Source organism: Acinetobacter sp. NIPH 542 (assembly GCF_000369825.1).
Lineage (GTDB): Bacteria > Pseudomonadota > Gammaproteobacteria > Pseudomonadales > Moraxellaceae > Acinetobacter > Acinetobacter oleivorans.
On record NZ_KB850206.1, the window covers coordinates 1,660,301 to 1,717,971 of the forward strand.

Below are 57,671 nucleotides of genomic sequence, written 5' to 3' on the forward strand. Positions count from 1 at the left end.
CGTAATTACAATATAATTTCAAAAGCCATTTCTAGCAATGAGTAACGTATTTATCCCCCACTTACAAAAAATTTAGTATAAGAATTATCGTTGCAAAAATAATAATGTAAAATCATAGTTGTTGCAGAAATAGGATATTTTAATGCTCACCGATCTTGATGATTTTTATTGTTTTGCTCTTGTTGTTGAGCATGGTGGCTTTAGTGCTGCTGAGCGTGTAACGGATATACCAAAATCAAAATTAAGTCGCCGCGTTTACAGCTTAGAAGAAAACTTGGGGGTTCGCTTAATCCAACGTAGTTCTCGTCATTTTGCTGTTACAGATATTGGGATGGATATTTACAGACATGCTCAAGTCATGATGAATGCTGCTCAAGCTGCCCATGATTTGGTTGATCATTTAAGCATTCAACCTAGAGGTGTAGTGAAGGTTAGCGTTCCTGTTGATATTGCTCAAAATCAACTTCCAAAAATCCTACCTGCTTTCTTAAAAAAATATCCAGAAATTCGTTTGCAACTGATGGTCAGTAACCGTCGAGTAGATGTGATTAATGAAGGGATTGATATCGCATTACGAGTTCGCTCAAAACTGGATGACGATCCAAGTTTAGTTCTTAGACAGTTTGCGCTTATAGAACAAAGCCTATTCGCAAGTCAGGCCTATTTAAATGAGTTTGGGGATATAAAAAATCCTGAACAACTCAGTGAACACCGTATTTTAAGTTTGTCTGAAGAGCATCTCGATCAACAATTCATACTGCATGGACCTGACAATCAACAGAAAAAAGTGAAAGTTAGCCCAACAGTAATGGGAACAAATATCTATATGCTCGCCCAACTTGCGAGTCAAAATTGTGGTATTGCTTTGTTACCTGACACAGCGGCTGAAGATTTTGTGAAATCGGGGCAGCTTGTACAAATCTTGCCAGATTGGAAAGCAGCTCACGGTATATTCCATGCCGTATATCCATCACGCCGAGGATTACTACCTGCTGTTCGAGTATTTATTGATTATTTAGTAGAAAATCTTTCTGAGCGTTAAAATAAAAAAGTTCGATAATTTATCGAACTTTTTTTATATTTTTCAAATTGCAGGATAACTTCCCACACCTTCAGGCCATGGGGTTAATAGTTCAAAACCAGTATCTGTTACTGCAACCATATGTTCCCATTGAGCAGATAATGAATGATCTTGAGTAATGACTGTCCATCCATCATTTAACTCTTTCACTTGCGGCCGACCTGCATTTACCATTGGCTCAATGGTAAAAACCATTCCTTTCTTTAAGACTAAGCCTTGCCCGCGCTGCCCATAATGCAAAACATTAGGTTGTTCATGATAAACCTTACCAATCCCATGTCCACAATATTCTCGAACAATACTATAGCCTTCTCGATGAGCAACCGACTGAATAGCATAACCAATATCACCTAATGTAGCTCCTGGCTTAACAGTGTGAATACCTGCAACCATGGCCTCATAAGTTGTATCAACTAATTTTTTTGCTTGTGGATTTACATTACCCACAAAATACATGCGGCTCGTATCACCAAAATAACCATCTTTAATAATTGCGACATCAATATTAATAATATCGCCATCTTTTAAAATTTTATTCGGCGATGGTATGCCATGACAAACAACTTCATTGACTGAAGTGCATATCGTTTTTGTAAAACCGTGATATCCCACATTAGCAGGAATAACTTTTAAATTATTTACAATATAGTCATTACAGAGGTTATCTAAATACTCAGTAGATACGCCCGGTTTTATATAGGCCTCTATCATTTCTAAAACTTGTGCAGCCAAGCGTCCAGAAACTCTTAACTTTTCCAGATCTTGTTCAGTTTTAATGGTAACAGTAGAAGCTCTCATTCAATTCTATCCTCGCAGACAAGAAACATGCCCTTCCCTACAAAAACCTAAGGTAATTCAAAATATTTTAGGATGAATATAAGTCAGACCAAAAGCCTAAAATGCTTAAATATTCGGCATTCACAATAAAAATTTATGTTTTTATTCTTACATATTTTTTATAAAAAGTCAGAACTTAAAAAGAAGTTCTTTTCTCCTTTTTATGGCTTTTCAAGTACATACTTTAACCAAACAAACGCTTATAACACTATATATGGTTTTAACCACCTGAAAAAAAGCTTTTTCACTTAAATTAGCCCTTGATCATGATTACTTTTGCTCTAAAATTCCTTCTTTTTTTATTAACTTTAATTTATGCAACATCTTCGTACCGGAGATATTATTGCCTTAGGTTTTATGACCTTTGCCCTTTTTATTGGGGCTGGCAATATTATCTTTCCTCCCATCGTTGCTCAACAAGCTGGTGAGCATGTATGGTTAGCTGCACTAGGCTTTTTAATTACGGCTGTCGGCTTACCTGTAATTACCATCATGGCACTCTCTCGTATGCAGGGTTCCATTGAAATTATTAGCTCTCCCTTAGGTCGAGTAGCAAGTCTGATTTTAACTGTTGTTTGTTATTTATCAGTCGGCCCTCTATTTGCTACCCCACGTACAGCTACTGTTTCTTATGAAATTGGTTTTTCCTCTTATTTTGGAACCTCAAGTAGTAGTCTTTTAATCTATAGCGCAATTTATTTTTCATTTGTAACTGTAGTTTCACTTTATCCAAACAAGTTATTGGATACTGTAGGACATGTACTTGCCCCGCTAAAAATTATTGCTTTAGCAATTTTAGGTATTGCAGCAGTGATGATTCCAGCAGGTTACGTACCAGCTCCGATCAATCATTACGTCACATCTCCGGTTTCAGAGGGTTTCGTAAACGGTTATCTCACTATGGATACGTTAGGTGCACTAGTATTTGGTATCGTTATTATTCAAGCGATTTACTCTCGCGGCGTTACTGATAAAAAGTTAGTCACCAAATATGCAATTATTGCCAGTCTCATTTCAGGTGTTGGCCTTACTTTAGTTTATTTAAGCTTATTCAAATTAGGTTTAGGTAGCCATGAAGTAGCACCAAATGCAGCAAATGGCGCAGTAATTTTACATGCATATGTACAACATGCTTTTGGAAATATGGGTTCATTATTCTTAACTGGACTAATCTTTTTAGCATGTATGGTTACAGCAATTGGCTTAACTTGTGCGTGTGGTGAGTACTTTGCTCAGTTAACGAAATTACCATATAAGCTTTTAGTGTTTATTTTAGTTGGTTTCTCTTTCATTATTTCGAATCTTGGCCTAACTAAACTGATTGCTATTTCAGTACCTGTCTTAAGTGCAATCTATCCACCAGCAATTGTGGTGATTATGCTGAGCTTCTTCTGGAAATTTTGGCATAAGCCTTCTTTTATTGTCGGTTCAGTAACAAGTATTGCTTTAATTTTCGGTATTATCGATGGACTTAAAGTTGCAGGCTTCAGCAATTATTTACCTCAATTCCTTCAACATTTACCATTAAATGAACAAAACTTAGCTTGGTTGATCCCATCTTTAGTTGTTCTTGCAGTTACCGTAATTATCGACAAAGTTAAATTCAAAAGCATTTAATCTAGTGACTTTTTTGAAATCGAGTTTTATCCAAACATGATTTTATATATTGAATAGAATGCTGTGTTTACCCAACCAGCATTTTATTTCCATACTAGTTTTTAATGACAAATCAACTATAGATATAATTAATTTTTACTGTAAAATTACACTAAAATAATTTTTAGCTACTCAGGAAAGAAGAGCAACAATGAAAACTAAATATTACCTAACATTAGCAGATGCAGAGTTTTTAATGGAAGAAGCTCAAAAATATGCAATTGAACACAACTTTAAAGTCAGCATCGCGATTGTTGATGAAACAAGCTCTCTATTATTCATGAAACGATTAGATGGTGCTTCTCCTCTAACTACACATCTATGCCTAGAAAAAGCAAAATGCGCTGCAATATCAGGTAGACCGTCAAAATTTTACGAAGAGCTTCTAAAAAGTGGGCGTCTTGGTTTCTTAAGTATGCCTAGTGCTCAAGGGATGTTAGAAGGTGGAATACCGATTATTTATGAAGGTGAAATTTTAGGTGCTATTGGTGTATCGGGTGTTCAATCTTTTGAAGATGCAGAAATTGCTCAACATGCGATCGATAGTTTTTTTAAAAAAATATAATAGCTAAAGCAAAACCATAGGAAAGAGAAATTAATACACTTTTCATTTAAATAATTTCTCTTTTCTAAAAGAATAAGTATTTCATACAAAAATATTAAACATTTACTTTTTTAATACCTTAAACCTTTATAAATATAGAGGTTTTTATAAAACTGTTCAAAAAATTTTCTATTTGCTATTGAACTGAATCAAAAATAGCAGTACAACATTAAACTTAAAACTTATTCTTGACTAAAACATTAGGTTTTAGCGCAACCACAAGGAGGGATGGAGATGTTATCATTACATTTCAACAAACAAGTCTTCATTAACACTCTGAACAGCAAAGATTCAGTTGTTTATGGAGTAACACCGCTTGCTCTTATGCTGACTTTACTGTTTCAAGGTATGATTAAAGGAAATCTGAAACCCGAATACTTTATGTATGCGATGGTCGTTTCTTTCATATTTTGTGTGTGGGCCTTTGTCGATCATAAGATGCGAAAACTAGCTAAAAGACGTCTTAGTCAACAAAATTTGAATTCTTAAAAAATGGATGAGTAATCATCCATTTTTATATACCTACAAATAAAAAAATTGTTCCAATAACTAAAATAGCTGTAGCCAATAATTCAGTCACAATTAATCCCACCATCATTAAAGACATCATCCACGAAGGTAAATTAAATCTGCCCAACCGATGGGGAGTTTTGAATTGATTTGTCGTGTCCTGTAAACATCCATGTATGATATAAACCAATATTGAAAAGCTAAAAAAGAAAATATTAGCTAACACACACCACAAAGCAACATTTTCATTTAAAACAGTAAAATAGCTTAATACAGCAAGAATGAGACTAGCAGCCGCATATAGCAAGCTACTGCGATGAGCAATGTCAACATAATAGTGGGCACGATGTAACTCTGAACGGCGTATTTGCCAATACTTCCACACCCCTGTGAACATTCCTACCCATAAAAATATGCCACTAAACACAATTGCTAACTGTACAGCTTTCGGTAAATCCATCTTTTTTCCAATTATTCGTTTTATTAAAATTTAATGAGCTGTATAGCACAAATCTTGACTTTATAGTCACATTTTAATCAAGTATCGTTTTGGAACTCATGTAAATTAAAGTCATTAAAAGCTAATCATTACGTAATATTATGGATAACACTTTTGAATCATTTTGGATGACCTGCGAAGATGGTTATCAACTTGCTGCACAATTTTATCCAACTCAATCAAAGAAATCGGTACATCCTGTTTTGATTTGTCCAGCAACAGGTATTACCAAAAACTTTTATCATTCTTTTGCTACATGGTTAAGCCAGCAAGGCTATGATGTATTAAGCTTTGATTTCCGTGGAATTGGAGATTCATTGCATGGGCCTCTAAAGCAAAGTACAGCGAGTATTAATGATTGGGGAACGCTTGATATCCCTTGTGCAATTGAAACTTTATTAGAAAAAACCCAAGCAGAAAAAGTTACTCTTCTTGGCCATAGTGCGGGTGGGCAACTGCTAGGGATTGTGCCAAATTTTCATAAAGTAGCAAAAGTTGTTGCAGTAGCAGGTTCTACAGGCCATGTAAAAGGACTTAAAGGTAAAACAAAATTTCTAGCCCCCGTCATGTTTAACGTTATCTTTCCAATTTCGAGTACCTTAAAAGGTTATGGTGCTACTCAATTTATTGGAATGGGTGAAAACCTGCCTAAAAAAGTCGCACAACAGTGGAGAGAGTTTTGTAGTCACCCGGGCTATGTGAAAAATGCTATTGGTAAAACTATTTTTCATGACTTTCATAGTGAAATTATTTGCCCTATTACTTCAATTTGGGCAAGTGATGATGAAATTGCCACTCAACACAACGTCGCAGATTTATTACACCTATATCCGAATGCATCTACTAAAATGCTAGAACTGAACCCGACAAGGCTCGGCTATAAATCAATCGGCCACATGTTAATGTTTAAAAAATCACATCAAAAGCTGTGGTCAGTCTTAGAGCAAGAAATTCAATAGTAATTTAAACTCTATCATTTAGTTTTTGCCTCTATGCCCGTAATCCGGTGTAGAGGTTTTTTTTATTATTAGCAGTCCCCTTTTTATAAAATAACTTTATTAAATTTATAGTTACCATAAGAAACTAAAATATATTAAGTCGTGATTCCTTTGTATTTTTAATAAGCATTATTTACGTAAATACGTCGATATAAACTTAAAGTTCTGCTATGGTAATTTGTCTGAAGCTGTTGTTTAAAAACAGGTAAACCAACCTATTTTAATACAAACAGCTTCTTTTTTTCTGTTTTAGTTAAAACCTAAGAAATTGTTCAAGGATAAGTATGCTAGCACTCGAGCCTCGACATATTCATATGAATCAACATGCTGTTGATAAAAAGCATGCATTACAGTGTCTAGTAGATATATTAGTAAAAGATGGGTTAGTTACGCCTGAATATATAACAGGACTCATCAATCGTGAACAACAAAGCGCTACCTATTTAGGTCAAGGTATTGCTATTCCGCATGGTACGCCACAATCTCGTGAATTTATTTTAGAAACAGGTATTCGGTTAGCTCACTTCCCTGAAGGAATAATCTGGGATGGGGAAAACACGATTTATTTAGCTGTTGTTATTGCAGCAAAATCTGATGAGCATTTACAAGTACTACAAATATTAACTAGAGCGTTAATGCAGGATGTAAGTGAACAAGTAAAAAATGCGACGCAACCTGAGCAAATTATTGAACTATTACAAGCTCAACCCCTATCCTTAACACTGCATGAAAATTTAATTCAAACTGAAATTGAATCTCAAGATATCGAAGACTTATTGTGGTCAGCCTCTCAAATTCTCAAAAAACATAATTTCGTAAAATGTGGTTTTTTAAGCTCACTTGAGCCAGATCAAGTTATCCAGTTACAAGACCAGATCTGGTCTATTTCTAGTAGTAAGTTTGTTCAACAGCCAGCAATCAGTATTGTAAAGCCAAGCCATGCTTTAGATGTAAATGGACAAAAACTAAATACTCTCGTCTGTATTGCTGCCAATGAGCAGTTAGATAGCCAAAGATTTAATCGTCTTATTGATATTTTATTTAACCCAGAACAAGTCGCGCAGCTAGATCAAACACAAGCACCAAATGAAATTGCTAAAATTATTGGTGCAGATGTCATTCCAGATTGGCCTCATCGTTCGGTTGTATTAGCCAATGCCCATGGATTACATGCTCGACCAGCGACTCATTTGGTGAACTTAACTAAAAGTTTTCAAGGTGATATTCAGGTTGCGGTTGACGATGGTAATTTTGTTTCGGCCAAAAGTTTGACGCGCCTCTTGGCTTTAGGATGTAAACGTGGTCAAACTTTACGTTTTATTGCCGAGCCAGAAACAGATGCTGTTGAGGCTTTAGATAAAGTTATTCAGGCCGTGCAACAAGGCTTAGGAGAAGAAGTTGAACCTATTCAATCTTCAGATACCCAAGAAGCTCAATCGCTTCAAACAGTAAAGTCATTGCCGAAAACATTGAGTACAAATACAGGTATTCCAGCTTCTAGTGGTCTAGCTTTTGGCCCCGTACATGTCATCAAACCTAAGGTTTACCAATATGAACGTATGGGTTTAAGCGTTAAAGCAGAAAAAGAAAAACTTGATATTGCTCTTCACGCAGTTAAAAACAATATTCACCAAGTTATTGCAAAATCTGAAGTAGCTGAAATTAAGCAAATTTTCCAAGCGCATTTGGAAATGCTAGACGACCCAGATCTTATTAATGGTGTTTATCAAAAGATTAACTTAAACCTTTCTGCTCCTGCTGCTTGGCATGAACATATTGAAGCAGCAGCTAAAGAGCAAGCAGCTTTACCAGACCGATTACTGGCTGAGCGTGCTACAGACTTACGTGATATTGGCGATCGGGTTTTAGCACAGCTCTGTGGTGAAGTTATTATCGAAGAGCCTAAAGAGCCTTATATTTTGATCATGTATGATGTGGGCCCTAGTGATGTGGCTCGCCTTAATAAAGATCGAGTAGCGGGCATTTTGACAGCTGTAGGCGGTGCAAGTGCACATAGCGCTATTGTTGCTCGTGCTTTAGGTATTCCTGCAATTGTTGGTGCTGGTGAGCAGGTACTAGAGATTGAACAAAAGAGTTCTCTTTTAATTAATGGAGATACAGGAACTTTTGTATTAAACCCGAACACTCAGCAAATCGAACAAGCAAAACAAGAACGAGAGCTTCAACAAAAAATTCGTGAAGAGGCTGAACGTCACAGCCAAGAACCTGCGATTACCGTAGATCAACACCAAATCGAAGTTGCTGCAAATTTAGGAAAAGTTCAAGCTACAGCTCATGCCGTTGAATGTGGCGCAGAAGCAATTGGCTTACTTAGAACAGAGCTTGTTTTTATGGCTCATAGCAGTGCTCCAAATGAAGCTACCCAAGAAGCAGATTATCGTGTTGTGCTAGATGCCCTCGCTGGTCGCCCACTTGTAGTACGTACTCTTGATGTAGGTGGTGACAAACCACTTCCTTACCTTCCAATTGCTGAAGAAGAAAATCCATTTTTAGGCCTAAGAGGTATCCGTTTGACACTAAGACAGCCAGAGCTGTTACGTCAACAACTTATCGCTTTGCTTAAAGCGGCAGATGATCGTCCTTTACGAATCATGTTTCCAATGATTGGTCGTGTAGAAGAATGGCGTGCTGCCAAAGCTATTCTTGATGAAGTTAAAACTGTACATCCATGCACCAACTTACAAGTTGGTATTATGATAGAAGTTCCTTCTGCTGCTTTACTTGCGCCTATTCTTGCTCAAGAAGTGGACTTTTTCAGTATAGGAACAAATGACTTAACCCAATATACTTTAGCCATTGACCGTGGTCACCCTATCCTCTCGGCTGAAGCAGATGGCCTCCACCCAAGTATTTTGCAATTGATTGATCACACTGTAAAAGCTGCACACAAACATGGCAAATGGGTGGGTATATGCGGAGAACTCGCAGCTGATCCAAAAGCTGTACCGATTCTTATGGGATTAGGCGTAGATGAGCTCAGCATGTCTCCGAATAGTATTCCTTTAGTAAAAGCCCAAATTCGTACACTTAACTACAGCCAAGCTCAAGCGCTTGCAAAACGCGCACTAGAATGTGAAAGCGCCATTGCTGTACGTCAGTTATCCGAACAAGAAATCTAAAGATTAGGAACAGTAATGGCTAAAGTTTTAACAATTACTTTAAATCCTGCAATTGATGTAACGATACAACTCAATGAGTTACAGGTTGGTGAGGTAAATCGCCAAGAATCTGTAGAAATACATGCAGCAGGTAAAGGGTTAAATATTGCACAAGTTTTAAAAGATTTGGGGCATGAAGTTATTGTTTCTGGCTTTCTAGGAACAACGAACAGACAAATTTTTGATGATCATTTTAAAGAAGCTCAATTCCAACCTGAGTTTATTTATATTGAAGGCGAGACTCGTCAAAATATAAAAATTGCTGAACATTCTGGGCGTATGACCGATTTAAATGGAAAAGGTTTCTTAGTTTCTGAACTAGATAAAAAGAACCTCTTTCAAAAAATCGAAATGATTTTGCCACAAGTAGATGTAGTTGCCATTGCCGGGAGCCTTCCACAAGGTTTTAGTGTTGATGAATTACAGCAACTTATTAAGCTCATTCAACAGCAAGGGAAAAAAGTTGCACTTGATACAAGTGGTAAAGCATTGGTCGCTGCAATTGAATGTCAACCATGGATGATCAAACCAAACACAGATGAGTTAGTAGAAAGTTATCAACTTCCTGCCGCTACTTATACTGAACAAAAAAAGCTTTTTGAAAACTTAGCTAAAATTGAACATGTCGTTATTTCAATGGGCGAAGACGGTGTAAACTGGCTACACAACACTCACCCACTTCATGCCAAAGCCCCTAAAGTAGTAGTTAAAAGTACTGTTGGTGCAGGTGACTCTCTTTTAGCTGGTATGATTCATGGCTTAATAAATGGCTTCTCTGATGAAGAAACATTAAAAACTGCTACCGCAATCGCAAGCCATGCTGTCACACAAATTGGCTTTCGTATTCCCAATGCCGAAACGCTAAACCAATTAAAAGCCCAAACCACAATCAATTCATTGAGTGAATCTGATGCTAACTGCTAAACATTTATTATTTGTCATTAATAGTCCGCAACAGCAAGTCAATGCTTTGATTTTAGCTCGAAAACTTGCACAAGTCGCATCCCAACAGGGTTATCCAAATAACATTATTTCGCTTGATGAATTCGAAATAAGTGAAAACTTTGATCAAGTCATTGTTGTTGGACAACGCCCGAAAGATCTTAATAGTTTTGGTACACATCCATTATCTTTCATTAGCATTGAAGAGATAAAAAATGATGCTCATACAGCTTTCCAAACTGCCTTAGATCACTTTAAGCCAGCTCAAGATTGGCTAAGTGATAATAGCTTGGCAGTAACTACTACTAAAAAGTTTGTAGCAATCACTGCGTGTCCTACGGGTGTTGCCCATACTTTTATGGCTGCCGAAGCTTTACAACAAGGTGCAGAAAAGCTTGGGTATGAGATTGAAGTAGAAACACAAGGTTCTGTCGGTGCAAAAAATATTTTATCAGCTCAAGCTATTGCTGAAGCGGACATAGTGATTCTTGCGACTGACATTGAAGTTAACACAGACCGTTTTGTAGGAAAGCGTGTTTATCGGTGTGGTACTGGCTTTGCTCTAAAGCAAACAGATAAAGCCTTTGCTGAAGCCATCAGCAATGCACAAGTTTTAGAACAAGGTAAGCAACAAGCATCGACAGAAAATAAAGATAAAACCGAAAAGGTTGGCGTATATAAACACCTCTTAACTGGTGTTTCTTTTATGTTGCCTATGGTGGTGGCTGGAGGTCTGTTAATTGCTCTCTCGTTATGCTTTGGCTTAAATGCTGCTGAACAAGCAGGTAGCTTACCCGCCATATTAAAACAAATTGGTGCCGCTGCATTTATGCTCATGGTCCCAATGTTATCGGGTTATATTGCCTACTCAATTGCTGATCGCCCTGGTCTTGCACCTGGTCTAATTGGAGGGTTACTCGCCTCTCAACTACAAGCCGGTTTTTTAGGCGGTATTGTTTCAGGTTTTCTTGCAGGTTATATCGCACTATTTATTGCTAAAAAACTTAAACTTCCTACAAGTTTAGAGGCACTTAAACCAATTTTAATTATTCCATTATTAGGTACATTATTTGTCGGTCTGATTATGTTCTATGTGGTTGGACAACCTGTAGCACATATTTTCGAGTTAATGAAAGATTTCTTAAATAACATGGGTACAACAAATGCTGTGTTAATGGGAATTATATTAGCAAGCATGATGTGTATAGATTTAGGCGGTCCAATCAATAAGGCGGCCTACGCTTTTACTGTCGGATTGTTGACAACAAATACATATATGCCAATGGCAGCAACAATGGCGGGCGGTATGGTCCCTGCTATTGGTATGGCTATTGCAACTTTCATTGCTAAAAATAAATTTAGTACAGGAGAGAAAGATGCCGGAAAAGCTGCTTTCGTATTAGGTTTATGTTTTATTTCCGAGGGTGCTATTCCCTTTGCAGCTAAAGACCCAATGCGTGTTATTCCAACTTGCATTTTAGGTGGTGCTGTAACTGGAGCACTTGTTGCATTATTCCATTGCGAATTAGTTACTCCTCACGGCGGCGTATTTGTCCTTTTAATTCCCAATGCAATTAACCATGCTTGGCTATATCTCGCTGCCATTGCAGCAGGTAGTATCGTTACAGGCATAAGCTATGCGATTGTTAAGAAAAAAATAGAAGAAAAAATTGTGACCACAGCATAATTAGAAAAGGGAGAATATAAATTCTCCCTTTTCTATAAGTTTTATATGCTTAATTACAAAAGCTTAAATTGAAGAATATTCAATAATCAATTTTATATTATTCATATCACTTAATTTGAATAGCTCTTGCCATAATCTGTGTTGGCACGTCCTCTGCCAACATTACAGTTAAAGTAGGCTCTTTTTGCGATTTAGAAGATAAATTCTGAGACTCTAAAACTGTATTTACATCTTTTGGAGCCAATTTAAACATTGCACCCGTTACAGGATCTACAATTAAAATTCCAATTAAACCGCCAAAAAGAATATTACCAAAATACCAACCACTTAATGTCCCAGTAACCTCTACAGTTTTACTTTGATAACCTGCTTTACTAAAACTCACCTGATAGCTTTCAGGTTTAAAATAACCAGCTCCTTTTTTCAAGCTTACAGTGGCTGGAGTTTGACCAGTATGGATTTTTACTCCTTTACGATTTTTAATCTCAATTGTTGCAGACTCTGGAACACTAGTGAAAGTGACTGTTTGTGAAGAACCAGAAACAATAGTTGCACAACCATTAATTCCCAAAGTTAAAGCAATCAACGAAGTAAGTAATAATTTTTTCATGTTTAAGCCAAAAGTTTTATCAGTATTTATTGGAGTGCGCACTATAATAAATGAAACAAAAAATAACAATTAAAATACAATTTATTAGAGTAACAATTAAGCAATCATATAAAGTAAGAGCTATTAAAAATATAATTTATAGACAAAAAAGCTAAATATATAAGGTTCCCCATTCCACCAGCTATTTAATTTTATATATAAAAATCAATAATTTAACAAATAAATCAAATTTATTTCACTAAATAATAGATGATTCATGTTAAATGTATGGTAAATTTCACAAATCACACAACAAAACAAGTAATTGATACTTATAAATATTTATTATTTAAATGTCTTAATTTTTCATAATTATGACTTTAGAGACAAAAACTATCTCGTTCAATGCCACGTTCAAATCATAATTTTTTTTCTACGATGCGCTTGTAAGCCAATATCGTTCAATTAACGATCAAGCAAGCCTAGATGCAATCTTGTATATCTGTTCAAAGATTTTAAGGAATTAATGGCTATGACTTATCAAGTCACATTAACTTTCAACAAACTTTGACCATAGTAGAAGAGTATTTTTAGTTTGTGCAAAGTATAGGAAAACTTATCAAGACAAGGTCCTTTAAACCATGTCATTGTTAAATTTAGCTATATAAATTTTGCTCACCAAGTAAAGTCCTGATATAACTTGCTTGATGAAACTATATTTTTCAACTATTAAAGATAGTTCACCAGAAATGCGATCCACCAAGGTATGGGGAAAAGTCAATGACAAAGAAGTATGCGCGTTTTTTACCTACAACAGAATCTTTTACTCTTGAAGATTTTCCATATTATTGGATTACTCAAGTACATGCTCAATATGTACAAAACATTGATAATGCTTTAAAAAAATATGGTTTAGATAACTCACGTCGACGCATTATGTTGGCTTTAAGTAGTAAGCCCCATGCAAGTGTTTCTGAACTTTCAGATATGATTATTTCAAAAATGTCGACAACCACCAAGATTGTTTATCGTTTAAAAGATGAAGGTTTGGTGGAAACTTATTCTTGTCAGACCGATGGTCGAATCACCCGCGTAGTACTTACAGACAAAGGTACTGAAATGATCAATAAGATTAACGATCTAACCAGCGTAGTACTTGAACAATCATTCGAAGGTATCACCCCTCTGCAATTAGAAAAAATGATGGAAAGTTTAAAATTACTTTTAAAGAATCTTTCTCGTTAAAAATAGCATAGATATCTTATTAAGCTCTCTTAGGAGAGCTTTTCTATTTTAAGCTCTCGTCTGGGTATTGATAGAAACAACACTTCACATAAAATAAGCAATTAACTTGTCATCTGTTGACTTGAGTCCTTAACTCCAGTAGAAATTCTCTTTCAACAACTGCATAGCAAATTTTTGAAAATGGCTAAAAGAAAATACAAAAGTGACAAGTTTCAAGTGCGTCGTATTAACCGTCAATGGTGGGTACTTGAAAAAGACCTTGAATCAAACTGCTATTTAAAACATGAACAAGTGGCAACAAAGACCTTAGCAAACAACTATGCTGATGATTATATTGAACAATATTATATGAATCTTTATATTCAACAAGAGTTGAAAAAACCTGAAACTGCATAAAAAAGCCATTTGGCTTTTTTTTATTTTTAATATTTAAAGATTATAAAGTCAAAAATTAAGGATAAAAAAAACCTACATCTTGGGGAAAATGTAGGCTATAAAATGCACAAAAAGGAAATATATATCCTTCTTGATGGAAAGAATTTTACGATAATATAAGCCTTTATTTTATATTACTTTTGTAAACTTAATAGTGGTTATTGTATTTATTCAGACTTTTAAAAACCTCCCCGTCTTTATATATAGTGGTTAAATTTTGGCTTATTAAGATTTTAATCCTCACAATTTAATCCTTCTCATTTTTATAATTTATTTTCATGGCTTTTATTAAAATAGTTCTGCATAGACAAATATAAGCTTCTGTTTTAATAAGTTTTTTACAAAAATAAGCATAAATCTTTTTTTAACTTAAGACAGATAAAAATCAATAAATAACAAAAACATAAATTAAATATTAAGTATATAATTTATTTAAGATCTCAAATTTAGTTCAAAAAAAAGACAGTTAGAATTTATTTATTACTGTTTTGATTACTACAGAAAGATTACAATAATGAGTAATAATTAGATTACCCGCCCATACAATCTTTCTAGGCATGTTATGACTTCAATGTCGAACAACACCCAAAAGCATTTTATTGTTGAGCAGATTCCACTACCGACTTGGGTCAGTGATGAAAATGGCTTGATATTATATTGCAATGTAGAGTGTACAGAATATTGGCAGGATACTTTTTCTCCATTACCTCAGCAATGGTTAGATTTTATATCTCCTGTCGATTTAGACGAAGTCAAAAATAGATGGCTCGAGGCAATTCGCCTGCAAAAAAGAATAGAATTAAAATGTCGACTTTTACAAAGAGACAATCAATATAGATGGTGCAAACTTTCCATTCAAGCATCCAAATATCGCGGCTCTTCTTTAGCCAGCGAATGGTATGTCAGCTTTTTAGATATTGATCACGATATTCAAGAGCAACAAAACCTGCAAAAGAATATTGAAATACAAAATCAAATGTTAGACATTAGTGTAGATTGCATTAAAGTATTAAATGTAGACGGCACCGTTTCTCATATGAATAAATCAGGATGCCTCGCTCTAGGTGTTCCTGTCGATGAAACAAAATTTGGGATGAAATGGCTTGAGCTATTGCCACCTCATATTCGTAAACGTGGACGTGTCGCTTTAAAAAAAGCCCTTCAAGGCAAAGTTGCCAGATTCGCTGGAATGAGTTGTTTACCAGATCAGGACCCCGAATATTGGGATAATATGTTGACCCCGATTCATCGGGAAAATGGTGAAATCATACAAATACTGTGTGTATCACGTAACGTCACTCAACAGCATCTGGCAGAAAACCAACTTAGAAATATGAGTGAAAGAGATGAACTGACTGGATTATGTAATCGGCGTTCATTTAAATTTCAGCTTAAACGGACTCTTGCATATTCAAAAGATAGCCAAACAAGTGTAGGTTTACTATTAATTGACCTTGATCATTTTAAGCATATTAATGACACATTAGGGCATAGCGCAGGCGACCATCTTTTAAAAGTTTTATCCAAACGTTTTAGTCATTGTGTTGATGATGAAAGATGCTTTGTCGCAAGACTGGGTGGAGATGAATTTGCGGTTATTATTAATAACCTTAAATCTGAAAGTGATGTGCGTGACTTAGCCGCAATCTTACTTCAGCAGCTGAATCAACCTATTACCTATTTAGGCAATGTTCTAAATGGTGGTATGAGTATTGGTTGTGCGATTTATCCTCAAGATGCCATCGACCAATCAGGTTTACTCAGTTGTGCAGATATGGCATTGCATGATTTAAAAGCACGTGGTCGTGGTGGTATTCGCATGTATGACCCATGCATGATGCAAATGACCGAAACAGTCGCTTCTCAGCTTAATTTAGCACGTCAGCTTATTCGTCATCATACTATTCAGCCCTACTATCAACCTAAAGTAGATTTAAAAACTCATCGTGTTGTAGGTTTTGAAGCGTTATTACGATGGCATACAACTTCCGCTCAAAGAGGCTATCCTTCTCAAATTGCAGAAGCTTTTAAAGATTATAATTTAGCGAGTAAAATCGGTGAAACGATGCAACATCAAGTTTTACGCGACATCGCAAAATGGATAGATCTTGGTATTAAACCCCTTCCTGTTTCACTCAATGCTGCTCCAGTTGAGTTTTTAAGAGACAACTATGCTGAACGGCTTTTGAAAAAGATCAATCAATTTCAAATTCCAACACATTATATTGAAGTAGAAGTCACTGAACATATGCTGGGCGATCGAGGTTCAGAGTATGTGATCCGTGCACTTAATAAATTGAAGCAACATGGCGTACATATTGCTCTAGATGACTTTGGTACAGGTTTTTCATCACTTACCCATATCCGTGACTATCCAATTGACAGTTTAAAAGTAGACTGTAGTTTTATACAAAAGATGCAACATGACCCATCAATTTATGCGATTGTTCAAGCAATTGGACTACTCGCTCCAAATTTATCACTGGGGCTCATTGCAGAAGGAATTGAAACCCCTGAACAAGAAGAACTACTTCGACAATTTGGATATAGTATAGGCCAAGGATTTTTGTTTGAATCTGCTATAGATGCTAATCAAGTCATTTCAATACTTAAACAGAATCAACCTTACTTAGAAAGTCATTATCACGCTTTAAGATAAAATTTTTAATAAAATCTCTTACTTTTCTCCATACTAAAAATAAACAATAATCTTTCAAAAATTGTTCATAATATAAGCATAAAGATAATAAATCGGTGTTTTGGCACCATACATTGTCACAGGACAATAAGGAGCAATATATGAGTTATCACCATATCTTGGTTCCAGTCGATGGTTCTCCTACTTCACTTATTGCTGTCAATCATGCAGCAGCACTTGCTAAGGCCTTTGGTAGTAAAGTGACTCTAGTATATGCGCTTACTATAGATCCTTTTATTTCTGTAGAATTCATTGATAGTACAGAATTAGCACAGGATTACTTTAATAAAGCTAGAGCATCTATTCAGGGTATTTTAGACCAAGCGAAAGAACAATTTAGCCAACATGGAATTTCTGTTGAAACAAAAATTGTTGAGGGTCAAACAATTCATACAGAAATTATTAAAGCCGCTACTGAACTCAAAGCAGACCTATTAGTGATTGGTTCTCATGGTCGAAAAGGGTTTAAAAAGTTCTTCTTAGGAAGTGTGACTCAAGCTCTTTTAGGAGAAATTCATTTACCGGTATTAGTCGTAACTGAATAATTTTTCTTAAGTTAAAAAAACCGATCTTATGTAGATCGGTTTTTTAATGGCCTGTGTTACTGAGCTTTATATGTAAATTTAATCAGAGACCCGGGGTTTTCTAATGTGTTCGTTACAGAGCCATCATCTTTTTGGACATTTCCGGCTGTATCAGTCAACACGTACAAAACATTTCCATCTGGACTTGCAATCACGTCACGATAACGGTTGTTGCTTTTAAACATTGGTACCGCATCATCATAAGTCGCACTATACGTTGGATCTAACTTAATACGGAAAATAACACCGCGTTTTAAAGATGGAACCAACAACGTATTTTCCCAACCAGCAATTGCTTTTTTGCCACCCTTATAGACATAAGCAGATGACGGCGCGACTGTTGGCCAGCAAATGTAGGTCATGTCCCCACACGTTGGGTCATTATAGTTATAAGTATCCTGCACGGTATATAAAGTTTTTAACGGCGGTACAAAGTTTTTACCAGTCCATTCAGATTCTTTCGTTACAGGTACACCTGCCGCTACTTTTACTCCGTTTTGCCCTAAATCTTTAATTTGTGACTTATTGGTTGCTGCCGAATAATTTGCATAGGCATAGCCACTATCATCTTTGTAACCCGCTACATTTGGCCAACCATAGTTACCCCCTTTAACTATGAGGTTAATTTCATCGTCAGAGTTTGGACCTTGTTCAGATTGCAACAATTTACCATTTGGAGTAAATGCTAAACCCTGTGGGTTACGGTGTCCGAGCGTATAAATATGGCTAACCACCCCGTTAAAACTTGGATTATCTTTTGGAATACTTCCATCAAGATTTAAGCGTAGTACTTTACCCATATAGGTATGATAGTCTTTGCCATTCAACTCTTGTCGAGTCGGCGTATGCTGTGCCTGATTTGGCAAGAATAAATAAGCAAGCTGGTTACGCCCTTGGTCACCAATCGTATAGTAAATCTTTTGGTCTGGACCAATAACAAGACGACCTGATTGATGGTCTTTCGATGAAGGTAATCCTGCTAATAAATCGACTGGCTTTTCAAGCGTATCAGTTGACTTGTTATAGGTATATCGACGAATAATCGTTTGGTTCGGTAGTTCTTTATCTGTAGATTTCGGATTTTTAAATGTACCTGAAATATAGATATAAGGATTATTTTTAAAATCAGGATGGAAAGCAAAGCCTAACAAACCATTTTGTCCATCAGCATCATTCACAATCTCAAGCACCTGAAAAACTGTTTTTACACTGCCCGACTCTGGATTCACTCTTAAAATCTTACCTGTTGCGCGCTCTGTTAACCAAATTTGATTATCAGGTCCCCACAACAAAGCATGTGGCTTATTTAAATTAGATAGAATAACTTTCTTGTCAAAGTTTTCTGATTTCGCTTTAGCAAATTGAGATGGAGTTAGAGGAACATCAGCAAATGCCGAGAGTGTAACTAGCTGAGCAGCGCCTAATAAAGCAATTTTAGCCAATAAATGTTTATTCATGTGTCCACCTTATAAATTGTCAAAATTTTCCGAGAATTTTTAAACCTCTAATAAAGGGTTTGTACGAGTTCTCTATATGATTTGTATTATGATGAATAACGAATCTATTAAAATCTAAATTTCTGAAAGGCTCTGTTGCATAAAAGTAGCTATTAAAATTGAATAAACTCTCTTTAAGATGAGCAACTTAACTATACGATTTATCTATTCTATTCATTTTATATCTAAAACTTTTTTGAAATGGCCATGAGTTAAATAAATATTTATTAATGAAGTAATTGATAGTTAAAAATTAATACTCAAAGAGACAATTCTAATTATAAAAATATACATCATTAAAGACTAAAAGTTAGAAGCTGTAATTAAGACCTATTTTTACAACGAAGGTGTCTTATGTGTGCAAACTTTAAACCTATTAAGAAAACACATGCCAATCAATTAGACTTATTTGAACCCACTTTTGAATATAAGATGGATATTTACCCAAGTGATGATTGCCCACTCATTTTATCGAATGAAAATGAGCTTGAGTGGAGAAAAGCTAAATTTGGAATGCTTCCCCCTTATGCCAAAGAAATTGCTTTCAAATATGCAACTTATAATGCCAGAACAGAGACAGTACAACAAAAGCGCTCTTTTAAACATGCTTGGTTAAATGACCAATTTGCGCTTATTCCTGTTGAAGCCATTTATGAACCTAAATATATCAATGGAAAAGCACATTGGTATGGTATTTTCCGGCAAGATGGGCAACCTTTTACACTAGCTGCGATCTTTGAGGAAACACTTATTGATGAACAGAAAGTGAGGTCAATGTCGCTATTAACAATCAATGCTGATCATCACCCTTTTATGAAACAATTTCATAAACCGGATGATGAAAAACGCTCAGTTATTGTAATACCAGACGATCTTAGAAATGATTGGTTCAACTGCACTCATTCTGAAGCAAAAGATTTTTTCTTAGATATGCCTGCGAATGAATTTACCTCAATGCCGAAAGCTGAAATGAAGAATTATGATTAAATTGGTTTAGTCGACTTAGGTTAGTCAGCCTTAAAAACTTATGCTATTCTTCGGGCACTTTTAGATGCCTCAAACTATCTATACCTATGACACTTACGCCACCTTAAGTTTATTTACCCTTTCCATTGTAAATAACTCATCACTGTTTAGTGATGTGGTGTAGTCGCTTGTGTTGGTATATCACATCACTAGCCTTTCAAAATTTAGAACTTAGGCTATTTCTCATGTTATCGAATTTCCGAGAACAATGGTTCTCTAATATCCGCGCAGATATTCTTTCCGGTCTTGTTGTGGGTCTTGCTTTAATTCCAGAAGCAATTGCATTTTCAATTATTGCAGGCGTAGATCCTAAAGTCGGTTTATATGCATCCTTTTGTATTGCCGTTATTATTTCTTTCGTAGGTGGTCGTCCCGCTATGATTTCGGCGGCTACAGGTGCAATGGCTTTGGTTATGACAACGCTCGTAAAGGACCATGGGCTTCAATACTTATTTGCAGCAACTATTTTAACCGGTGTCATACAAATTTTAGCTGGATATTTCAAACTCGCCAAACTCATGCGTTTTGTTTCTAAATCGGTGGTTATTGGATTCGTTAATGCCCTCGCCATACTCATCTTTATGGCTCAATTACCAGAATTGGTAAATGTGACATGGTATGTCTACTTATTAGTAGCAATCGGCTTAGGAATTATTTATCTATTCCCCTATATTCCAAAAATTGGAAAGTTCTTTCCCTCACCTCTTATTTGTATTGTAGTGGTCACATTACTCGCTATTTTTTTAGGTTTTGACGTTCGAACAGTGGGTGATATGGGATCATTACCAGATACTTTACCTATATTTCTAATTCCGAATATTCCTTTAAATTTAGAAACCCTCCTTATTATTCTTCCATATTCTTTAGCCCTTGCCGCGGTTGGCTTACTTGAATCAATGATGACTGCAACAATCGTTGATGAAATGACAGATACATCTAGTGATAAATTTCAAGAATGTAAAGGTCAAGGTATCGCAAATATTGCTTCAGGTTTTATGGGTGGCATGGCTGGTTGTGCCATGATTGGTCAATCAATGATTAATGTAAAATCGGGTGGTCGCACACGTTTATCCACATTCTGCGCAGGCATATTCTTACTTATTTTAGTGGTATTTTTAAGTGATTGGTTAAAAGTGATTCCTATGGCTGCTCTGGTTGCAGTCATGATTATGGTATCGATCAGTACTTTTGAGTGGAACTCTCTCACTCAATTTAAAAATAATCCTAAAAGTAGTAATGTCGTTATGATCGCTACCGTTATTGTAGTGGTTGCTACCCATAACTTAGCGCTAGGTGTGTTAACGGGTGTATTACTTTCAGCACTTTTCTTAGTAAATAAACTTGAAAATGATATTCGTATAGAACCTTCATTCGAGAATCAAGCTCGTCTATATGAATTAAGAGGTCAAATATTTTTCAGTTCATCTGAAAAATTTATGCAACGTTTCAACTTTAAAGAAGAAATTAAAGAAGTCATTATTGATCTTACCCACTCTCATATTTGGGATGTGACTTCAGTTGCTATGCTAGATTCAGTAGTAAATAAATTTCAAAAGAACGGTATTCAGGTAACGGTTCGCGGTTTAAATGAAGCCAGTTCAATCATGATTGATAAATATGGTACTCATGCAAAAATCTAAAAAAGGTCCTTCAGGACCTTTTCCAATTTCAAGACATACTTCTTATTAAGGTGATTTATATAACAATCGATTTGGGCTACCAGAAGGATTTTTTACCACATTACTACTTGCTTGATTTAACAGATTAGTTGAGATTGTCTGAGGTGTTGCTGTAGGGGTACTTTGCAACATTTCAGCTACAACACCAACAACATGTGGAGTAGCCATTGACGTTCCATTTAAAACTTTAGTTGCGATATTACTCCCAATCCATGAAGAATTGATCTGGCTTCCCGGCGCAAAAATATCAACGCAGCTTCCATAATTAGAATAACTCGCTCGTGTATCAGTATCATCTGTAGCAGCGACAGTAATTGCTTTACTCACTCTTGCTGGAGAAGAACTACATGCATCTGTATTAGAATTTCCTGCAGCGACAACCATCACATAACCGTTATTAAATAAATTTTCTACTGCGCTATCTAAGGATGTGTTCGCATCTCCGCCTAAAGACATATTCACCACGGCTGGCTTTTTACCATTTTTTAATATCCAATCTAACCCAGCAATCACGTTACTCGAAGCACCAGACCCATCACATCCTAAAATTCGTATTGGTACTAAACTTACGTTCTTAGCAACACCATACGTACTGCCACCAACTGTTCCTGCTACATGAGTACCATGTCCATTACAATCCGTTGTACCATTTCCATCAGAGATCGCGGTATAGCCACTTAATACTCGTCCAGAGAACTGTTGATGTGTAGATAATATTCCCGTATCAACAATATAAGCTGTTGTGCCTGAGCCTGTTTGTAAATATGAATAAGCTGAATTTAAAGGTAAGGTTTTCTGATCAATACGATCTAAGCCCCAATCTGGATTGCTTTGTGTAGTTGCATCAATTTTCATGACTGTATCATTTTCTACTGAAAGAACTTTGGGATTTTTTTTCATAGCTTCAACAAAAGCACTACCCGCAACATCGGGTAAATAAATTGCAAATCCTTTAAGTACAGTATCATAAGTCTGTAATATCTTTCCCCCATGTTGTTTAGCAATACTTTGTGCAAAATCATTAGAAGGACCAACATCCTTATTGAGAATAACAATATATTGGTTTTTAATAATTCCTTTAGCTTCCAAAAAAGTTGGTACAGAATTTGTTGTAGCAGGTGCTGCATGGACTAGATTGACGGCGGCCATTGATAAGAAAGCAGCCGATATTTGGCAAAATTTCATAAAAAATCTCCATATTTTTTACTTCAGACATCGTTGTTATGATCAGTACAGTCTTTATATTTAGAGGTTAAATTTTTTTAGAAAGGAATTTTTATTATATTCTCCATGTATTATAACCAAGTTATATTTTCATAAAACTTGGGTCTATACAATACTCTTATCTTTTTCTATTAAAAGTGAGAACCAATTCAAATAAATTAAAAAGTCGAAGATTATTTTATTCTATTGATAATTTAGATTAGCTGGGATGTATAATGTAAAAAAATATAATCATTAAAAACAATATAAATGTAGAAATAGTGAGGTATGTTCCAATGGTATTAAAACTTCTTAAAAATTTCCAGATATCCATAAATAAAATATAAAACGTTGAGTTATATAAATTTTTGCAAATTTCAATCCTAGCTTCAACCAAAATAAATTTACAATTTCTTTAACTATACATATTCAGTATTAAATATGTAAAGATATATTACTAAAGTCTCTATTACTTACCGATTCTATAAATTTTTAAATGATCTTAAATATATAGACAAATACTAAAATTAATAAAACCGATAATTTTTTAATTTTAGTTCTGGCAACTCAACCGTACATCCTGCTAAATGATGTCTACAGTTAACACTATATTAAATAAACCCACCTTTAATAAAGTAATTACAATGCCCACACATAATTATGAGCGGATCAAAAGTTGGTTTTTCCAAATTATTATTAAAAGTCCATTGGTTACCATTAGAAAAAGGATAATGTACAGGAATATAGTGAAGATACCCGCAACCTGGACACATATGTTTATACATACCACCTTCAAAATATTGTACTTTCATAAAGGCTCCTTTATAAATAAAAAAACCAACTCATGAGAACCGACTAAATCAATTACTTTCAAATGCTATATATATTATTTAATTATTCTTATAACTTTTATTTTCTTATAATTTATCAAGCCTATATGACAAATTCATGAATGATAAGTCAGCTTATATTTTAATTAATCTACTTATTAAATGATAATTCGAGTTAAATCATGAAAAAATCCTAATTTATTTCTTATTTATCACAGGTCTATCTTATTCATTCATATTAATCTTTGGATAGATATTATAGCTATATCACCCTTTATCTTATTGTTTTTAAAAGTCAAATAAAAAAGTCCGCATCTTGGGAAGCTACGGACTTAAAAACTCAACTAAACAACAGCTAAACAATTTATTGTCTAGTGAGAAAGCACTATCTTTTTAATCTAATTAAGTTCCACTGTTAGGTCAACAACAATAAATAATTTCTATAAAAAAACAGGTTAAGATGTGATTCACCTCACACTTTATCTTTCTATAAAATTAATTACTCATACAATCACATTGCATATATTGTAATTCGACTGCTTAAACTAATATCGACTTAAAATAGTGTTCTAAAATAGAGTAATGATTAATTTTAGGAATAAGCTTAAAAGAAACAAAATCCTGATCTTGCTCTTTTTTAATATCAAAATAATTTTGGCTTTGCCATTTCAACTCTTCGAGCTCAAGTTCACCACAGAAAATTGAACACGGAATAGTGACTCGATCACTGTGATGAATAGGACTATATTTTAAGATATCTTCGCTTGAAAGATTGAGAGCATAGTTTAAATGAGTACTTTGTATAGGCCTTAAGTCATAAATTCCACTTAACAACACCATCTCAGATATGAGTGGATGGCCTAATGACAAAGCAGCCAGATGCGCCCCTGCTGAATGCCCCACCAGAACCATCTCATCGGTTCTCCAGTCTTGCTCTCGAATAAAATCGAGAGCTTGATTAACTTGAGAAACAATATCTGAAATTTTGCTTTGTGGTGCCAAATCATATTCTAAAAGAACACACTGGGCTCCTTTTGCTAGAACATACGGTACGATGAATCCAAAATCTGATTTATCACACCATTGCCAATAACCACCGTGAATAAAAATAACAGTTTTTTTGGCTTGCTCTAATGGGAATAAATCTAAGGTTGACCTTGGGTGCGTCCCATATTGAATATCTGCAATATGAATAAACTCTTGGTAGCTCTGTAAACTTGTTCGTTGAAATTCTGCCAATATCTCATGTTCATTGGCCACAGTTCTAGCATTGTCATAGAGTCTCATAGGTCTCTCACTTCAACGATTCTTCATGAGCATTTAAAGCAAGCTTGGCTGACGAGCGTTTTAAATAGTAAAAAACCGTAAGCACAACAACCAATGGCACCCCAAATTGTACAGTTGACTTAAATTCATTGGTAAACCATGTGGTGACTGTGATACTTAAAATTGCGATTAACCCCAATAGTGAAATTAACTGGCTCGCTGGAACCTTAAACTTTAATTGCTGGCCTTTTCGTGCCATGTGCCTTCTGAAACACATATGAGTAACAAAAATACTGCCCCATGTGAACAGTGCACCAAACATAGATAAAGCAATCATGATCGGGAATGCCGAGCTCGGATTAATGGTATAAACAATACTCGCGATCCCAATACCCACTGCTGACAATAGCAATGCGTTAATTGGTACGCCATTATGGCTAATGCGACCAAATAATTTCGGTGCATCACCTGCGCGTGACAAGCTAAATAGCATACGTGTTGAGATATACAACATACTATTCATGGCGGATAGGGCTGCGACAATTACAATAAAATTTAAAATACTGTCCGCATATGGAATACCTACAATTTTCATTACCATCACAAAAGGACTGGTCGCATCGGCTCCAATTAAAGTTGTCCAAGGAACAAGTGCCACAATGAGAAATAAAGACAGTAAATAAAATAGGATTAAGCGAATTGCAGTACTTTTAAAAGCTTTCTTAACGGCTCTTTCCGGATCTTTAGCCTCACCAGCCGCAACAGCGATCATTTCTATACTTAAATAACTAAATATTGAAATGATTACTCCGATCCAGACCCCACTAAAACCATGAGGAAAAAAGCCACCATGCTCGGTTAAATTAGAGAGAACCTGTTCTGTTCCTCCATGACTTTGAGTCAAAATACCAATTGCTAAAAGAATAAATACAATAATTGCAAAGACTTTTATTGTCGAAAACCAATATTCAACCAATCCAAAAGCTTTAACACTATATGCATTAACCACAAGCAAAGTTAGCGAGAAAAACGCAATCCAGACCCAAGAACCTACATGGGGAAACCATAATTTCATATAGTCAGCTACTGCTGTAATTTCTGTACCGACCGCTAATACAATACATGCCCAATAACAATAACGGACTAAAAACCCAGCAAGAGGACTTACATAATGCTCAGCATATGCTCCAAATGAGCCTGACGTAGGATGCTGAACTGTCATCTCAGCCAAACAAGCCATAATAGCAAATGCGATTAAGCCACCAATGGCATAGCTCACGATGACAGCGGGACCAGCAAAGCTAATTGCAAACTTGCTTCCCATGAACAGCCCTGTACCAATCGCTCCACCAATTGCAATCATTCCCATCTGTTTTGCGGATAATTTCTTATGCAAACCCGCTTCTCGATTTTGTATTTCATCAAAACTGCTCATAGGCCCTCCTAGCCATTATTCTGATATTAACCTTTAACGATCAGGTCACTTCGCTACGAATCAGATAACGCTCATTTTTCCATTCACTATTCAACATAATCTGCTTAAGTTGCTGTACGGCATTCCAAATATCTTCAAATCCCAGATATAAAGGTGTAATTCCAAAACGTAAAACTTCCGGCTCTCGATAATCCCCAATCACACCACGAGCAATAAGCGCCTGAATAATTTCATAACCAAACTCATGTCTATAACTGACATGACTGCCACGATATTTATGGTTTAAAGGTGTAATCAGCTCAAAACCAAACTGAGGACATTCTTGTTGAACAAGTTGAATAAACAAATCAGTTAATTTGAGGGATTTCTCGCGTATTTGTTGCATATCAGCTTGTAAGAAAATATCGATACCACATTCGATTAGACTCATCGAAATGATAGGTTGTGTTCCACACAAATAACGACGAATACTGTTAGCTGGTTCATAGTGCTGAGCCATATCAAATGGTTTTTTGTGCCCCCACCAGCCTGATAAAGGTTGCCAGAACTGATCACGATGCTTTCGATTTACCCATAACAATGCTGGAGAACCTGGGCCGCCATTTAAATATTTATAAGTACAACCAATCGCAAAATCACTGTTGCTCTGATTAAGATCCATAGGCACTGCACCAACCGAGTGACATAAATCCCAAATAATCAAAGCATCCTTAGCGTGAATTTGTTGATTAATAGATTCCATATCATAGAAATATCCAGTCCGATAATTCACATGAGAAAGAACAACGACAGCCACATCTTTTGCCAAAACACGAGGCAAATCATCGGCCCCATCAATCAACTCAACTTGATAACCTTGATTAATCAAGTCTATAAAGCCTTCAATAATATAAATATCGGTTGGGAAGGCATCTTTTTCTGCAACAATAATTTTACGTTCCGGAAATTTTTCGGCTTGAATTTTTACCGCTGCTGATAAAACTTTAAATAAATTTAAGGTCGTTGAATCTGAAATAACCACTTCCCCTTTTTCGGCACCAATAAGCTGCGCGACTTTATCTCCGAGCCTAGTCGGTAGCCCCCACCAATCTGCTTTATTCCAACTATTAATGAGGTCCTCGCCCCACTCTTTTGAAATAATATGCTGAGCAACCTCTAATGATTTCTTTGGTCTTGCACCTAAAGAATTACCATCTAAATAAATGACATTTTTTGGCAGTGCAAATTCATCTTTAAACTTTTTGAGTTCATCTTCCTGATCCCAATAGAGGCATTGTTCGCGAGTAATCATTTGTTATTTCACCTATTTTTAACATTTCCTTTGTATTTGAATTTTATCACGCCAATTCTTTCGATTTATTCGATAATATTTGATTAAAATTTGCTATTTTCGTATAAAATTCGAATTAAAATTAAAAAATATGGATGAAATTCGAAAATGAATGTGGATGCAATCGACCTAAAAATTCTGAAGTATTTACAAGATAATGCTCGGTTAAGTAACCAAGAACTGGCCGATCTCGTTAACCTTTCGGCTTCAGCTTGTCATCGGCGTGTTAAAATTTTAGAAAGCAATGGTGTAATTGAAAAATATCAAGCAAAAGTTAATTATGAAAAACTAGGCATAAAAATTGAGGCAATCGTCGAAATAAAACTTGCCCAGCTAACAGAAAATGATCACAACTTCTTTTTAAGTCAGATCAAAAATTTTGATGAAGTCATTAATGCATATATTATTACTGGTGAATCTAATTATGTTTTACACGTTGCGACCAAAGATTTGAGTTCTTTTTCTCATTTCGTCATTAACACCTTAAATAAAATAAAAGGTGTAGTGAGCATCAATTCCAAGATCATTTTACAGAAGATTGTGCAAAAACCACTTTGACCCCTCATTTTTAATTAAAGAGTCACCTCATGATCGAAACAAAGCGTTTAATTTTAAGACAGTGGAAAGAAAGTGATTTTGAGCCATTTATAACAATGGGCTTAGATCAAGATGTTATGCAATTTTTCCCAAATCTATTAACACCCCAAGAAAGCCATAATTTAATCCAAAAAATTTCATCTCTCATCCAAGAAAAAGGTTGGGGCTTTTGGGCAGTAGAATTAAAAGAAAACCATCAATTTATCGGGTTTATTGGTCTACACAGCCAACCTGAACAATTTGACTTTTCTCCATGTGTGGAAATTGGGTGGCGACTTGCAAAAGAATTTTGGAAACAAGGTTATGCAACAGAAGGTGCAAAAGCAGTTTTAGATTATGGTTTTAATATACTGAATTTAGATAAAATCGTTTCATTTACCGCTACGATTAATACACCCTCTCAAGCTGTCATGAAAAAACTTGGAATGCAAAAAGTTAAAAACTTCGAACATCCTAAAGTTCCTCTTCATCACGAATTAAGAGAACATGTGCTATATGAAATCACAAATGTTTACTCATCAAAATCATAGCCGACAGAGGTTGAACATTCCCAATATTCATTAAGTTTATCTGCTATTTCTTCTTTTCCCATAGTGGTAAGCACATAAAAAAGTTTAGCCTCTTTATTCTTTCTTAGAATTAATAAATTGTAATAATCATACTCAGGCCCATTCAGCCCCAAGGTAAGTTGTGACTCACAATGTTTTTCTGCTTTGTAGTGCCACTCAAGTTTATAAGTATCAAGGCCATCGGCAGCATTGATTACGATACCGTCATTGGTTCCACCAATAAATCCAATTTTCATTGCTTTCTCTAAGTTCTTATAGGAATAATTTTAAATATAACTTTAAATAAGTATCCTTCAATTTATAAAATGTTTGTCAATACGTATCCTATGTAAGCAAACTTAATCTTAAGAGCTAAAAACCCAAAATAAATTTTAAATATTTTTTAATTTAAGGGAGGAATCTTCCAGTAAAACTGTTTCATTATTATTTTTAGTTTTACAAAATTTCACGTTATAATTTCAAACCATTTATCTCCCCTATCCACCCAATGAAGCCATGTAAATTTTAGAAAATTATTGGATGGAGCTTTAAATTAGTTTGAGTATTTATAAGTTTATTTAATTTATGATTTTTAAAAGGTTATATGGTAGATGTGTTTTAAAAATTTTGATTTAAATGATTTTGGAGATCTTTAAAAAAATGTCTAAAATCATAATGTTTGACATGGACGGAACACTCTTAGATCTCGCTTTTGATGATTTTATATGGAATGAATGTCTTCCTGAACGGCATGCAAAAACACATCAACTTCCCCTCTCCGAGAGCAAAGAAAAGCTATATCAATTTTATCAATCACATCGCCATACGCTTGTTTGGTATTCATCAACCTATTGGACTAAAACTGTAGGCGTTGATGTACTCAAATTACAACAAGAATTTCAATCTAAGATTCAAGCTCGTTCTGGCTGCATTGAGCTTTTGCAACAACTTAAAGAGCAAGGATACATATGTTGGTTAGTTACAAATGCTGATCGCGCGAGCTTACGCTTAAAACTCGATAATATTGCGATTGAACATTTCTTCGATGTCATCATATCAAGTGAACAAGTAGGTTATGCTAAAGAAGATATTAATTTTTGGCAAGAACTCCAAAGATTACATCCATTCAATCCAGATAAAACGATTTTTATTGATGATACAGCCCCCGTATTAAAGACAGCAGAAAAATTTGGTATTCAACACTTGTTTACGATCTCGCAGCCCTCAAGTCTAAAGGATATAAAACAGCATCAAGATTTAGAATTTAAAGCACTAGATCGGCTTACAGAGTTGCTGTCTATATTGAATGAAATTGATAGAAAGGATAATGATGTCAAAATTGCCTGAAAACGATGCTGTAGAGACCATGCGTGTCGACAAATGGTTATGGGTTGCTCGTTTTTTTAAAACTCGTTCAATTGCTAAAGGAGCGATTGAAGGAGGTAAAGTACATCACAATAATGAGCGTGTAAAAGTTTCCAAAGAAATCCGAGTTGGAATGGAACTTGTTATTCAGCAAGGGTTTGATAAGAAAACTGTTGTGATAAAAGCTCTTTCGAACACACGTGGTCCAGCTCCAATCGCACAGCAACTTTATGAAGAAACCGAAGTAAGTATTGCTAGACGGGAGTTGATTGCATCCCAACGAAAATTGCATAATCTAGCTCGACCTGACCATAGACCGGGTAAAAAGGATCGTCGTCAAATTATTCGGTTTAAACAGGAGAATGATCAAAATTGGTCATACGGTGATGAATAAAAACGTCGAGTTGTGTCGCACACACACATACAACACATAGAAGCTATAGAAAAAATCTGTCACTATTACCCTAGTGAAACAAGTTGAGATTCAATGCATCCACTTGGGTTAAACGTGATGAACATAGAGTATTGAGGTTTTTGAGATGGATGAGAATAAAAGCAAAGCATTACAAGCCGCGCTAAGTCAAATTGAGAAACAATTTGGCAAAAATACGGTGATGCGTCTCGGTGACAACACTGTTCAAGCTGTTGAAGCTGTATCTACAGGCTCTTTGACTTTAGATATTGCATTGGGGATTGGCGGTTTACCAAAAGGTCGTATTGTAGAGATTTATGGTCCAGAATCTTCTGGTAAAACCACAATGACTCTACAAGCAATTGCACAATGTCAAAAAACTGGTGGTACGTGTGCCTTTATCGATGCAGAGCACGCATTAGATCCACAATATGCGCGTAAGCTTGGTGTAGACATTGATAACCTGCTTGTATCGCAACCTGATAACGGTGAACAAGCACTCGAAATTGCAGATATGCTCGTTCGTTCTGGTGCAATTGACTTAATCGTTGTCGACTCAGTCGCTGCACTTACTCCTAAAGCAGAAATTGAAGGTGAGATGGGTGACTCTCATATGGGCTTGCAAGCTCGTCTAATGAGTCAGGCACTTCGTAAAATTACGGGTAATGCTAAACGTTCAAACTGTATGGTTATCTTCATTAACCAGATCCGTATGAAGATTGGAGTAATGTTTGGTAGTCCAGAAACCACAACTGGTGGTAACGCATTGAAGTTCTACGCTTCTGTACGTTTAGATATCCGCCGTATTGGCCAAGTAAAAGAAGGCGATGAAATCGTCGGCTCTGAAACTCGAGTTAAAGTGGTTAAAAACAAAATGGCTCCTCCTTTCAGAGAGGCTATTTTCCAAATCCTATATGGTAAAGGCACAAACCAGCTAGGCGAACTTGTAGATTTAGCTGTACAACAAGATATCGTACAAAAAGCAGGCGCTTGGTATTCATATCAAGGTAATAAAATTGGTCAAGGTAAGAACAATGTTATTCGCCACTTTGAAGAAAACCCTCAAATGGCTGGGGAAATTGAACGTAACATCCGTGAACAGTTATTAACAACTGGTACTAATACTGCTCAAGTTGAAGATGAAGAAGAAGTTGATCTTCTACTAGAATCTTAATTAGTCATGAGCCTTAAAACGCCCTTCGGGGCGTTTTTTTACAAGGGAACCCTAATACTATGTTCAAAAGAACTGAAGAACAGTCTCAACAAAGAGCTTTGCTTACAGGTCAACGTTTACGCTCTTATGCTTTTGCTTTATTGACTCGTCGAGATTACTCCAAAGCAGAGCTTACTGAAAAATTAACTCGTTATGCACAAAATCCTGAAGAAGTTAAGCGACTTGTTGAAGAATTATCTGAACAAAACTATCAAAGTGATCAACGCGTTGCCGAATTAACATTAGCTAGCCAAATTCGTAAAGGCAAAGGTCCAAAACGTATTAAACAAGCTTTAAAAACAAAACAAATTGAAAATGATTTAATTGCTGATGAAATTCATAATATTGATTGGGTAGAACAGGCTTATCAACTGAAAGTGAAGAAATTTGGTGAAGAAGTAGAAAAAGATCCTAAACTTAAAGCAAAACAGATGAGGTTCTTACAATATAGAGGATTTGATTTAGATGTAATTATGAAGGCAATCCAACGGAGAGTGGATTAAAAGAATGGTGGCAGCCCCACTAGCAAAACTTCGGCACATCATAGATCTGCTACCGTTGCTACCTTCCGGTCCTGGCGGGGTTCACAGAGTACAATTGCGAAGCCACCAGCGGGGCTACCATTGCAAAACAGAGTATAGAGATTTTTAAAATAGTTGCAAGTCTTCTTCACAGTTTTAAGCAAGTTTATGTTTCGATTGATTAATTCATCAGCAAAAAGCATTAACTTTCTGCTCTTCACTCTCCCATATTCTTTCTTGTATCTAATTTTGGATAAAATATGCTTGAAGATTGTAAACTATTCTTGCATTTATATTGTTAGCTGTTTTAATTGCATTGACCAATTAAAATCTTAGTTAGATAGTTAAGTGAATAGTTTATATATTCCTTTTTTAAGTTGGCTTTTACATAAAATTATGGACCTATACTCATGCGATTGATGAAGCATTCTTTCTTATTTATTGCCTTAATGAGCACTACCTCTCTCTATGCCAACATTCCAATTGAGTCTCGCGGTTTAAGCCAAAGTGGTGGTAGCGCAACTAATACTTCTTCTAATAATGTCTCGGTACCTAGTAATTTAAACTGGGAATTAATGCAAAAAAATCAACAATTAGAAAATGATATACGTACCCTACGTGGGCAATTAGAAGAACAATCAAATGATATTGAACAATTGAAAAAAGATCTATCTAATCGCTACACAGACCTAGATCAACGCCTAGAACTCCTTAATCAGAAAGTTGATCCTGAAAGTGCACAATCAGATAATCCAACGAACAGTGATACTCCTGCTACGGCAAGCACAGAAACTCCTGCAGTTGAAAACAAAGTAGTCAATACTGCCCCAACAAGCAGCCCATCCACTACTCCTCCACCTCAACCGGAAGCCTCGCAACCATCTTCACAAAACCAATCAAACCCTATAGAGCTTGAAAAGGCAGCTTACACTGTTGCTTTAGATGCCTATAAACAAGGTGGCGCAAAAAAAGCTATTGCTCCAATGCAGAACTTTATCAAAAATCATCCTAATAGCGTCTATACAGGGAATGCATATTTTTGGTTAGCTGAGTTTAATTTAGCAACTGATCCGGTGAATTATAATGAAGCTAAAAAGAACTATAATGTAGTAGCAACTCGATATCCAAATTCGAGCAAAGCTCCTCGCGCCCTTTATCAGCTCTATAGCATTGCTAAAGATGTCGATAAAAATACAGCTTCAGCAAACCAATATAAAACTAAAATTTTAAGTCAGTATCCAAAATCTGAAGAAGCCAAATTTTTTAATAAATAATAATTTTAAGAAAAAAAAAGACACTGCCAATGCAGTGTCTTTTTTAATATATTTTCTTAACGCACAATACCACGTTCTGACTGTTCAACAGAGTCAATTAGTAATTGAGCTTCAGGAACATTCGGAAGAATGTCATTTTTAATCTGCTCAACAGCTTGAACAGAAGTAAGACCTGATTTAAAAATTAATTTATAAGCCTCTCTGAGACCTTGAATTGTATTCTTGGACCAACCTTTTCTACGCATTCCTTCGATATTAATACCGAATGCATGAGCCGGGTTACCAGAAGCCATAACGTAAGCTGGCACATCTTTTAAAATTAGTGATGCTCCACCCACCATACTGTAAGAATCAATTTTACAGAATTGATGAATACCAGAATTACCACCAATAATGATGTGATCACCTATGTGTACGTGCCCAGCAACACCAACGTTATTCGCGAAGATATTGTGATCACCAACAATACAATCATGTGCAATATGTGTATTAACCATCAATAGGTTATGACTTCCTATTTTAGTTAAAGCATTATCTTGCACAGTTCCTCTATGTAAACTGCAATGTTCACGAATTAAATTATGATCACCAATCTCTAACCAAGTTTCTTCACCTTGATATTTCAAATCTTGGCAAACCTCACCAACACTTGCGAACTGGAAAATCTCATTATTTTGACCAATTTTGGTAAAACCACCCACTACTACATGAGAATGAAGTTTAGTACCCGCACCAATCGTCACATTTGGACCGATAACGCAATAAGGTCCTATCTGGACATCTGGAGCAATCACTGCAGATGGATCAATAATGGCCGTAGAATGAATTAAATCGTGATTGCTCATGCCTGCTCTGTTTTTTGGTGTGAAATCATAATTTCAGCGGTTGTTGCTACAATACCATCCACGGTAGCCGTACAATTATATTTGTAGATACCGCGTTTTTGCATTACTAATTCAGATTTTAATACAAGTTGGTCACCAGCAACTACTTGTTTTTTAAATCTAACTCTTTCCGCACCAGCAAAAAGGAATAAAGAACCAGGTTTTGGAGTTTCATTGTTCATAATAAACCCTAGAACACCTGAAACTTGAGCTAATGCTTCTACAATTAGAACACCAGGCATAATTGGATATTCTGGAAAATGTCCCTGTAAGAACTCTTCATTGATAGAAACGTTTTTATAACCAACAATACTATTGTCAGTAACTTCAGTCACACGATCAACCAATAAGAAAGGATAACGATGCGGCAAATATTGACGAATCGTTTGAATCTGCATTGGTAATTCAGGGATGGCAAATTTAGGTGTAGTTGACTCGGTCATAATATTCTATTTACGCAAATTAAAGGTTGATTCAAGAGACTCTATTTGAGCTTGTATATGATCAAGTCGTTTAGTGATTTGGGTCAATGGCACATCTGCTAATTGTCGCAAGCGTACAATTGTCTTTTTCCAATGGCTATTTTCAAATAATCCAATTCCTGAAGAGTAAGTACCAGGTTCAGAAATATTTTTTGTGACCATTGACATTCCGGTCAAAGTCACGTTATCGGTAATAGAAAGATGGCCTGATACACCGCAAGCCCCAGCTAGAATACAGTTTTTGCCAATTTTAACACTACCAGCAATTCCGCATTTAGCAGCGATAGCTGTATTTGAACCAATATGAACGTTATGCGCGATTTGCACAAGGTTATCAATAATTACCCCATCTTCCAAAATGGTGTTGTCGAGTGCACCTCGATCAATACTACAATTTGAACCAATGCGAACATCATTACCAATAACAACTGAACCCAATTGAGCAATACGATGCCACTTTCCTTGATATGGCGCAAAGCCGAAACCTTCACTACCAATTACAGTGCTTGCATGAACTCGCACACGATCAAATAATTTAGATCCACCAGTAATAGTGACATGAGCATCAATAAAACAATCTTTTCCAACTTCCACATTATCATCCAGTCGAGTATGAGACTGAATAATTGTGTTATCGCCAACTACACAATTTTCGCCAATAATGACGTAATGACCAATATATGCTGTTTCAGAAATGATCGCAGAAGGATGAATTTGAGCAGTACTTTCTATACCTACCGATGTGACTTTTTTATCGAAAACATGCGTAAGTATGGCAAATGCTAAATATGGATTATCAACAATAATAAAATTTTGTTTGTCAGGAAGCTGTTCTTTAATAAGATTCGTAACAATGTACGCACCCGCACGGCTAGCCTTTGCTTGATCAATATACTTTTCGCCGTTCACGAAAGCAATTTGATGAGTTTCAGCATTTTCTAAACTTGCTAAGTTTATAAATTGAAGACTACCCGTACCTACTAGCTCACCATTTACTAGGTGAGCTAGTTCATCTAAACGATAATGTTGCACTTTCATTAATTTATTTCATTGAATTAACCTTTTGTATCATTTTATCAGTTAAATCATATTTAGCGTCATAGGCAACAGTTGAATTTTTATTCAAAATAAAGTCAAGATTATTTTCTTTTCGTAATTGTTCAGCTGCTTGCTTCACACGAGTCTCAAAAGTTGAGTTCATTCCTTGCAAACTAGTTTGAACTTTTGACTGCAAACCTTGTTGAGTAGAATTAAATTCATTGAGTTTTGTCTGATATTGCGCTTGGAGCTTTTTAATGTCATCTTCTTTCATTTTTTGCCCTTGAGTTTGGGCTTGACGTTGAAGACCTTCTAATTCTTTACCTAACTGCTCAAGACGAGTTGTGGTTGGCTTAACTGATTGATTTAAACTTGCGTTTTGTTGTTTCAAATAAGCACTGCTTTCAACAACTTTAGCAAGATCAATGACACCATAACCGGCAGCATTAGTCATGGCAGAAACTGTCAAACCTAGTCCTAACATTAATATATTTAATTTTTTCATTTAAATTTGTGTCCTTATTGCATGTTTATTCAAATCGTACTTAGAAAGTACGACCGATTTCAAACTGGATCTCTTTAGTTTCATCACCAGGCTTATCATTTAGAGGGAATGCATAGCTAAGAGATAATGGTCCGATCATGGTGATCCATGTGAAGCCAACACCTACGCTATAACGCATATTACCTAAGTCGAAGCCATAGTTATCTTCACAGTATTTTTTAGCATCTGCGATTTGCTGACCATTCATAATCATAGAATAAGAACCAACGTCACACTTGGTATCGAATACCTGACCACCTTCAGCAAAAAGAACTGGTCGTACTTGACGAGTCCAATCTCCCTTGAATGGTAATGGCAAAGCCAACTCTGTGCCAAACTGCACTAGAGCATTACCACCGACTTCTTCTGGAGAACCGTCATTTTGCTTGGTTTCTTGTAAATTTACACTTGAATATTTTGGACCCAAGGTACTGTTATCATAGCCACGAACAGAACCATAACCACCCGCATAGAAGTTTTTATAGAATGGTAAATCATTACCATAACCAAGTTTACCGTAACCACGCAGCACGAAACCTGTGTCTTTAATTGGCCAGAATGCCTGTGCATCATAAGTTGCTTTTTGATAGTCAACATCACTACCAGGCAAACCAATTTCAAGACCTATACGATGAGACATACCTGAAGTAGGGAAAATAGGACGGTTTAATGTATTGTATGACCAGCCTAAATTTAAGTTATATGTAAAGAACTCACCTTCAAATGCATTATTATATGGAGTTGGTGTAACAAGGCATTTACCTGTATATGTCACCGCTCCTGTAACTGGATCTGTAGTTGTTTCCAACTGATCTGGTGGACAGTAAGTATCTTGACCTGTTGCCTTACCTCCATTCGCCAATAAGTAATCACGAACATAGGTAGACACATAAGGACCCGTCGTTACTTTAGTATTATCAATACCTAATGAAGCACTTAAACTTTGATTTTCATCAATTGGATAACCAAAACTTAAACTACCACCAAAACTATCGGTTACATAGTTATTAACGTTATAATCATCATTTAGCTTTGTTTTACGATAGTAAACGTTATAACCTCGGCTCACCCCATCAATTGTAAAGTAAGGGTCGGTAACACTTAAGTTATAGTAATCTTGAGTTTCAGAACGAGATAAATCGATCGCAACACGGTTACCCGTTCCCATAAAGTTAGTTTGGCTCAAACCTGCCTGGAATGTGATACCACCACTTTGTGAGTAACCTACCGCTAATGTTGTAGTTCCCGAGTGCTGTTCTTCAACATTTACGTTTAAATCCACCTGATCTGGTGAGTTTGGAATACGTGCTGGTTTAATATCAACAGTCTTGAAGAATCCTGTACGCTCTAAACGAACCTTCGATAAATCGATTTTTTCATTACTCGCTAAAGCGCCTTCCATTTGACGCATTTCACGACGTAATACTTCATCGGCAGTTTTACTGTTACCTGTAAAATTAATACGACGCACAGTAACTTGCTGACCTGGATTTACATAGTAATTTAAGTCAACAACACCTGTATCATTATTAATTTGTGGAACAATATTCACGTCTGCAAAGTAATAACCAGCATTACCGTATTTACGCAATAATAATTGCTTAACGGCATTTACTTTTTCTTGCGAATAAGTATCCCCATCTTTATAGATTTTTAAAGCTTGTAACTCTTCAGGTTTATAAAGTGCATCACCTAAAAACTTGGTTTGTCCAAATTTAAATTGACTACCTTCCTCTACAGCAACTTCAATAAAGATGTTCTTCTTATCTTCACTAATATTAAGCTGTGAGTTATTGATATGAAAATTGATATAACCCTTATTCAGATACATCGCACGCAAAGCTTCAAGGCTCGCTGCCATTTTCTCTCTAGCATAACGGTCATTACGAGTTACGATTGAAGCCCAACCGCTTTCTTTAACTGCAAAGGCTTGTTTAATTTCACTGTCTTTAAAAACAGTATTACCAATAATATTGATATTAAAAACTTTAGCCGCCGTACCTTCATTAAAATTTAATTTAAGTTCAACACGGTTATTTGGACGAGCTATCGTATCAACAGTTACATCAGCATCATAACGGCCTTGCTGGGTATATTGCTGCTCTAATTCAGTTTCAATTGTTTGTAAAGCTGACTTCTTAAAAACTTCGCCTTCAGCAATGCCCATTTTTTTGAGGCCTTGCTCTAAAGCCTCTTTAGGAATAAGTTTGTTACCCTTAAATTCAAGTTTTGAAATAATTGGGCGCTCTACGACATTAAAAACTAAAGTATCGTTGTCTCTTGATGCTTTAATATCGTCAAAAAGTCCAGTGGCATACAATGTTCGAATTGCTTCTGCGATCATCGGTTCATTAACGCGATCGCCACTGTTGATTGGCAACATGGTAGAAACATTTGCAGGAGTAAGACGGACCAAACCATCTACACGAATATCTCGAACGACGAAATCATCAGCTGCATATGCTTGTTGTACCGCTGCCATAGCGCTAACAAGTGCCAAAGGCATTAAAAAATGTGTGTGCCGCATGCCAGTTTTTCCAGTAAGTTATAAATCCATATACGTTTACAAACGCATAAAATCGTTAAATAAAGCTAAAAGCATCATACTACCGAGCAGTACCATACCAATTTTTAGACCAAACATTTGTATTTGTTCAGAAACAGGCTTACCACGAATAGCCTCAATAATGTAATAAACGAGATGTCCACCATCTAGCATTGGAATTGGCAATAAATTTAAAATTCCAAGACTTACACTCATTAAAGCCATAAATGAGATAAAAGTCTGCCATCCCATTTCCGCACTTTGTCCCGCTACTTTCGCGATTGTAATTGGTCCAGAAAGATTCTCTAAACCAATTAAACCCTTAACCATTTTTACTATCGAACTCAATATCATGCTAGAGATTTGACCAGTTTTCTCTAGTGACATCTCGAAAGCTTGTATTGGAGTATATTGAATTGTTTGCTTATATTCGTCAGGAATTGTAATTTTTCCTGCATCACTTTTCACACCCAAAACACCACTCACTTGCCCCATGTTATCTCGTTTCCCTTGAGGCATAACTTGCAAATGGACTAATTGACTATTACGCAAAACATCAATATTGAGTAATTTTTCTGGAGAATGTTGTACGACCTCGACAACATCAAACCAGTCTTTCATTGCTTGACCATTAATTGAAACAATACGATCACCTACTTTCATTCCTTGACGAATTGCAGCTCCATCTTGAGTCAATTCAGTAACAACAGCAGGAATAACAGGACGATATGGTAAAAAACCTAACACATCTAAAGCTGATTCATTCTGGTTTTTTAAGAAGTCTTTAATTGGTAAAACAATATTCTTTTCAGTACCTGCGCGGTCCACATCAACATTTACACTGCCAGTTTCACCTACACGATCAATTAAAGCAAAGTTAAGCTTTTCCCAAGTTTGCGTTTCTTTTCCATCAACAGCAATAATCTTGTCACCGACTTGCATTTGTGCAATTGCTGCTGGTGAGTTTGGTATAACTTTACCGACTCTAGTGTTCAGTTGTTCTTGTGCAGGTAAAAATAAGATCCAGAAAAGTAAGACAGCAAAAATCAGATTAATTAATGGACCAGCTGCAACAATTGCTATACGTTTCCATGGCTTTTGGCGGTTAAATGCATAAGGTAAATCTTGCTCTGCAACATTACCTTCACGCTCATCAAGCATTTTTACATAGCCGCCTAATGGTAAAGCTGAAAGTTGATATTTGATTCCAGATTTTTTTGATGTCCACTTGAGTAATGTAGGCCCAAAACCAATGGAATACACTAAAACTTTAACACCCAGTTTTCGTGCTACCCAATAATGACCAAACTCATGAATTGCAATTAAAGGACCAAGTAAAAGAGCCGCTGCTGCAATCATAAATAATGCACTCATTTCAGCCTCCTATACTTGATATATATTGCTGTGCTACATGTCGTGCTATTTCATCTTTAGCTAAAATACACTCAATATTTTCAGCAACTGAATTTTCCAATTTTTGCAAAGTATGCTCTACCACTTGTGGGATATTTGTAAATCCAATCTGTTCCTTTAAAAATGCAGCAACAGCAACTTCATTTGCAGCATTTAAAATAGTAGGTGCCAAACCTCCCGCACGCATTGCCTGACGAGCCAAATCAAGTGCTGGGAATTTCTGAATATCTGGCGCTTGGAAATTAAGTTGAGAATATTCAAACAAATCTAAAGCAGGAACACTCGTCTGTAAACGCTCAGGCCATGCTAAAGCATGTGCAATTGGCGTACACATATCTGGGTTACCCATTTGGGCCAACGTTGAACCATCCACATATTGCACCATAGAATGAATAATACTTTGTGGATGAACAACAACTGTAACAAAATGTTCAGATATTGAAAACAAATGACATGCCTCGATCAACTCCAACCCTTTATTCATAAGAGTAGCTGAGTCAACTGAGATTTTCTGTCCCATAGACCAGTTGGGATGCTTACAAGCCTGTGCAGGAGTAACTTTTTCTAATTGTTCTAACGAATGGTTTAAAAATGGTCCACCTGAAGCGGTCAATAAGATTCTTGATACACCCTGTTGCGGTTGTCCATTTCTTTCAGCTTCTAAATAGTTATGAGGCAATGACTGAAAAATAGCATTGTGTTCTGAATCTACCGGTAATAATAATGCCTGATGATCACGTGCTGCTTGCATCATGATTTCACCAGACATGACCAAAGCTTCTTTATTAGCAAGCAATACGCGTTTACCAGCTTTCACAGCAGCTAGAGTTGGCAACAAACCTGCAGCACCAACAATTGCAGCCATAACAATATCAACATCTGGATGTGAAGCAATGCTTATCAGGCCTTCCTCACCAACCAAAATTTCAATATTTTGTAATTTATTATATGCAAATAGAGCTGTTAATTCGGCAACTTTCTGCTCAGGAACGACCACAACTTTTGGTTGGAAATGTTTGCAAATTTCAACCAACACAGAAATTCGACTATGAGCTGAAACCGCAAACACTGAATACTTATCAGGATGTTGATTTAAAATTTTTAAGGTACTTTGACCAATGGAACCGGTTACACCTAATATGCAAACAGATTGTGTCATCTATAAATCTACACCAATAAGTTTTAATATATACATTCCCGTTGCAAAAATCGGGGCTGCAGCAAGTAAAGAATCAATACGATCTAACACACCACCATGACCTGGTAAAACACGACCAGAATCTTTAATACCGGCACGACGTTTAATCATTGATTCAAATAAGTCACCTAAAACTGAACCAAATACCGTAATTAACGACAATATAAGAAACAGAATTTGCTGAATTAAAGTTAAATTTAGATAATGATATTGCACAACCACCATTATTACTACGGTCGTAATAATACCACCATACAAACCTTCCACTGATTTATTAGGGCTTACAGTTGGAGCTAATTTTCTTTTTCCAAATTTACGACCAACAAAGTAAGCACCACTATCCGCGCCCCATACGAGCAAGAACAGATACATTAACCACCATGGTGAACTTTGCCATACTACAAAAATTGATGTTACTGCAGCACAGACTAAAATTATGCCAATCACATACAAGGTTGCATTATACCAGCCATCAAATTCAGGAAATGACTTAACCCAATATACACTGACAATCCAAGTCAAAATTGAAGCAGACCACAAAAGCAATGCAATATCATGGAAAAATAGGGCGACACCTGAAACAAATGCAACAAGCAGACCGTAACACCAAGCTTTAGGTTTTACAGCATTTGCAGTTTCGCGAGGCATTAATTTATACCACTCATACCCCGCCACCCCTGCTGCAACAATCATAAGAACCAACATTGGATAATGTGATTGCGTAGCAAACATACAGCCTAAAACAACTGCAACAAGTACCAATGCGGTAACAATCCGCTCTAACATTATAAATTCTCTATTTTCTCTTGCTGAATTTGTTCAGATGTTTTGCCAAAACGACGTTCACGCCCTGAAAAAACATTCAATGCATGATCGAACTCTTTTACTGTAAATTCTGGCCATAACGCTTCGGTAAAATACAGTTCCGCATAAGCTGCTTGCCACAACAAGAAATTAGATATGCGATAATCTCCGCCTGTGCGGATTAGCAAGTCCACAGCTGGCAGATCGTTTAGACTGACATATTTTTCGAACAAATCAACATTTATTTGATCAGCACTAAATTCACCACGGGAAACGGCCTCTGCAACCTGTTTTGCTGCATTAGCAATGTCCCACATCCCACCATAGCTTATTGCAATGGTTAAGGTCATAGTGTCATGGTGTGCTGTCTGTTGCTCTGCATCTTCCATTAAGGCAACTAAGTGTGAGGATAATCGAGAACGATCACCGATAAAACGCAAAGCAATATTAAATTTCTTCATGCGAGGTATTTGCTCATGAATACTTTCTTCCAGAAGCTTCATAAGCAGATCGACTTCATACTGCGGTCGATTCCAATTTTCACTTGAAAATGCAAAAACAGTTAAAGCACGAATACCAGTTTTTTTACAATGTTCAACGATAGGATCAAGAACATTTTTACCTTCCCGATGCCCATCACCTTTTTGCATTTGATTTTTTTTTGCAAAGCGGTTGTTGCCATCCATAATGATGGCAACATGCTTGGGAAGATGATACTCTTCAGAATCGGTCATAAAAATTAGACCTTCATCAATTCTGCTTCTTTCGCTGCAAGACGCTTGTCTACTTCTGCAACATATTTGTCAGTAATTTTCTGAATATCGTCACCTGCACGGCGCTCATCATCTTCAGAAATCTCTTTTTCTTTCAACAATGCTTTGATATCACCTAAAACATCACGACGAATATTACGAATCGCAACTTTTGCATTTTCAGCTTCATTACGCGCAACTTTTTGCATATCACGACGTGTTTCTTCAGTTAATGCTGGTAAAGGTACACGAATTGCATCTGCTGTAATCGGGTTTAAACCAAGATCACTTTCGCGGATTGCCTTATCAATAGCTGAAACCATTGTACGCTCAAATGGCTGAACAATAAGTGTACGAGAGTCTTCAATACCCACGTTTGCTACTTGATTTAATGGCACATCAGAACCGTAGTAAGGAACCATCACACCATTTAAGATTGATGGGTGTGCACGGCCGGTACGAACTTTAGCAAACCCGAGTTCTAAAGACTCTAGAGTTTTTAACATACGCTGTTCGCTGTCTTTTTTCAGATCGTTAATCATATGATCTACCTTACTTATTTATTCAAAGATATATTTAACAAATTTAATTTAGCGCTAGTATAAAGAGCTTTCAGTAACACGTACATTACTTAGTAACGCGCGTCCCTTCTTTTTCACCCATTACTACTGACAATAACGCACCTGATTTATTCATATCAAAAACTTGCAATGGCACATTATGGTCGCGACACAAACAAATAGCAGTCAAATCCATAACACCAAGCTTTTCATCTAACACTTGGTCAAAAGTTAAATGATCGTATTTAACAGCATCATCATATTTACTTGGATCTTTATTATAAACGCCATCAACTTTAGTCGCTTTTAAAATCAAATTAGCTTCAATTTCAATACCGCGTAAACATGCTGCTGTATCTGTTGTGAAAAATGGATTTCCTGTACCCGCAACGAAAACACAAACTTCACCTTGACTCAAATGACGAATCGCATCACGACTTGAATAAGACTCTACCACTGTACCAATTGGTAATGCAGACATAAGACGAGTTCTGATATTACGACGAACTAGAGCATCACGCATAGCTAAGCCATTCATCACAGTTGCAAGCATACCCATTTGATCGCCTGTTACACGACCAACTAGGCCATCTTTTTGCAACTGACTACCACGGTACAAATTACCGCCACCCACAACGATACCCACTTGCACCCCCAAACCAACCAAGTGTGCAATTGAAAGTGACATATGATCTAAAACTTGGGCATCAATACCCATATCTTTATTACCTGACAATGCCTCACCAGATAATTTTAATAGAATACGTGAATAACGTGGGCTAATTGTTTCCGCCATGACTTTGCTCCAAAACCTCTTAAACTGAATGCTCTTTAAATATATTTCGATTAAACCGATTTAATTTTAATTAACTTTGCAAATAAATCGTATTCATCTGCATCGGTAATTTCGACTTCCAATATATCGCCCGGTTGAATAGTGCTCTTATCGATATCTTCTACAAACACATTACCGTCAATTTCCGGAGCATCGGCATAAGAACGTGCAACGGCAACAGGATATTCGTCTTCTAAACCATCGACTAATACAGTCATCGTTTGACCAATACGTTTTTGTAATTTGGCAGCAGATATTTGCTGCTGCACTTGCATAAAGCGCTCGTAACGCTCTTGCTTAATTTCTTCTGGCACATGATCGGGTAAATCATTTGCCGTAGCGCCTTCTACTGGTGAATAGGTAAAGCAGCCTACACGATCAAGTTGAGCTTCAACTAACCAATCTAACAAAATCTGGAAGTCTTCTTCAGTTTCGCCTGGAAAACCAACCACAAAAGTAGAACGGATCACAAGATCAGGGCATTTTTCACGCCATAACTTAATTTTTTCTAGTGTATTTTCACTATGTGCCGGACGCTTCATTAACTTAAGAACGCGTGGGCTTGCATGTTGGAAAGGAATATCAAGATATGGCAGGATTTTACCTTGAGCCATTAAATCGATAACTGCATCAACATGTGGATATGGGTATACATAGTGTAGACGCACCCAGATGCCCAATTGGCCTAGTGCTTCACACATGTCGAAGAATTTTGTCTTAACCGGTTGACCATTCCAGAAGTCAAGTTTGTACTTGGTGTCTACGCCATAAGCCGATGTATCTTGAGAAATAACCAAGATTTCTTTAACACCCGCTCTTTTAAGTGCCGCAGCTTCTTCCAATACACTACCAACTGGACGAGAAACCAAGTCGCCACGCATACTTGGGATAATACAGAAGGTACAACGATGGTTACATCCTTCAGATATTTTTAAGTAGGCATAATGCTTTGGTGTTAAGCGAATTCCCTGTTCAGGAACCAAATCAATAAACGGATTATGTTTAGGTGGTGCTGGTACATATTCATGTACAGCTTCCATCACATCTTGATAAGCTGCCGCACCAGTAACCTTTAAAACGTTCGGATGCATTTGACGAATTTTATCTTCGTCTTTACCTAAGCATCCTGTAACGATTACTCGACCATTTTCACTCATGGCCTCGCCAATTGCATCTAGCGACTCTTGTACCGCAGATTCAATAAAACCACAGGTATTAACAACTACTAAATCAGCACCATCATAATCTGATGCAACTTGATAACCTTCAGTCTTTAACTGAGTTAAAATTCGTTCAGAATCTACCAATGCCTTAGGACAACCTAAAGAAACAAAACCGACTTTGGGGGTCTTCATGAATCTGCGCTCCACTTGAATGCGCGTATTGTATGTCTTTTCTTGTCTCAAGCATAGGTGGAAAGCCTACTCTTTGTGTAATGCACCAAAATACAACCAACATTTGCACCAAAACTCATCTTTGCACCAATTTAGATCATGTTATTATCCAGACTAAAGCTATTTGTTTTGATCAAAAGATATAAAGAACGATTTCAGCGCGTTTTTAAGTAACTTAAAACTTTAAAATAACCCATAAACAAAGTTGGCGTATATTTTGCATCGTTCATGTTCTATAACGGTGAAAATCCGATAACCAATGAAGATGCCATTGCGCTATTTTAAGACAGGAACGATTCGCTAATGGATCAACACAACCCTATCGACTATCGCCTATTGGTAGACAATTTAACTACTGCGATTTTATTAATCGATAGTAACTTGAATATTTTTTACTTAAATTCAGCCTGTGAAGCACTATTTGACATTAGTTTGCTCCGTGCTTCAGGACAGCCTGTTTTAAATTTACTTCATGCACCAGATGATACTTTTAATACACATGAAGCTTTATTGAACACCATAAAAACCGGACAACCTTACACGCGTCGAGAAGCTGTCATTAATGTTAACTTCAAAGATCTACATGTGGATTACACAGTTTCTCAATTAAATGCCGGTAAAAGTTATCATCCATTATTGTTGATTGAGCTCAACCCAATTGACCGTATGTTAAAGATTTCAAAAGAAGAAAATCTGGTACAACAACATCAGGTCGCTAGGCAGCTTGTGCGTGGCGTTGCGCATGAAATTAAAAACCCACTTGCAGGTATTCGGGGAGCAACTCAGTTACTCGCTCGCAGTTTAAATGATAAGACTTATGCTGAATTCACCGATGTCATCATTAATGAAGTAGATCGTTTAACTAACTTGGCTGACACCATGTTGGGTTCTAGACAATTACCAAGCTATGAAAATGTTAACGTACACGAACCTTTAGAACGAGTACGCTCTCTTATTGCGAATCAGACAAAGAAAAAAATTAAAATTATACGTGACTATGATTTGTCTTTACCTGATGTGAATGCCGATCGTGATCAGTTAATCCAAGTCATGCTCAACATTAGTGTAAATGCAATTCAGGCCATAACAGAGAATAAAGCATTCTTTATAGATCACGAACCAGAGCTAATTCTACGTACTCGCATACAACGACTTGTCACAATTAATGGTGTGCTGAATCGATCTACCGTGCGGGTTGATATTGAAGACAATGGGCCAGGTATACCTGAGAGTATTTTAGAGTCCGTATTTTACCCATTGGTTACTGGACGAGCAAAAGGTACTGGGCTTGGCCTGAGTATTGCACAGAATATTATGCATCAACATAACGGAATGATTGAATGCCAATCTGTTCCTGGAAAAACTATTTTTAGCTTATATTTACCTTGGGAGTCAGACCGTGTCGCGAAATAAAATATGGGTTATTGATGATGATCGCGCCATGCGATGGGTATTGGAAAAGACTTTTAAAGAAGAAGGCTTTGACGTTACCAATTTTGAAGAAGCTCAAACTGCGCTTGAACGTTTGCATCATGATGCTCCCGATGTCATCTTAACTGACATTCGAATGCCTGGAATTGATGGTTTAACTTTTTTATCTAAAGTTAAAAACACTCATCCGGATTTACCTGTCATTATTATGACAGCACATTCTGACTTAGAGTCTGCGGTATCAAGTTATCAAACAGGTGCATTTGAGTATTTACCAAAACCTTTTGATATTGATGAAGCTTTAGCTTTAGTCAATCGTGCAATTCTGCATATCAACAAACTACAACAACAAGAAGCTACAAAAACAGCTTCACCACTTCAATCAACAGAAATTATTGGTGAATCTCCAGCAATGCAGGAGGTTTTCCGCGCTATTGGTCGTTTATCTCAATCTCATATTACTGTTTTAATTAATGGTGAATCTGGCACAGGTAAAGAATTAGTTGCGCATGCTTTACACAAGCACTCACCACGCCGTGCGAAACCTTTTATTGCCTTAAATATGGCTGCAATTCCAAAAGACTTGATTGAAACCGAGTTATTTGGTCATGAAAAAGGTGCATTTACAGGTGCAAACACTCAACATCAAGGCCGCTTTGAGCAAGCAAATGGTGGAACACTATTCCTTGATGAAATTGGCGACATGCCATTTGAAACACAGACTAGACTACTTCGTGTGCTCGCCGACGGTGAATTTTATCGTGTAGGTGGACATATTCCAGTTAAAGTTGATGTTCGAATTGTGGCAGCAACACATCAGGACTTAGAAAAACTGGTGAATGAAGGCCGATTCCGTGAAGACTTATATCACCGTTTAAATGTAATTCGCATTCATATTCCTAAACTTGCTCATCGTAGCGAAGATATACCAATGCTGGCTCAGCATTTTCTTGCACGTGCCGGTAAAGAACTTGGCGTGAGTCCAAAAATCTTACGTACTGAAACAACGGACTATATGCAACAGTTACCGTGGCCTGGTAATGTTCGACAACTTGAAAACACGTGCCGCTGGTTAACTGTGATGATCACTGGACGTGAAGTTTATCCAGAAGATTTACCTTCTGAACTTAAACAAGTTCCATTACAAAAGAATAGTGACTCTGGGCAACCTGCTCCTTCATTTGAACGCATTTCTTTACACCATTGGGATGAGTTACTAAATCAATGGGCAATTCAAAAGCTTAAGAATGGTGAAATGAAGATTTTGGATATTGCTACGCCAATGTTTGAACGCACCTTAATTAACGCTGCTTTACAACAAACACGTGGACGCAAACGCCATGCAGCAGAATTACTGGGTTGGGGCCGTAACACCTTAACTCGCAAGTTAAAAGAACTTGGAATGGATTCTGCTGACGATGATGAAGAAGATGAACATAAGGTTAGTCAAACCGAAGCCTAAAAAGCTTAGCATCTAAAATAAAAGCGGCTAAGACATTCTTAGCCGCTTTATTTTGATTAGATTTTTTATTCAATTTAAAATTGAACATCAGGTTACATCATTAAATCATTTCAAAATTCACTCTAAGCTTATATTTTCTATTCTTTTATTTTTTAAAATATCTATTTACTGTTCAGCAGATGATCTAAAAAAATAGCGATGACCATCCTTAAAGATAGTTTTGCTATACTAAATAAGTAAAGTTAACTGTTGTTATAAAATTTTATGCATGATTCCGTCCTTGACCCACATCATTCAGTATGTGAAAAACCACAAACACGCAGAGGTATAGAACGTCGCCTGGCTCTATTGCTAAGTGCAACCGAGCTGTTTTTGGATAAAGGATATGATGCTGTTTCTCTTGATGACATTGTTAACCATGCAGGAGGTTCAAAAACTTCTATCTATAAATATTTTGGTAATAAAGAAGGACTTTTTACTGCTATTTGCGACTATAAACGTGAAATGTTTTTTAAAGACGTTTGCATTCCATTTCAACCAGAGAAAACTACTTTAAGAGAATACTTAATTCAAACGCTCAATCGTGTTTATGTTCACATCATTCAACCCGAGCATGTTGCATTTTTACGACTAATTATTGAACAGACCGAGTGTAATACGGTCCTCATACAATATCTATATGACAAATGGGTACATAATTTACAGAATACACTTACCCAAGCATTAGAATTTTCAGACAAATCAGGCGAAATTACATGCCCTTCTCCTTATTATTCTTCACTCATGTATTTTGGGATTTTACGCGATATTGAATGGCGCATGATTATGGGTATGCCAGCCCTACCAGATGAGCAGGAAGCCACTGATTATATTGAATATTGCGTAGATATTTTCTTAAAGGGCCATCATAAAGTCTAATTCTTTTGCATTTTAAAATGCTTATAGTATAGTAGACTTCTTTTTTCCCTCCTCCACCCAGCCAACAACAGATAATTGTTGTATTTCATAACGATTATTATGGAGTAGCTACATGGCTCTAAGACATTTCCTGACTTTACGTGATCTATCCACTCTAGAACTTAATCGCATTTTAGAACGCGCAAGCGAACTTAAAAAAATGCAGCATGACAATAAGGTATATCAACCTTTTGTTGGTAAAGTATTGGGAATGATTTTTGAGAAATCAAGCACGCGTACACGTATCTCTTTTGAAGCAGGCATTAACCAATTTGGTGGTAGCGCGATTTTCCTATCACCTCGCGACACACAATTAGGCCGCGGCGAACCAATTGAAGACTCAGCACGTGTAATTTCTAGTATGCTTGATATTGTGATGATTCGTACTTTTGGTCATGACATTGTTGAACGTTTTGCATCGTATTCAAAAGTTCCTGTGATTAACGGTTTGACAGATGACCATCATCCTTGTCAGTTACTTGCAGATTTACAGACTTATAATGAACACCGCGGTAGCATTAAAGGTAAAACCGTTGCTTGGATTGGTGATGGCAATAATATGTGTAACTCATATATTGAAGCTGCACACATGATGGGCTTTAAACTTAAAATTGCATCACCGAAAGGATATGAGCCTAAACCTGAATTTTTAGCAGAGTTTGGTCATTGTGTGGAAGTTTTTGACAACGCAGAAGATGCTGCCGTAAATGCTGACCTCATTGTGACAGATGTATGGGCAAGCATGGGACAAGAAGAAGAACAGAAGCTTCGTGAAAGAGCTTTTGCAGCTTTTCAAGTCAATGAAAAATTAATGGGACTTGCTCATCCTGAATGTTTATTCATGCACTGCTTACCTGCTCATCGTGGCGAAGAAATTTCTGAAACTATGCTTGATCATAAAAATGCAGTGGTATGGGATGAAGCAGAAAATCGTCTTCATGCTCAAAAAGCTTTAGTAGAATTTTTATTGAATGAAAATCTAAAATCATAATTATTTAGACAAAAAAACAGCATCTTTATGATGCTGTTTTTTTATTTTATAAAACTTGTACTTTTCCAGTTAATTATTTTTAAAGTTTTGATAACGTTGTCGAATATATAAGCAGGCTGTATTTCAACTATTCCCTAGAATCGTGTATAACATTCTACACAATAAGCTAAGCCTACTCTCGTAGAGTGCGATCATGACTACCCTTGAACAATCATTATCTCAAATTCCCGCATTTTCAATTATTCATGAACATTTATTTAGTTCAGCACAGCCTTCTGCTGAACAACTGAAACTAATTAAAGAATATGGTTGTAGTACCGTCATTAATCTCGCTTTAAGTAACGCACCAAATCATATTGAAAATGAAGATCGTATTTGTTTAGACCTCGGTTTAAATTACATCCATATTCCAATTGACTGGGAAACTCCATCGGCTGAGCAATGTTTATTGGTACTCGATCTTATTGATCATTTAGTCCAGAATGAAATTGTCTGGATTCACTGTTCTAAAAACGATCGCTCTAGCTGCCTGATGTATGTCTATAGACAGTTTTATATGAATATGGATATGCCTACTTCTCAAGATTTACTTCATGAAATTTGGGAACCCAATGAAACTTGGACAGGGCTTATTCATAGTATTACCTTACAGCTACAAGGCCGTAAGGCAACTCTTGAGCTTCAGCAGTCTTTACAACAAGCTGATCACTTGGTGTGATGAGAGACTAAAACAGTTGCTGTAGCTAAAATCCCTTCTTGACGACCGGTAAACCCAAGTTTTTCGGTTGTCGTTGCTTTAATACTGATTTGATTAACATCTACATTTAAAACATCAGCAATACTTTGACGCATTTCCAAATTATGTTTAGCTAATTTTGGACGCTCACAAGCCACTGTAATATCCGCATTATTTAACTGATAACCGCGATCTAAGATTAACTGATAAACATGCTTTAATAGTACTCGGCTGTCCGCACCCTTAAATTCTGGGTCAGTGTCAGGAAAATGTTGCCCTATATCTCCCAGTGCCAAAGTACCTAACAAAGCATCACACAAGGCATGGAGTACAACATCGCCATCAGAATGCGCTTTCAAGCCATGCGTATGCGGAATTTGAATGCCAGCCAATGTAACGAAGTTCCCCTCTTCAAAGGCATGTACATCCATTCCTTGTCCAATGCGAATTTGAGCAACCATATAACTATTACCTTCCATAAAAACTTAAGAAATCTTGTATTCAGCCTTTCTGTTTCGCTATAGTACACCTAGCAAAGTAGACTGAAAGTATAAGCGATCATGCTGTCTAATACTGATATGAATCAATTGAAAAGATTAAGTTTTGCCGTGACACTGAGTTGTTTATGTTCATCTCATGTTTTTGCAGAACCAATAGACTGTTCCAATCATGGAGCTGAGCTTAAAATCTGTTCAAAAACATTTAGTGAATCGAGAACGCAACTCAATAATAAATATCTTTCTGCATATTTAGTTACTGATGCTCCCTTACAGCTTTTACAGGATACACAAAAGTTATGGTCTAAACATACTCAGCAATGCAAGAGTAATTCATGCTTTCAACAACAGTTTGATTTACGTACTGACGACCTAAATTTTTATGCATCACTTAAGCAAACGCTTACCCAACATTATCTTAAGTTTGAGAATGGACATCTAGCAGCACAGCCTGTTCACATTCAGGTCCATCAGCTCGCAAAAGATAAAATCAAGATTGAAGGAATAGCATACCGAAATCCAAATAACCGTAAAGAAACTCAAACGATTTCTTTGATGGCCTATAGTTCACCTGAACAAAAAAATGAAATCTTAGACAATGAGCATAACTGTAAATATCAGTTTAATTTTCAAAAAGCTTTACTTAATGTGAAAACCCAGCAAAAAGGCTGTGAGCGTTTCAGCGGAATCTACCGATTATATGATTAGTGCTTTAAGTAAAAAGCCAGTGTTTGCACACTGGCTTTTTACTTTTTAGATCGGATATTTTTGAGCAATATCCTGACCCACTAAAACCGCGGTTGCCGCAGACAAAGTCCACCCTAAATGCCCATGCCCTGTATTGTAAAAAATACGAGGTTGTTTAGATTGCTTCACCACAGGCAGCATATTAGGCATCATTGGTCTTAACCCTGCCCAAGGTACGACATGCTCAGTTGAAATATCAAAGTTACGGTTTACCCAATTTACCAAAGGTTGAATACGATCAGCCCGTATATCGCGGTTGTAACCATTAAATTCAGCAGTTCCCGCCACGCGCAACCGATCTTTACCTAAACGAGAAGTCACAATTTTAGCACTCTCATCTAGTAAACTAACCCACGGTGCATTCTTTACACTTTGCTCATCTTTTAATTGCACAGTAATTGAATAACCTTTTACTGGGTAGACATTTACTCGCTCTCCAATCATATCGGCGAGTTGATAACTTCCTACACCACCGCAAACTACAAGCACATCACCTTCGATTTGGATGCTATCTGATTCAACAAGATAAGGATGCTCTGCACTTGGCTGACAACTTACGATCACTTTGTCTGGATGACACTTAATATCTGTAACTTCCAAACCAAATTTATACTCAACACCGTATTGTTTAGTCTTTTCAGCCAAAGAGGTTGAATATTTATGAATATCCCCCGTTGCATCACTTGGTGTGTAATAACCACCAAAATATTCACCTGTTAATGATGGTTCTATGGTTTTCATCTCATCAGGTGAAACTGAATAGCGCTCTAATGTACCTTTGTTCAATACATTGTTCACTTGTTTAGCAATCTCGTAGTCAGCCTTACTATGATACATATGGAGAATTCCACGTTTCTCCAAATCAAACTCGAGCTGCTCTTTTTCAGCAACCTCAAATAAACGCTTACGAGCAAGTAATGCCAAACGGACCGTCTCAATCGTGTTTGCTTCATAGTTTTTAATATGGGATAAAAACTCAACTAGCCAGCTATATTTATGCAAACTAAATGAAGGATTCAGCAGTAGCGGTGCATCTTTTTGTCTCATCCACTTAAAGCCTTTAACTACAGTGGCTTTTTGGTTCCATACCTCGGCATTACAAGCCGATAATTGCCCTCCATTGGCAAATGATGTTTCCATTGCAGGATATAGATGTCGATCAATCACTGTGACTTTATAACCCAGTTGCGACAATTCATAAGCAGAGGTAACCCCTGTGATTCCCGCACCTATCACAATAACATGTGGCATAACAGACTCCTCAGAAATGCAAAACATTTCATCAGTACAGCCCATCTGTCATTGGTACCTGAGAGTTTCGACCCCAACGTTACCTTTTAACGTTTAGATCTTCCCCTTCGGTGAGTTTATAATTTATAAGTTATTATTTTCAATTCTTATAAATCTAAGCTTCTCTCCAGATTTTTTAATTATTACAGTCCTTCTGCCTGAGAGTTTCCGGGCTTGTTGCTCCTTCGGCGGGTTCTTTCGAACCTCTCTCCCGCAATAATTTTGTATTTATATAAGCAATGTATCTGCCACTTTAGAAAAAACGCATTCTTTTCTTGTAAACTTTTGTACCAGTAATTATCAAGTTATAAGTCATTAATTTAATTATAAAAATAAAAAAGGTGAATTTCCATAAATTCACCTTTTGTGCTTAATTAGAATTTTCCATTGAGCACTGGGTCTGAAACTGTACCCTTCCATTGCTCACGCAAGGTTGGTAAATAAAATTTCTCACCAATAGTGACCAATTCCGCATCAATTAATGCGTGAACTTCGTGCATAAAAATATAATCAAGTGCAACCAAAGAGAGCTGATGATTTTTTTGTGCTGTTTTCTTACGTTTCGCTTGAGCTTGTTTCACTAACTCATTCGCAAAGTTTTTATCTTTATAAGCCGTAATTGCATTTAAACGGAGTTCAATAACACCCCATCCAGCTAATAGCTTTTTAAAGACATCAAAATCTTCTGAAGTTGATTCCCATGTTACATTTTCTAAATCATTATCATCAGGTAAAACTGGCAATAACAGGTCACCTGTACTTGGGAAAATCTTTTTAAGATTTAACAGAAACTTAACAGGCTGATCACCGGGATAATCATTAAATTGCACATGTTGTTGGGTATCTGTTAAATAAATAGAGAGCATTCAAAAATCCTTAGCTAAGCTTCTGTTTTCAATTACTTTATCTTCAATCTTGCAAAATAAATGCAAAACAAAAACAATATAAAAACAGGACAAGGTGGGCATTTTAACAATTATGACAGCTTATTCAACGCTAATTCGCCATTAATTAGTGAAACTTATACCCTCTTGATAAAAAGCCCTCCGAAAAGAGCTCTTTGTTGATACAAGTTCAATTCTTGCTACCGCTAAAAACCGAGCAACCACTAGTCATCAAAAGATTTTCTTATGTTTTAGTGATACAGCTAATAAGACTTTTTGAATAAAGTTATCGCCTTATTTCTAAATTAAATTTGAGAAATGAACTCTTCTGTCGTTTTTAACTTAGCAAAAGCATTACTTAAAATTTGGTTATGATGATCAATTGCTTGCTGAGCATTTAAAGTTACTGAATCAGTTGTTGTATGTGCATCTGAAATTAATATCAATTTATATCCGCACTCAGAAGCAGCCCTAACAGTAGTATCAATACAATACTCGGTTTTCATTCCAGTAATGATGATTTCATCAACACCAAGCTTATCTAACACTTCTTTTAAAAAAGTATTTTTAAAGCCACTCGGGTACATTTTTTCAAAGACTATATCTTTATGTGGATTAAGAGCTAACTCTGCGATTAGCTGAGTATTCGGTCCACTCGGATCTAATGGTGTGCCTTTCTCACCAACATGTCGAATAAAGATAATTGGCCTCTCATTCAAGCGGCAATATTCAATAAGACTCAGAATATTTGAAAGTACGAGTTGAGCATTATGTGGCTTAGACTGGCCGTTAAACAGGCCATTTTGCATATCAATGACAAGTAAAGCCGATTTTGAATTGCTATTGAGTTTTTCCATCATTTCTCTCTGTAAAAACCAATAATGAACAGAGAAAAATTAACCCAGCCATTATTGGCTGGGTTTAGTTATCTTATTAAGTCACTTTAATAAAAATCACACACAGCCTTCTTTAGAGGTCGTGGTGGTGGTGATTTTATTCAATAAACAGTTCATTTGTTTTAACTGCCCAAAATTAAAGCTTGAATAACCATACCATGGCTTTTTCAATAAAAACAAAACTTTTTAACTTTTATTGTATGAAATATCTTTGAAACAGACCTAGTTCTTAAAGAAATACTTCAGCATAAAAACTAATTTATTTAACTGAAAGTAAGTATTCGTATGCTGTTTTTTCATTACTCTCTAATTTAATGACTGCATCAGTTTCATCATTCAAAGTAAGGTTAAATACCTTCTCACCGTCATAAGAAATTTGATGACCCATACGAAATTCTGAATCCATTGATTCAAGAATAATAAAATTTCCTTCGATATTCGAAGCGATATAGTAAGTGTTGTTCCGATGAACATATCTAATTGTGTACATCAATATTTAAATTCCATCTAAAAAATTATGTTTTTTCTTAATTAATAAAAAAGGCTGCTTCCTCTTTTCACCCAAAAATAACCCTAACGAAAAAGTTGCTTAAAACTAGAATTGGAAAGATGCATACAGTCATTTTCCAATTTGATAACACCTAAACTCCATCAATATAAATCGAATTAAAAATAAAATAATTCAAATATTTAAAACCAAAAAACATATAAATTTATGCTAGCTTGAAAAGATCCACCCCTTCTTTTGATTTCTAACACCAATCATTTAGCGCTAAATTTATATACTGATATTACAGAAATACTTAATAATAAAAAACCCCGCCATTAGTCGATAGTTAGTCGGGTTTCTTGTATTGACATATGTCTAACAAAATTAACTCTCGAATGGAGTTAACTACTATTTAAATTAATCTTTACACTTAACTTTCAAAACAGCTGCTTTGGTATTCACTGGAATAAGCATTCCTAAATTATAAACAGTATGATGATTTACGATTTTGTTATTGCTATCCAACTCATCAAAACCCTTATCTTTACATATTTCTTCTGCTTTACTGATTAACTTTGCCCTCAAGGCTTCTCTTGAACCAAATGCATTACTTTGAGCATGAAGTTGATAAACCCCAGGATTCACCTCAGCTACAGTAGGTGGAAACATTTGTAGACAACCCGACAAGGTACAAGTTATTACTGCTAAAACAACTATTGATTTAGTCTTTTTCATTTATTTGAACTTAAAATAAAATAACGTAGCAAAAATAAAGTCTAGATATGACATTTATATTTCAAGGTATAAAAAAAGCCTACTTTTTCAAGTAGGCCTTCCCCTTATGATTTTTTGCGCTGATCATTCAGGACTTTTGTTGTACTTAGCAACTCGCGGATATTACAGAAGTATTTAAGAATAAAAAAGCCCATTAGGAGAGATTATTTACTATTTGGTGAAACCATTTTTTCAGGTTTAACCACTTCATCAAATTGCTCTGCTGTAACTAAACCAAGCTCAACAGCAACCTGCTTCAAAGTTTTATTTTCCTTATAGGCAGTCTTGGCAACTTTTGCAGAATTTTCATAACCAATCACCGGGTTTA

Annotated in this window: 56 protein-coding genes, 1 other RNA gene, 1 pseudogene and 1 riboswitch (1 of these 59 cut by a window edge); of the genes and pseudogenes, 27 read left to right on the forward strand and 31 right to left on the reverse strand. The window is 36.2% G+C overall.

Translation table 11 applies throughout. The features are described 5' to 3' along the window. Positions 1 to 142 precede the first annotated feature (142 nt). Positions 143 to 1,042, forward strand: coding sequence for a LysR family transcriptional regulator (locus F886_RS13255; protein WP_005306196.1), 900 nt, complete (start codon positions 143 to 145; stop codon positions 1,040 to 1,042). A gap of 42 nt (positions 1,043 to 1,084) precedes the next feature. Here the strand turns inward: F886_RS13255 and map are convergent, their stop codons facing one another. Further along, positions 1,085 to 1,879 carry a type I methionyl aminopeptidase gene (gene map / locus F886_RS13260; protein ID WP_005306198.1) on the reverse strand — a complete coding sequence of 265 codons (795 nt, stop codon included), beginning with the start codon at positions 1,877 to 1,879 and terminating at the stop codon, positions 1,085 to 1,087. A 354-nt stretch (positions 1,880 to 2,233) separates the two neighbouring features. Between map and brnQ the strand changes: the two genes are divergently transcribed. From brnQ to F886_RS13275, 3 genes are all read left to right on the forward strand, one after another. Next, positions 2,234 to 3,535 carry a branched-chain amino acid transport system II carrier protein gene (brnQ, locus tag F886_RS13265; protein WP_005306200.1) on the forward strand — a complete coding sequence of 434 codons (1,302 nt, stop codon included), beginning with the start codon at positions 2,234 to 2,236 and terminating at the stop codon, positions 3,533 to 3,535. Between the two features lie 190 nt (positions 3,536 to 3,725). Continuing rightward, entirely contained in the window at positions 3,726 to 4,139 is a 414-nt protein-coding gene (locus tag F886_RS13270; RefSeq protein WP_005306202.1) for a GlcG/HbpS family heme-binding protein, read from the forward strand. A gap of 273 nt (positions 4,140 to 4,412) precedes the next feature. Next, positions 4,413 to 4,667, forward strand: a complete 255-nt coding sequence (locus F886_RS13275; protein WP_004791919.1) for a hypothetical protein — start codon at positions 4,413 to 4,415, stop codon at positions 4,665 to 4,667. A gap of 25 nt (positions 4,668 to 4,692) precedes the next feature. Here the strand turns inward: F886_RS13275 and F886_RS13280 are convergent, their stop codons facing one another. Then, positions 4,693 to 5,148: a hypothetical protein gene (locus tag F886_RS13280; RefSeq protein WP_005306206.1), complete on the reverse strand. Its 456-nt coding sequence runs from the start codon at positions 5,146 to 5,148 to the stop codon at positions 4,693 to 4,695. 140 nt (positions 5,149 to 5,288) lie between these two features. Between F886_RS13280 and F886_RS13285 the strand changes: the two genes are divergently transcribed. The 4 genes from F886_RS13285 (at position 5,289) to F886_RS13300 (ending at position 11,993) form a co-directional block, all read left to right on the forward strand. Further along, the gene (locus tag F886_RS13285) at positions 5,289 to 6,146 is read left to right on the forward strand and encodes an alpha/beta hydrolase family protein (protein ID WP_005306209.1); all 858 of its coding nucleotides are present in this window, start codon (positions 5,289 to 5,291) and stop codon (positions 6,144 to 6,146) included. A gap of 323 nt (positions 6,147 to 6,469) precedes the next feature. Further along, the gene (gene ptsP / locus F886_RS13290; protein WP_005306212.1) at positions 6,470 to 9,325 is read left to right on the forward strand and encodes a phosphoenolpyruvate--protein phosphotransferase; all 2,856 of its coding nucleotides are present in this window, start codon (positions 6,470 to 6,472) and stop codon (positions 9,323 to 9,325) included. A gap of 15 nt (positions 9,326 to 9,340) precedes the next feature. Beyond that, positions 9,341 to 10,288, forward strand: a complete 948-nt coding sequence (pfkB, locus tag F886_RS13295) for a 1-phosphofructokinase (RefSeq protein WP_005306215.1) — start codon at positions 9,341 to 9,343, stop codon at positions 10,286 to 10,288. Beyond that, positions 10,275 to 11,993, forward strand: coding sequence for a fructose-specific PTS transporter subunit EIIC (locus F886_RS13300; protein WP_005306217.1), 1,719 nt, complete (start codon positions 10,275 to 10,277; stop codon positions 11,991 to 11,993). The genes pfkB and F886_RS13300 overlap by 14 nt, the downstream gene beginning before the upstream one ends. Positions 11,994 to 12,099: 106 nt before the next feature. Here F886_RS13300 and F886_RS13305 read toward each other — a convergent pair whose 3' ends face one another. Then, positions 12,100 to 12,603, reverse strand: coding sequence for a hypothetical protein (locus F886_RS13305; RefSeq protein WP_005306220.1), 504 nt, complete (start codon positions 12,601 to 12,603; stop codon positions 12,100 to 12,102). A gap of 759 nt (positions 12,604 to 13,362) precedes the next feature. Here F886_RS13305 and F886_RS13310 point away from each other — a divergent pair. The 4 genes from F886_RS13310 to F886_RS13325 all read left to right on the forward strand — a co-directional run bounded on the left by F886_RS13310 (position 13,363) and on the right by F886_RS13325 (position 17,505). Further along, complete coding sequence (locus F886_RS13310; protein ID WP_004791909.1) at positions 13,363 to 13,827, forward strand: MarR family winged helix-turn-helix transcriptional regulator; 465 nt, start codon at positions 13,363 to 13,365, stop codon at positions 13,825 to 13,827. Positions 13,828 to 14,007: 180 nt separating this feature from the next. Beyond that, positions 14,008 to 14,223 carry a hypothetical protein gene (locus F886_RS13315; protein ID WP_005306224.1) on the forward strand — a complete coding sequence of 72 codons (216 nt, stop codon included), beginning with the start codon at positions 14,008 to 14,010 and terminating at the stop codon, positions 14,221 to 14,223. 601 nt (positions 14,224 to 14,824) lie between these two features. Continuing rightward, positions 14,825 to 16,921 (forward strand): sensor domain-containing protein, encoded by a 2,097-nt coding sequence (locus F886_RS13320; protein WP_005306227.1) that lies wholly within the window; start codon positions 14,825 to 14,827, stop codon positions 16,919 to 16,921. A 140-nt stretch (positions 16,922 to 17,061) separates the two neighbouring features. Next, on the forward strand, positions 17,062 to 17,505 hold the full coding sequence (locus F886_RS13325; protein ID WP_005046644.1) for a universal stress protein: 444 nt from the start codon (positions 17,062 to 17,064) through the stop codon (positions 17,503 to 17,505). A 56-nt stretch (positions 17,506 to 17,561) separates the two neighbouring features. Here the strand turns inward: F886_RS13325 and F886_RS13330 are convergent, their stop codons facing one another. Next, on the reverse strand, positions 17,562 to 19,001 hold the full coding sequence (locus tag F886_RS13330; protein ID WP_005306230.1) for a glucose/sorbosone family PQQ-dependent dehydrogenase: 1,440 nt from the start codon (positions 18,999 to 19,001) through the stop codon (positions 17,562 to 17,564). 393 nt (positions 19,002 to 19,394) lie between these two features. Between F886_RS13330 and F886_RS13335 the strand changes: the two genes are divergently transcribed. Together F886_RS13335 and F886_RS13340 are read left to right on the forward strand one after the other, a co-directional pair. After that, positions 19,395 to 20,027, forward strand: a complete 633-nt coding sequence (locus F886_RS13335) for an SOS response-associated peptidase family protein (protein ID WP_005306233.1) — start codon at positions 19,395 to 19,397, stop codon at positions 20,025 to 20,027. Positions 20,028 to 20,251: 224 nt separating this feature from the next. Next, the gene (locus F886_RS13340) at positions 20,252 to 21,706 is read left to right on the forward strand and encodes a SulP family inorganic anion transporter (protein WP_005306236.1); all 1,455 of its coding nucleotides are present in this window, start codon (positions 20,252 to 20,254) and stop codon (positions 21,704 to 21,706) included. A gap of 45 nt (positions 21,707 to 21,751) precedes the next feature. On the opposite strand, the gene F886_RS13345 is transcribed toward F886_RS13340, so the two are convergent. From F886_RS13345 to kynU, 6 genes and pseudogenes are all read right to left on the reverse strand, one after another. Continuing rightward, a complete protein-coding gene (locus F886_RS13345) occupies positions 21,752 to 22,930 on the reverse strand; it encodes a S8 family peptidase (RefSeq protein ID WP_005306239.1) in 1,179 nt (392 codons plus the stop codon). A 238-nt stretch (positions 22,931 to 23,168) separates the two neighbouring features. Continuing rightward, the gene (locus F886_RS20565; RefSeq protein ID WP_228129972.1) at positions 23,169 to 23,282 is read right to left on the reverse strand and encodes a hypothetical protein; all 114 of its coding nucleotides are present in this window, start codon (positions 23,280 to 23,282) and stop codon (positions 23,169 to 23,171) included. Positions 23,283 to 23,475: 193 nt separating this feature from the next. Further along, a pseudogene (locus F886_RS13350) lies at positions 23,476 to 23,760 on the reverse strand (DUF6527 family protein). Positions 23,761 to 24,318: 558 nt separating this feature from the next. Further along, a complete protein-coding gene (locus F886_RS13355) occupies positions 24,319 to 25,065 on the reverse strand; it encodes an alpha/beta hydrolase (protein ID WP_005306244.1) in 747 nt (248 codons plus the stop codon). 7 nt (positions 25,066 to 25,072) lie between these two features. Next, complete coding sequence (locus tag F886_RS13360; protein ID WP_005306247.1) at positions 25,073 to 26,479, reverse strand: amino acid permease; 1,407 nt, start codon at positions 26,477 to 26,479, stop codon at positions 25,073 to 25,075. A gap of 40 nt (positions 26,480 to 26,519) precedes the next feature. Next, complete coding sequence (kynU, locus tag F886_RS13365) at positions 26,520 to 27,770, reverse strand: kynureninase (RefSeq protein ID WP_005306250.1); 1,251 nt, start codon at positions 27,768 to 27,770, stop codon at positions 26,520 to 26,522. A 147-nt stretch (positions 27,771 to 27,917) separates the two neighbouring features. Between kynU and gigD the strand changes: the two genes are divergently transcribed. Further along, on the forward strand, positions 27,918 to 28,367 hold the full coding sequence (gene gigD / locus F886_RS13370; RefSeq protein ID WP_004791887.1) for an Lrp/AsnC family transcriptional regulator GigD: 450 nt from the start codon (positions 27,918 to 27,920) through the stop codon (positions 28,365 to 28,367). Between the two features lie 29 nt (positions 28,368 to 28,396). Next, positions 28,397 to 28,936, forward strand: coding sequence for a GNAT family N-acetyltransferase (locus tag F886_RS13375; protein ID WP_005306253.1), 540 nt, complete (start codon positions 28,397 to 28,399; stop codon positions 28,934 to 28,936). On the opposite strand, the gene F886_RS13380 is transcribed toward F886_RS13375, so the two are convergent. Beyond that, positions 28,918 to 29,211 (reverse strand): hypothetical protein, encoded by a 294-nt coding sequence (locus F886_RS13380; RefSeq protein ID WP_005306255.1) that lies wholly within the window; start codon positions 29,209 to 29,211, stop codon positions 28,918 to 28,920. The genes F886_RS13375 and F886_RS13380 overlap by 19 nt on opposite strands. Positions 29,212 to 29,614: 403 nt before the next feature. On the opposite strand from F886_RS13380, the gene F886_RS13385 reads away from it, so the two are divergent. The 4 genes from F886_RS13385 to F886_RS13400 all read left to right on the forward strand — a co-directional run bounded on the left by F886_RS13385 (position 29,615) and on the right by F886_RS13400 (position 32,447). Continuing rightward, positions 29,615 to 30,301, forward strand: a complete 687-nt coding sequence (locus F886_RS13385; protein WP_005306257.1) for an HAD-IA family hydrolase — start codon at positions 29,615 to 29,617, stop codon at positions 30,299 to 30,301. Continuing rightward, positions 30,285 to 30,713 (forward strand): RNA-binding S4 domain-containing protein, encoded by a 429-nt coding sequence (locus F886_RS13390; RefSeq protein WP_005306259.1) that lies wholly within the window; start codon positions 30,285 to 30,287, stop codon positions 30,711 to 30,713. Before F886_RS13385 ends, F886_RS13390 begins: the two co-directional genes overlap by 17 nt. Before the next feature lie 145 nt (positions 30,714 to 30,858). Then, the gene (recA, locus tag F886_RS13395) at positions 30,859 to 31,905 is read left to right on the forward strand and encodes a recombinase RecA (RefSeq protein WP_004791877.1); all 1,047 of its coding nucleotides are present in this window, start codon (positions 30,859 to 30,861) and stop codon (positions 31,903 to 31,905) included. 59 nt (positions 31,906 to 31,964) lie between these two features. Next, a complete protein-coding gene (locus tag F886_RS13400; protein WP_005306262.1) occupies positions 31,965 to 32,447 on the forward strand; it encodes a regulatory protein RecX in 483 nt (160 codons plus the stop codon). Between the two features lie 14 nt (positions 32,448 to 32,461). Here the strand turns inward: F886_RS13400 and ffs are convergent. After that, an RNA gene (gene ffs / locus F886_RS19940) (signal recognition particle sRNA small type) lies at positions 32,462 to 32,558 on the reverse strand. A gap of 317 nt (positions 32,559 to 32,875) precedes the next feature. Between ffs and F886_RS13410 the strand changes: the two genes are divergently transcribed. Next, on the forward strand, positions 32,876 to 33,739 hold the full coding sequence (locus tag F886_RS13410) for a YbgF trimerization domain-containing protein (protein WP_005306264.1): 864 nt from the start codon (positions 32,876 to 32,878) through the stop codon (positions 33,737 to 33,739). A 56-nt stretch (positions 33,740 to 33,795) separates the two neighbouring features. On the opposite strand, the gene lpxA is transcribed toward F886_RS13410, so the two are convergent. From lpxA to rimO, 12 genes are all read right to left on the reverse strand, one after another. After that, positions 33,796 to 34,584, reverse strand: a complete 789-nt coding sequence (gene lpxA / locus F886_RS13415) for an acyl-ACP--UDP-N-acetylglucosamine O-acyltransferase (RefSeq protein ID WP_003652175.1) — start codon at positions 34,582 to 34,584, stop codon at positions 33,796 to 33,798. After that, positions 34,581 to 35,066, reverse strand: coding sequence for a 3-hydroxyacyl-ACP dehydratase FabZ (fabZ, locus tag F886_RS13420; RefSeq protein ID WP_003652176.1), 486 nt, complete (start codon positions 35,064 to 35,066; stop codon positions 34,581 to 34,583). Before fabZ ends, lpxA begins: the two co-directional genes overlap by 4 nt. Positions 35,067 to 35,072: 6 nt before the next feature. Continuing rightward, a complete protein-coding gene (gene lpxD / locus F886_RS13425) occupies positions 35,073 to 36,143 on the reverse strand; it encodes a UDP-3-O-(3-hydroxymyristoyl)glucosamine N-acyltransferase (RefSeq protein WP_005306268.1) in 1,071 nt (356 codons plus the stop codon). Between the two features lie 4 nt (positions 36,144 to 36,147). Then, positions 36,148 to 36,648 carry an OmpH/Skp family outer membrane protein gene (locus F886_RS13430; RefSeq protein WP_004643108.1) on the reverse strand — a complete coding sequence of 167 codons (501 nt, stop codon included), beginning with the start codon at positions 36,646 to 36,648 and terminating at the stop codon, positions 36,148 to 36,150. A 40-nt stretch (positions 36,649 to 36,688) separates the two neighbouring features. Then, entirely contained in the window at positions 36,689 to 39,214 is a 2,526-nt protein-coding gene (bamA, locus tag F886_RS13435) for an outer membrane protein assembly factor BamA (RefSeq protein ID WP_005306270.1), read from the reverse strand. Between the two features lie 36 nt (positions 39,215 to 39,250). Further along, a complete protein-coding gene (rseP, locus tag F886_RS13440; protein WP_005306271.1) occupies positions 39,251 to 40,606 on the reverse strand; it encodes an RIP metalloprotease RseP in 1,356 nt (451 codons plus the stop codon). 1 nt (position 40,607) lies between these two features. After that, a complete protein-coding gene (gene ispC / locus F886_RS13445) occupies positions 40,608 to 41,804 on the reverse strand; it encodes a 1-deoxy-D-xylulose-5-phosphate reductoisomerase (RefSeq protein WP_005306274.1) in 1,197 nt (398 codons plus the stop codon). After that, a complete protein-coding gene (locus F886_RS13450; RefSeq protein ID WP_004791856.1) occupies positions 41,805 to 42,629 on the reverse strand; it encodes a phosphatidate cytidylyltransferase in 825 nt (274 codons plus the stop codon). Next, a complete protein-coding gene (uppS, locus tag F886_RS13455) occupies positions 42,629 to 43,381 on the reverse strand; it encodes a polyprenyl diphosphate synthase (RefSeq protein ID WP_004791854.1) in 753 nt (250 codons plus the stop codon). Before uppS ends, F886_RS13450 begins: the two co-directional genes overlap by 1 nt. Positions 43,382 to 43,386: 5 nt before the next feature. Continuing rightward, a complete protein-coding gene (frr, locus tag F886_RS13460) occupies positions 43,387 to 43,941 on the reverse strand; it encodes a ribosome recycling factor (RefSeq protein WP_004791853.1) in 555 nt (184 codons plus the stop codon). A gap of 85 nt (positions 43,942 to 44,026) precedes the next feature. Next, positions 44,027 to 44,755, reverse strand: a complete 729-nt coding sequence (gene pyrH / locus F886_RS13465) for a UMP kinase (protein WP_004791851.1) — start codon at positions 44,753 to 44,755, stop codon at positions 44,027 to 44,029. A gap of 50 nt (positions 44,756 to 44,805) precedes the next feature. Beyond that, a complete protein-coding gene (gene rimO, locus F886_RS13470) occupies positions 44,806 to 46,149 on the reverse strand; it encodes a 30S ribosomal protein S12 methylthiotransferase RimO (RefSeq protein WP_004791849.1) in 1,344 nt (447 codons plus the stop codon). Positions 46,150 to 46,491: 342 nt separating this feature from the next. Here rimO and glnL point away from each other — a divergent pair, with 342 nt between their 5' ends. From glnL to F886_RS13495, 5 genes are all read left to right on the forward strand, one after another. After that, on the forward strand, positions 46,492 to 47,601 hold the full coding sequence (gene glnL / locus F886_RS13475; protein ID WP_004791847.1) for a nitrogen regulation protein NR(II): 1,110 nt from the start codon (positions 46,492 to 46,494) through the stop codon (positions 47,599 to 47,601). After that, a complete protein-coding gene (gene glnG / locus F886_RS13480; protein WP_004791845.1) occupies positions 47,588 to 49,081 on the forward strand; it encodes a nitrogen regulation protein NR(I) in 1,494 nt (497 codons plus the stop codon). The genes glnL and glnG overlap by 14 nt, the downstream gene beginning before the upstream one ends. Positions 49,082 to 49,345: 264 nt before the next feature. Beyond that, positions 49,346 to 49,999 carry a TetR/AcrR family transcriptional regulator gene (locus tag F886_RS13485; protein WP_005306281.1) on the forward strand — a complete coding sequence of 218 codons (654 nt, stop codon included), beginning with the start codon at positions 49,346 to 49,348 and terminating at the stop codon, positions 49,997 to 49,999. A 112-nt stretch (positions 50,000 to 50,111) separates the two neighbouring features. Beyond that, positions 50,112 to 51,029: an ornithine carbamoyltransferase gene (gene argF, locus F886_RS13490; RefSeq protein WP_005306284.1), complete on the forward strand. Its 918-nt coding sequence runs from the start codon at positions 50,112 to 50,114 to the stop codon at positions 51,027 to 51,029. A 193-nt stretch (positions 51,030 to 51,222) separates the two neighbouring features. Then, positions 51,223 to 51,747, forward strand: coding sequence for a protein tyrosine phosphatase family protein (locus F886_RS13495; protein WP_004791839.1), 525 nt, complete (start codon positions 51,223 to 51,225; stop codon positions 51,745 to 51,747). Here F886_RS13495 and ispF read toward each other — a convergent pair. Further along, entirely contained in the window at positions 51,735 to 52,226 is a 492-nt protein-coding gene (gene ispF, locus F886_RS13500) for a 2-C-methyl-D-erythritol 2,4-cyclodiphosphate synthase (protein ID WP_004791837.1), read from the reverse strand. The genes F886_RS13495 and ispF overlap by 13 nt on opposite strands. A gap of 99 nt (positions 52,227 to 52,325) precedes the next feature. On the opposite strand from ispF, the gene F886_RS13505 reads away from it, so the two are divergent. Continuing rightward, positions 52,326 to 52,970: an A1S_1983 family putative colistin resistance protein gene (locus F886_RS13505; protein WP_005306288.1), complete on the forward strand. Its 645-nt coding sequence runs from the start codon at positions 52,326 to 52,328 to the stop codon at positions 52,968 to 52,970. A 45-nt stretch (positions 52,971 to 53,015) separates the two neighbouring features. Here F886_RS13505 and F886_RS13510 read toward each other — a convergent pair whose 3' ends face one another. The 6 genes from F886_RS13510 to fumC form a co-directional block, all read right to left on the reverse strand. Beyond that, positions 53,016 to 54,260, reverse strand: a complete 1,245-nt coding sequence (locus tag F886_RS13510; RefSeq protein ID WP_005306291.1) for a D-amino acid dehydrogenase — start codon at positions 54,258 to 54,260, stop codon at positions 53,016 to 53,018. A gap of 175 nt (positions 54,261 to 54,435) precedes the next feature. Beyond that, positions 54,436 to 54,523, reverse strand: a riboswitch (glycine riboswitch). A gap of 150 nt (positions 54,524 to 54,673) precedes the next feature. Beyond that, positions 54,674 to 55,165: a hypothetical protein gene (locus tag F886_RS13515; RefSeq protein WP_004791829.1), complete on the reverse strand. Its 492-nt coding sequence runs from the start codon at positions 55,163 to 55,165 to the stop codon at positions 54,674 to 54,676. A gap of 323 nt (positions 55,166 to 55,488) precedes the next feature. Next, the gene (locus F886_RS13520) at positions 55,489 to 56,040 is read right to left on the reverse strand and encodes a cysteine hydrolase family protein (RefSeq protein WP_005306293.1); all 552 of its coding nucleotides are present in this window, start codon (positions 56,038 to 56,040) and stop codon (positions 55,489 to 55,491) included. Between the two features lie 298 nt (positions 56,041 to 56,338). Next, complete coding sequence (locus F886_RS20450) at positions 56,339 to 56,569, reverse strand: hypothetical protein (protein WP_005306296.1); 231 nt, start codon at positions 56,567 to 56,569, stop codon at positions 56,339 to 56,341. Positions 56,570 to 56,986: 417 nt separating this feature from the next. Next, complete coding sequence (locus F886_RS13530) at positions 56,987 to 57,304, reverse strand: hypothetical protein (protein WP_005306299.1); 318 nt, start codon at positions 57,302 to 57,304, stop codon at positions 56,987 to 56,989. 203 nt (positions 57,305 to 57,507) lie between these two features. Then, positions 57,508 to 57,671: the final stretch of a class II fumarate hydratase gene (gene fumC / locus F886_RS13535; protein WP_005306302.1), read on the reverse strand. It continues 1,231 nt past the right edge of the window; 164 of the gene's 1,395 nt are visible here — the last part of the coding sequence; its start codon lies beyond the right edge, outside the window; its stop codon occupies positions 57,508 to 57,510.

Coding starts and splice junctions, on each gene's coding strand:
- F886_RS13280 (WP_005306206.1), bottom strand. CDS start 5,148: ATGGATTTACCGAAAGCTGTACAGTTAGCAATTGTGTTTAGTGGCATA.
- F886_RS13410 (WP_005306264.1), top strand. CDS start 32,876: ATGCGATTGATGAAGCATTCTTTCTTATTTATTGCCTTAATGAGCACT.
- F886_RS13355 (WP_005306244.1), bottom strand. CDS start 25,065: ATGAGACTCTATGACAATGCTAGAACTGTGGCCAATGAACATGAGATA.
- F886_RS13285 (WP_005306209.1), top strand. CDS start 5,289: ATGGATAACACTTTTGAATCATTTTGGATGACCTGCGAAGATGGTTAT.
- F886_RS13315 (WP_005306224.1), top strand. CDS start 14,008: ATGGCTAAAAGAAAATACAAAAGTGACAAGTTTCAAGTGCGTCGTATT.
- F886_RS20450 (WP_005306296.1), bottom strand. CDS start 56,569: ATGTACACAATTAGATATGTTCATCGGAACAACACTTACTATATCGCT.
- F886_RS13485 (WP_005306281.1), top strand. CDS start 49,346: ATGCATGATTCCGTCCTTGACCCACATCATTCAGTATGTGAAAAACCA.
- F886_RS13390 (WP_005306259.1), top strand. CDS start 30,285: ATGTCAAAATTGCCTGAAAACGATGCTGTAGAGACCATGCGTGTCGAC.
- F886_RS13320 (WP_005306227.1), top strand. CDS start 14,825: ATGACTTCAATGTCGAACAACACCCAAAAGCATTTTATTGTTGAGCAG.
- F886_RS13505 (WP_005306288.1), top strand. CDS start 52,326: ATGCTGTCTAATACTGATATGAATCAATTGAAAAGATTAAGTTTTGCC.
- F886_RS13310 (WP_004791909.1), top strand. CDS start 13,363: ATGACAAAGAAGTATGCGCGTTTTTTACCTACAACAGAATCTTTTACT.
- uppS (WP_004791854.1), bottom strand. CDS start 43,381: ATGACCGATTCTGAAGAGTATCATCTTCCCAAGCATGTTGCCATCATT.
- F886_RS13325 (WP_005046644.1), top strand. CDS start 17,062: ATGAGTTATCACCATATCTTGGTTCCAGTCGATGGTTCTCCTACTTCA.
- F886_RS13300 (WP_005306217.1), top strand. CDS start 10,275: ATGCTAACTGCTAAACATTTATTATTTGTCATTAATAGTCCGCAACAG.
- brnQ (WP_005306200.1), top strand. CDS start 2,234: ATGCAACATCTTCGTACCGGAGATATTATTGCCTTAGGTTTTATGACC.
- F886_RS13515 (WP_004791829.1), bottom strand. CDS start 55,165: ATGCTCTCTATTTATTTAACAGATACCCAACAACATGTGCAATTTAAT.
- argF (WP_005306284.1), top strand. CDS start 50,112: ATGGCTCTAAGACATTTCCTGACTTTACGTGATCTATCCACTCTAGAA.
- kynU (WP_005306250.1), bottom strand. CDS start 27,770: ATGATTACTCGCGAACAATGCCTCTATTGGGATCAGGAAGATGAACTC.
- rseP (WP_005306271.1), bottom strand. CDS start 40,606: ATGAGTGCATTATTTATGATTGCAGCAGCGGCTCTTTTACTTGGTCCT.
- recA (WP_004791877.1), top strand. CDS start 30,859: ATGGATGAGAATAAAAGCAAAGCATTACAAGCCGCGCTAAGTCAAATT.
- F886_RS13330 (WP_005306230.1), bottom strand. CDS start 19,001: ATGAATAAACATTTATTGGCTAAAATTGCTTTATTAGGCGCTGCTCAG.
- F886_RS13340 (WP_005306236.1), top strand. CDS start 20,252: ATGTTATCGAATTTCCGAGAACAATGGTTCTCTAATATCCGCGCAGAT.
- F886_RS13345 (WP_005306239.1), bottom strand. CDS start 22,930: ATGAAATTTTGCCAAATATCGGCTGCTTTCTTATCAATGGCCGCCGTC.
- F886_RS20565 (WP_228129972.1), bottom strand. CDS start 23,282: ATGGATATCTGGAAATTTTTAAGAAGTTTTAATACCATTGGAACATAC.
- ispC (WP_005306274.1), bottom strand. CDS start 41,804: ATGACACAATCTGTTTGCATATTAGGTGTAACCGGTTCCATTGGTCAA.
- F886_RS13335 (WP_005306233.1), top strand. CDS start 19,395: ATGTGTGCAAACTTTAAACCTATTAAGAAAACACATGCCAATCAATTA.
- F886_RS13430 (WP_004643108.1), bottom strand. CDS start 36,648: ATGAAAAAATTAAATATATTAATGTTAGGACTAGGTTTGACAGTTTCT.
- F886_RS13360 (WP_005306247.1), bottom strand. CDS start 26,479: ATGAGCAGTTTTGATGAAATACAAAATCGAGAAGCGGGTTTGCATAAG.
- gigD (WP_004791887.1), top strand. CDS start 27,918: ATGAATGTGGATGCAATCGACCTAAAAATTCTGAAGTATTTACAAGAT.
- pyrH (WP_004791851.1), bottom strand. CDS start 44,755: ATGGCGGAAACAATTAGCCCACGTTATTCACGTATTCTATTAAAATTA.
- bamA (WP_005306270.1), bottom strand. CDS start 39,214: ATGCGGCACACACATTTTTTAATGCCTTTGGCACTTGTTAGCGCTATG.
- rimO (WP_004791849.1), bottom strand. CDS start 46,149: ATGAAGACCCCCAAAGTCGGTTTTGTTTCTTTAGGTTGTCCTAAGGCA.
- F886_RS13530 (WP_005306299.1), bottom strand. CDS start 57,304: ATGAAAAAGACTAAATCAATAGTTGTTTTAGCAGTAATAACTTGTACC.
- frr (WP_004791853.1), bottom strand. CDS start 43,941: ATGATTAACGATCTGAAAAAAGACAGCGAACAGCGTATGTTAAAAACT.
- F886_RS13255 (WP_005306196.1), top strand. CDS start 143: ATGCTCACCGATCTTGATGATTTTTATTGTTTTGCTCTTGTTGTTGAG.
- F886_RS13375 (WP_005306253.1), top strand. CDS start 28,397: ATGATCGAAACAAAGCGTTTAATTTTAAGACAGTGGAAAGAAAGTGAT.
- F886_RS13275 (WP_004791919.1), top strand. CDS start 4,413: ATGTTATCATTACATTTCAACAAACAAGTCTTCATTAACACTCTGAAC.
- glnL (WP_004791847.1), top strand. CDS start 46,492: ATGGATCAACACAACCCTATCGACTATCGCCTATTGGTAGACAATTTA.
- F886_RS13270 (WP_005306202.1), top strand. CDS start 3,726: ATGAAAACTAAATATTACCTAACATTAGCAGATGCAGAGTTTTTAATG.
- fabZ (WP_003652176.1), bottom strand. CDS start 35,066: ATGACCGAGTCAACTACACCTAAATTTGCCATCCCTGAATTACCAATG.
- map (WP_005306198.1), bottom strand. CDS start 1,879: ATGAGAGCTTCTACTGTTACCATTAAAACTGAACAAGATCTGGAAAAG.
- F886_RS13520 (WP_005306293.1), bottom strand. CDS start 56,040: ATGGAAAAACTCAATAGCAATTCAAAATCGGCTTTACTTGTCATTGAT.
- F886_RS13400 (WP_005306262.1), top strand. CDS start 31,965: ATGTTCAAAAGAACTGAAGAACAGTCTCAACAAAGAGCTTTGCTTACA.
- lpxD (WP_005306268.1), bottom strand. CDS start 36,143: ATGAAAGTGCAACATTATCGTTTAGATGAACTAGCTCACCTAGTAAAT.
- F886_RS13495 (WP_004791839.1), top strand. CDS start 51,223: ATGACTACCCTTGAACAATCATTATCTCAAATTCCCGCATTTTCAATT.
- F886_RS13380 (WP_005306255.1), bottom strand. CDS start 29,211: ATGAAAATTGGATTTATTGGTGGAACCAATGACGGTATCGTAATCAAT.
- F886_RS13305 (WP_005306220.1), bottom strand. CDS start 12,603: ATGAAAAAATTATTACTTACTTCGTTGATTGCTTTAACTTTGGGAATT.
- lpxA (WP_003652175.1), bottom strand. CDS start 34,584: ATGAGCAATCACGATTTAATTCATTCTACGGCCATTATTGATCCATCT.
- pfkB (WP_005306215.1), top strand. CDS start 9,341: ATGGCTAAAGTTTTAACAATTACTTTAAATCCTGCAATTGATGTAACG.
- F886_RS13450 (WP_004791856.1), bottom strand. CDS start 42,629: ATGTTAGAGCGGATTGTTACCGCATTGGTACTTGTTGCAGTTGTTTTA.
- F886_RS13510 (WP_005306291.1), bottom strand. CDS start 54,260: ATGCCACATGTTATTGTGATAGGTGCGGGAATCACAGGGGTTACCTCT.
- F886_RS13385 (WP_005306257.1), top strand. CDS start 29,615: ATGTCTAAAATCATAATGTTTGACATGGACGGAACACTCTTAGATCTC.
- ispF (WP_004791837.1), bottom strand. CDS start 52,226: ATGGTTGCTCAAATTCGCATTGGACAAGGAATGGATGTACATGCCTTT.
- ptsP (WP_005306212.1), top strand. CDS start 6,470: ATGCTAGCACTCGAGCCTCGACATATTCATATGAATCAACATGCTGTT.